A 57,671-nucleotide genomic window follows, 5' to 3' on the forward strand; every position below is an offset into this window, starting at 1 on the left:
GTTCGAGGAGAAGCCCACGATGGTCTGCGAGCCGGTGACGTCGTACGTGGCGCCTTCATCGACGGCCCAGCCATCGCCCGAGACGTCCACCGCAGGATTCTTCAGCGCCGTGCCGTCGAACGGTTTGCTATCCGTCGCGCTCGTGAGCACCACGACGCGCTTGTCCACTGTCAGAGAGCCGGTCGTGAGCGACACCCTGAACTGGTTCGTCACATCGTTTTGGTCAGCATCGAAAACCACCGGCGTACCGTCGATACCGACCGTCGTCGTACCTGCATCGGTGCGCGTGGCCTTCGCCTCAAGTCCCGTCACCGTGTAGACGGCACCGTCGATCGTGAATTCGGTCTGGATGAAGCCGTCAACGGACTTCTCCTGGCCATCGTAGGTAAACGTGCCGGAGTTGGCCTCGAGGTCTACGGCGTATTTCGCATCGTCGTTGCGATCCTCGATCGTCAGCTGGCCTTCCGTCTTGCTCAACTCGTAGTTGTCGAGGCTCGTATTCTCGTTCGGGACGACCTTGAACGCGTTGGGGGTCGTCGCACCAGGCAGCTTCACCGATCCGGTGAACTCGTAGCTCGCGCCCTCGTTCTCGGCCCAGCCCTCTTCGACGGCGAGCGCGGTACCGTCGTTCGCCAGCGGCGTGCCGTCATACATCTTGGAGAGCGTGGCGGACGTCAGCGTGAGCGGACGCTTATCGATGGTCAGCGTACCCTGCTTGTACTCGATGTTGAACTGCCTAGTCACATTGTTACCCGCAGCGTCGGTGACCTTCGCGTCGCCGCTCGGGATCACCTGGTAGGTATCCGCATCGGTGCCCGTGGCCTCGGCGACGATGCCCGACACGGTGAACGTGACGCCGTCGATGGTGAATTCCGTCTGCTTCAACCCGCTGACGGACTTCTCGGTGCCGTCGTACGTGGTCTTCAACGAGTTCGCCTCAAGCGTCAGGTCAAACCTCGTCTCGCGGTCCTTCACCGTCAGCGTGCCCTCGCTCTTTTTGATGCTGTAGTTTTCGGCCTTCGTAGCACTGTCAAGCACGTAGGTGAACGCGTTGGGCGCGGATCCCACGTTGATCTGGGAGCCCGTCACCTGGTAGGCCGCGCCCTCGCCCTCGGCCCAGCCGTCACCCGACACGTTCACCGTGTCGTTGGTCAGCGGCTTGCCGTCGTAGACCTTCTCGCTCGAACCGCTCTGCAGCGCCACCGAACGCTTCTCGATGACGAGGGAACCGCTCTTGGTCTTCACGTCGAACTGGTTGGTTACGTCATTGCCGTTGGCGTCATGCACCATCGGCATGCCACTCACGTTGACCGGGTAGTCACCGGCGTCGGTGCGCGCGGCATCGGCTGTCAACCCCGTAACGTAGAATTCCAGCCCGTTTGCCTGCACCGGCACGCCCTGGTCGGTCTCGTCCACGAGACCGGAGACGGCATGCTCGACTCCGTCATAGGTTGCCGTGTCGGAGTTGGCCGTCACCGTCACCTCGAATCTGGCTTCGGCGTTGGCCACGCGCAGCGTTCCGAAGAGCGTCTCGATCGCGTAGTTGTCTTCAATCGCCCCGTTCGTGAGGGCATACGTAAACACGTTGTCAGAAGAGCCGACTAGGGTTTGGGAGCCCGTAACCTGGTAGGTCGCGCCCTCGCCCTCGGCCCAGCCGTCACCCGACACATTCACCGCGTCGTTGGTCAGCGGATAGCCGTCGTACGGCTTTTGGCCGGATTCGCTGGTCAGAACAACGGAACGCTTGTTGATGGTGAGCGAGCCGGGGTTGACCGAGACGTTGAACTCGCTGCTCACATCCTCGCCGCTCTCGTCGAACACCTCAGCCGCGCCCTCAACGGGAACGGAGCCCACGGAGTCGGACACGTTCGTGCCGGACGCCGCGGAGGTCAGGCCCTTCACGTAGTACGTGCGGCCGTCAGCCACCACGGGGACGCCCCGGTCGGTCTCATTCGCGAAGCCGGACACCGTCTTCTCGGTGCCGTCGTAGGTGAACGTGCCGGAGTTGGCCGTCACATTCACGTCGTACTTGACGTCCTCGGGACGGTTCACGATGGTCAGCTGGCCCTCGGTCTTGGTCACATCGTAGTTGTCGAGGCTCGTGCCCTCGTTCGGCACGACGGCGAAGTCGTTCGACTTCGTCTCGCCAGGCTGGGACACGGAATTCGCGAACTCGTAGGTCGCGCCCTCGTCCTCGGCCCAGCCCTCTTCGACCGCGAGCGCGGTATCGCCGTTCGCCAGCGGCGTGCCGTCGTAGACCTTGGAGAGCGTGGCGGACGTCAGCGTGAGCGGACGCTTCTCGATGACGAGCGAACCGTTCTTCGTTTTGATGACGAACTGATCGGTAACAACGTTACCTCCCTCATCGGTCACAACAGGATTGCCGACAACGTTCGCATCGTACGCATTCGCGTTCATTCCCGTAGCGCTTGCCCCAAGGCCCGTAACCGTGAAGGTAACGTCGCCGATGGTGAACTCGGTCTGCTTCAAGCCCGAGACGCTCTGCTCGGTGCCGTCGTACGTGAACGTGTCGGAGTTGGCTTCGACCGCGATCTCGAACTTGGCGTTATCCGGACGCGATGTAACCGTCAGCGTGTTGACGCGCTTGGCGATAGCGTAGTTTGTGGCCGTCGTGCCGCTCTTCAGCGTGTAGTCGAACGTGTTATCGGAGAAACCAACCGCAGTTTGCGACCCTGTGACGACGTAATCGGCGCCCTCGCCAGCAACCCAACCGTCGCCCGACACGGTAATGTCAGATGCCGTCAGCGGCGAACCGTCGTACGGCTTGGTCGCCGCCGCACTCGTCAGATCCACCGAACGCGGCGTGATAGCCAAAGTGCCGTTCTCGCTGCTCACGTTGGCATAGTAGCCGCTATTCCCCACCTCGAAACCGGTGATCTCGTTGTTGCCCTCAGTGCCGTCGGCGACGTTCTTCACCGAGCCCGACACCGTGGCGGTTACCGCGTCGCCCGTGGGCAGCGTGTACGAACCATCCTCGTTCCGAGGGACAGCAGAACCGCCGTACGAGACGGTATACCCGCTATCGGAATGCGTCTCCCCGTCGTACTTCCACGACTTCGACACCGCCGTGATCACGAGCGGCTTCTGCGAAGCAACGATCTCCAGCGCGCCGACCGTCGTGTTAATCGTGTAATTCGCGGCGACGTCGCTGTCGCCATCAAGAATGGAGATGGCCTCGAACGAGCCTTCGTACATACCGGGAATCATTCCGCTGATGCGGTACTGGGTCGATACGGACTGACCCTGAACCAACCCGCTCGTGCCTCCGGGCTGCCGATCATTATATCCGCTCGGCGATTCAACCTTATACTAGTCCGAAGTATAGACCTTTCCCGTGTACTGCTGAGATTCCGACCATCCCTCGCCCGTCAAAGCAATCGGGCGCTTCTCGATGGTCAGCGTGCCTTCCTCATACGTTACGGCATACTGGTCCGTGACGTCCTTTCCCGTCTCTGTTTCTTCGATTTCCAGCTTGTCCTTATCACGGAACGCGACGGGATAGGTGCCGGCGTTGGTTTCTTCGGCCCGCGCGGTAACGCCGTACACGGCAACGCCGTCGTCGCCTTCGAACGTCGTATCCGATGCAACATGCGGCGTGCCGTCATACGTGAACGTATCGGACTTCGACAGGATCCTCAACGCCTTCTTCGCGGCAAAATGAGCCGTGAACGCGGTGGGCACGTACAATCCCTCGCTCGTAGCGAACCTCTCGACGGCCGCCTTGTCGAGCCCGAGCTCCGTTGAAACGATGTCCGAGGAATCGCCCACGCTCCAACCGACAAAGTAATAGCCGGGGTCGACATCCGTCGCCGCATGGGGCTGAGCCTTCGAACCCGCGGCCTCACCGCTGATCACGCGGAGCGTCTCGCTTTCCCGGGACACGCTGCCGCCGTCGGTTGCCTGATAGGTTATCAGCGCCGTGTTCTCCTTGAAGTACGCCTTCAACACAAGAGAACCGTCGCCAACAATCGTTCCATCGAGCACGTTGTCGGCCGCCTCGTCGAAGGTGTAGCCCGCTTTTGCGTAGTCTGCAACATCCAAGGACGCTTCGGCATCGGTCGTGCCGGCCGCTTGGTGAATCTCAGGGTCTCCGTACTCGCCGTTGGCCTCGTAGTACACTTCGATCCTGTAAGCGGTATCATCGTCCATCGCCCACTGGGCATACAGAACGTTCTCTCCTTCATCGACGTTCACCCGCGCCGCCGCGCCCGCCTCAAAGGCAGTGCCCGAACCATCCTTCTCGGTATTCCATCCCGCAAAATGCATGCCAACCCGAGGCGCTCCGAAGCCCAGATCCTTCGCCGTCCTCAGAACCGTCTCCTCGTTATTGGCAAGATCGATGGTAGCCGAGTCGCCCGTTCCACCGTTGGCATCGTAGGTCAACGACGTCTGCGGCGCCGGCTGCCCCCATTGCGCGTAAAGCGTAATGTCGGCGTTGCCAAACTGCACCATGCCGCCGGGATAATGTCTCGTGCCGCTACCGTCGACATGCGTGCTCCACCCAAGGAACGTTTGGTTTTCAGAAGGTGCCGTGAGCGTGCTCTTGGCCACTTCGGCAAAGCTTCCCTGCGCATACTCAAGTCCGTCGGTCGGCACGTCGCCGGCGCCGCCGTTCGCATCGTAGGATACCGAGTAGCTTTCGTTATTAATATAGTAGGGGTACAGCTCGATATCGCCATACGCTTGCGTATCGAAATTGAAGGGTAGGTACGTATAGTCTCCGTCGGAACCGGAGCGCGTCATCCAACCGACCCACTTGTATCCCTCGGGAACGTCGACGATCGAGGAAGACTCGCTGGACGTCGTCTTTCCGTAGGCAACCTCATGCTGGGTCGCCACCGAGGATCCGTCCATATCGGCATAATAGGTGACCTGGTAGGTGGGAAGCACCCACTTTGCGTACAATGCCAGGTTTCGAGCCGGCATGGTTGCGTCGGCGAAGTCGAATTCCGTCCCTTCGGCAAACGTCGGAGACGTGTACCAGCCCGCGAATGTGGAGCCTTCCGGAACGCCCGCGTCCTTCGCGCTCGGTTCCTCCCCCTCATCCTCGATCGACCAGCCGTATTTGATGGCTTCGCTCGTACGTACCGAACCCTCGTTGTTGAAGGTGATGGTATAAGCTTTCCTCTGGAAATAGTGACGCGCCGTCCACGTGCCGCCTTGGTTGAAGAATCCCTGATTGTCCGCAAGGTCAGCGCCGACCCATTCGTACCCGCTCAGAGCGTTCACGTAGTTGGCAATCGTCGCATGCACGCCCGTACCGTTGAACACCAGCGTGTCTTCGATCTCGAACATGCTGGTATTGTAGTTGTTCGAATACCGATAGCCCGAATTGTACCTCTTGTCGGTAGCGCTGGTTTTCCCGATCTCTTTCGTGTTCCCCACCTGCTCGACGTACAATTCGAGGTGGTGAAGGGCTGATCCGTTCTTGACGTAGTAGAGCGTTCGATTCTCCGTCATCGTCTGAAATGGAGCAATGACCGGGTTGCTCGTAGTTCCGGGGCCGCTCGGATTCGCCACCCAAACGCGGACGCCGTACGCGTTGTTTATCTTCTTCGTGGCCTCGGCCCACTGCGCAGAAATATCGGCACCGTAATTCGCCGTGATGGTGCTCGCGGTCGTATAGTCTTTCTTGTTGCTGCTGCTCCCCTTCGTGCACTGCAGATCAATCGTGTACTCGACACGATTCAGGTACACGTTGGCAATCGCCGTACCGTCACCCTTCACGGTGATGGTCTTATCGCTCGACTCGTCGACCGCGTCCATAATGTGCTTGTTGTCAATCGCAAAAGTGCCGACGCTGGACTTGATCTCCGAAGCGCTGGGAAGCGTTACGGCCTCATCGGTCGTCCCCTGATAGTCGAGCGTCGTCACGTAGTCGTATCGCTCTTCCTCATGCGTCGAGTCGGCTGCTTCCAGCCACACGACAACGCTGTAGTTCGCTTTGGCAGCTTCCCACTTTGCATACAGCGTCGTATCTTCGGTAAGCCCGGAGCCAAACGAATAGGAGTCTCCCTCGCACGACTCGTTGCCGTACCAACCCGCAAAGCTATAGCCCGAACGCGTGGGTTCGGCAGGTTCGGAGGAGACGTCTCCCACGCCGACGAACTGCGGCGTTGCGTACGATCCGCCCTTGGCATCGAAGGTTATCCATTTGCCCGTCTCGACCTTCGGATACAGCGTGACGCTCGAGTCTTTCAGCTCGACCGAATCAACCTTGTTCGTGCGGTCCGCATCGGTATACCAACCGGTCACGCTTTCGTTCGGAGCAAGCGGGAACGTCACGTCGGTCGTGATGACGTCTCCGGAAGTCCCCGACTTGGTGGTGAAGACGCGGCTGCCCGAGTTGTCCATAAAGTACACGTAGTATGCCTTGGAAGACTTGGCGTACAGATCGTAAGTGGCCGTACCGACAACCGTCTGCTTGCCGAAGGCGCTGAACTTGCCCGCCCATTCGCTGCCGTTCTTAGCGTACCAGCCCTGGAAGGACTGACCTTCGTCCACGGCGGGAGTCTTGGGCTCGTACAGGGTGTCGCCGGTCTTCACGATCTGCCGGTCAAGAAGCGTCGTGCCATCCACACCGTAGAAATTGTAGGTGGCGAGCTGAGGCGTCCCCTCAACCGTCACAACGTAGATGGAGAAATGGCTCACGTCGAAGCTCTGCGCGGCGGCATCGGCTTGACGGGCGGAGACGGGGCTCACGCTCGAACCGTCGTTGGATACGTGGTACACGCCCATGGTTTCGCCGGCGATACCGGCATTGAAGAAGCAGACGTTCACGGAAGCGCTCGGCTGGATGACGTTGCCTTCGGGGCCGACAAGCGTCACGTCGATGGCAACGGCGGTTTCCAGCTCTTTGCCCTGCCGCTCCACGGCATTCTCAATCGCGTCCATAACGGTCGAGCTCGTGACCTGCACCGCTTGCACGGTGGTGCCTTCGGGCAGGATGCCCTCGGCGGCGGTCACTTTGACCAGCACGTCGCCCGCCTGGGCGTAGCCCTCGAACGCGGGGCTGCTGACGTCGGCTTCCACTTCGACGACGGGCGCCTCGGGCTGCTCGGCCTCGGGCTGGTCGCCCTGGTCGGCGTCCACTTCCCCGCCTTCGATCTTGGTGTCGCTGGTGATGGGCTTGGTTTCAACCTCGGGCTCGTCGGTGGCGACGGGGGTGGCCGCGACGGTCACGACGAGCGTGCTGTCGACGTAGTCGGCCGCGATGGTGGACACGCCGTCTTGGGTGGTGACGGGCACGTCGACGTTCGCGGCGTTCTTCGCGGTGATGGTTCCCAGCTCGAAGCCGGTGTCGGCGCTTGCCGTGAACCGCAGCTCTTTGTGCAGCTCGGTGGTCAGCGTGGTACCGGAAAGCAGCTGATCTTTGATGGACACGAACGCGTTGTCGGTCTCGAACGTCACGACGGCCTCATCGACGGCCGTCGACACGAGCGGCTCGGAAGGCGTCGTCTTCGACGCATCGGCATCCGCGGCAGCGGCACCCTCGCCGTGCTGCACGGCTTCGTCCACGACCTTCTCGTCGGAGGCTTCCGCCACCGGCTCGGCCGCTTTCTCGGGTTGCTCGGTAGATTCGCCCTCGACAGCGGGCAGCTCGCCTTCGTCGCCCGCGAATGCCAGGATGTTCGTCATCGACATCACCAGCACCACCGACATGAAGACGGCGAGGAACTTGCCCTCGAACGTGTTTTTAAGATCGAGCATTTTCTCCAACATATTCATCACCCAAACTCTCGCCATCTGCGGGAGGTTTCAATCGCCGCGGAGCCCCGCAGCTATCGAGCCATGCGCGCAAGATGTTTTGCACGTGCCATGAGCTCATACGTTGTCGAATATGCTGAAAAAACTTGTCGTTCTCGTGGTAGGCAACGGGCATTCGTTTTCGATATCCGGGGATGCGAAATAAATGCTATATACCCAATATCTATTTTATCACGGAAACTTCCCAAGATATGAAGAACGGGGTATCAATTTTTAGAATACAATACCCATACAAATTTCCCTATCTCCGCTGGTGGTTGTAGATTTATATGACACTCCCCCCGGCGTTTTCCCGCACGCGTCTCCAAGACGAAATCAACAGTATCAAACGCCCCTACCAGGAGGGGTATAATGCCTCGATACCAACAATCGTAGAGAGGGCGCATGCACCTGCTCGGCACCATAGCCTCTGGACGGAAGCGACGCGAAGCGGCCGACGCGCCGAAGCCTTGGTGTGCGCCCGTGCGCAAGCTGGGCCGCATCGCGTGCGCGGCCGTCCTCGCGGCGTCGATGACGGCGCTGGCCGGATGCGGCGGCGAAGGGGCCCTGCCCGGCTCGTCGGACGGGCAGGGCCAGACGAGCGGCCCCGCCTACGAGCGTCCGGAATTGGCGCTTTCCCCGTTCGACGAGGCGGCGGCCACGGGCGAGCGCGGGGCGGCGTTCGACACCTCTCACCTGTCAGAAGGTTACATCGCCGTGTCGGCCACGGCGTCCACGCGGCTGAAGTTCCAGGTGGAGAAGGACGGCTCGAGCGGCACGTACTACTTCGACCTGCCCAGCGACGGCACGCCCATCTCGTGCCCGCTCGTCGAGGGCGACGGCGCGTACACGTTCACCGTCTGGGAAAACACGACCGGCCAAAGCTATGCGGAGCTGGACAGCCTCTCCGATCAGCAGGTGACGCTCGCTGATGAATTTCAGCCGTTCATCCGCCCGAGCATCTACTGCGATTACGACGCCTCCAGCGAGAGCACGAAGCTGGCGAACGACCTGTGCGCCGACGCGCAGAACGAGGGCGACGTGGTGCGCAGCATCTACGATTGGATCGTGGACAATATCGCATACGACGAGGGGAAAGCCGCCGAGCTGGCCGACGCGACCGGCTACCTCCCCAGCCCCGACGCGTGCATCGCCGACGGCTCGGGAATCTGCTTCGACTACGCATCGCTGGCGGCCGCCATGCTGCGCAGTCAGGGGATTCCCTGCAAAATAATTACGGGATACGTCTCGCCTGATAATATATACCATGCTTGGAACATGGTGTATATTGACGGCACATGGGTGGACGCACGCATCAATATCAAGCAGAACACGTGGACGCGCATAGACACGACGTTTGCTGCCGGAAGCGGGTCAAGCTACGTGGGGGACGGAACCACGTATACCGATCTCTACACGTACTAACCTGACGATACAACGTAGCACGAGATAAAAGGAGCGCGTAGGACATGGCCACGAAGATGCTTGAAAGCAGCGCTATTTCCGCCTTCTGCGAGAGCGTCGCCGTCATGCACTCCGCCGGCATTCAGATGGACGAAGCCGTCTACCTGCTGGGCGAGAACATGGAGGACGCGGCGTTCAAGCGCGCGTGCGACGACGTGTACAAGGAGCTCATCGCCGGCAAACCGCTGGCGCGCGCCATGAACGACTCGGGATGCTTTCCCTCCCACGTCGTCGACATGGTGGGCGCGGGCGAGCATGCGGGCCGCCTGGAGAACGTGCTGTGGAGCTTGGCGACGTACTACGACGAGGAAGATCGCCTGTACGCCAAGATCAAGAACGCCATCGCCTACCCCGCCGCGCTGCTGTGCGTCATGTCCGTGATCCTGCTGTTCACCGTCATCGTGATCCTGCCTGTGTTCGTGGACGTCTACCAGGGACTTTCCGGCGATCTGACGGCGGGCTCGTTCGGATACGTGAACGCCTCCATCATCATCGGCTGGATCGCCTTGGGCGTCACGCTCGTCTGCACCGTGCTCGTGGTGCTGGGCGTGCTGGCCAGCCGCTCGGTGTCGGGGCGCCAGCGCCTGCTGCACCTCTTCGAGAAAATGCCCTTCACGCGCGGCCCGCTGCGCCAGATGGCCGTCAGCCGCTTCACTGCAGCGCTGGCCACGTTCGTCGCCGCCGGCGTGAACACCGACGCCGCCATGGAGAAGGCGGTCGCCATGGTTGATCACGCGAGCCTGAAAACCCAGCTCGAAGTGGCGCGCACCCAGATGACGGACCCGACCCAGGCCAAGAGCCTGGCGCAGGCCATCTTCGACAACAACGTGTTCGAGCCCATCTACGCCCGCATGCTGGTGGTGGGCACGCGCTCCGGCAGCCTGGAGACCGTGCTGGCCAGCCTGTCCGACACGTTCTTCGACGATTCCATCGCCCGCCTCGACGGCCTCATCGACAGCGTCGAGCCCACGTTGGCCGCATTCCTCACCGTGGGCGTGGGGGCCACGCTCATCGCGGTCATGCTGCCGCTCGTCGGCATCATGGGATCGATCGGCTAGCCTCATGTACCACGAGCTGACCAAACAGGAAATCAGGAGACGCACCCGCAAGCGCATGGCCGGATTGTTCGCCATCGTGCTGGCCGTGGTGCTCGTCTGGCTTTCCTCGAGCGCCATCGGCGCGTCGCTGCGCGAGCAGGGCGAGCTTTCGGTGCGCAACGCCATCCTCAACAGCGCGAAGCAATGCTGCGCCATCGAGGGCGCGTACCCCTCGTCGCTCGCCTATCTCGAGGAGAATTACGGACTGGTCGTGAACCGCTCCGATTACGTGATCACCTACGAGGTGTTCGCCGACAACGTCATGCCGAACGTCGTGGTGTTGGCAAAATGAAGGACGATATGGTGCAAACGCTGATCCGGGCAACGGGGTCCAATCGCAGCGCCGAAGCGCGCGGCGGAAAGGCGCGCGGCCGCGCGTTCATCACGCTGCTGTTCGCCGTCATCGCGCTGTTCTTGCTGCTCGCGCTGCTGGTGGGCACGAGCGCCTACCGCGCGGTGAACGACGTGCGCTCGTCCTCCGACAACACGCGGCTGGGATTGTCGCTGATCGCGAACTCCATCCGCTCCACCGACGGCACCGATGCCGTGGGCGTGGCCGACGGCCCCGAGGGGCTCGCGCTCGTGCTGACCGAGCATCTGGAGAACGGCGACTACGAGACGCGCCTGTACGCCTACCAGGGCGCCATCGTCGAGGAGTACACGCGCGCCGGCACGGCGTTCACCCCCGAGAAGGCCCGCGAGATCGTGGCGTCCTCGACGTTCGACTTCACCTATACCGACGGCCTGTTGACCGTGCACACCGATCAGGGCTCCACCTCGGTCGCCTTGCGCAGCGTACGAGGGGGTGCCTGATGGCCATCGACCTTTCCCGTCTGCGCCGCAGCAGCGTGCACGACCGTCGGCCCTGGCACGGCTCGGCGTTCATCGTGGAAGCGCTCGTGCTGCTCGTGTTCCTCATCGCGTCGCTCGCCGTGCTCATGCAGGTGATCGGCGGGGCGCACGAGCGGGGCGAAGACGCCGACCGGCTGTCGAACGCCATCATCCTCGCGTCGAACGACGCCGAGACGTTCGCAGCCGACCCGACCGCCGGCGACCTCGTTACCACGTACGCCCTCGTCAACGGCGAGCTCATCGTGGAGGCGGGCAACGACGCCCCCGCACGCGCCGACCGCTACGACGTGACGCGCACCGTGCAGGCCCAGGCCCAGCAGACCGGCACCCTGTACGAAGCCCATATCGAAGTGACCAGCGACGACGCGATCGTGTACCAGGTGGACACGGCGCGCTACGTGTCGGACGAGGGGGTGCAGCGATGAGCGGCTCCAACAGCAGCGTGCGTATCGGCCCCATCAGCCTGTTCACGCTCGTCATCATCCTGTGTCTGGCCGTGATGGCCGTGCTGTCGGCAACGACGGCGCAAGCGACCTACGCCGCCGCCGAGAAGCAGGCGCTGTTCACCGACGACACGTACGCGAACGAACGGTCCGCCCAAAGCGCGGTGGCCACCATCGACGCGGCGCTCGAACCGGTGCGCGCCGCCGACGGCGACCTCGACGCGGCGCTCGCGGCCGTGGACAAGGCGCTGCCCGCTGGCGCCCAGCGGGACGGGGCGACCGTGCACATGACGTTCACCACCCCCAGCGGGCGCACGCTCGACGTGGAGTTGACCATCACGGCGCACGCAACGTACGAGATCAGCCAATGGAAAGCAACAACGCAGTGGACGAACGACGGCCCGAGCGCCACGCTCTGGTCCGGTGCCGCGCAAACACGATAGGAGAAGCACGATGAAACTGGAGCAGCTCTTGCAAGAGATGGTGGATGCGAAGGCATCCGACGTCTTCATTATCGCAGGACTTCCCTTGGCGTACAGCGTGAGCGGCCGCCAGGTGCGCCTCGACTCGGCGCCGTTCAAGCCGGCCGACACCGAGGCCTTCGTCAGCGCTATCTACGAGGCGTCGGGTCGCAGCATGGTCCACTTCATGGAGAACGGCAACCACGACGACGACTTCTCGTTCGCGGTGCCGGGCGTCGGCCGCTTCCGCGCCAACGTGTTCCGCCAGCGCGGCTCGTACGGCGCGGTCATCCGCGTCATCCCGTTCGGCCTGCCCGACCCGGTGGAATTCCACATCCCCGACGAAGTGCTGCGCCTCGCCAAGTTCCAGAAGGGCCTCGTGCTGGTCACCGGCCCGGCGGGTGCCGGCAAATCCACGACGCTCGCCTGCATCATCGACCGCCTGAACCACGAGCGCACCGGCCACATCATCACGATGGAAGACCCCATCGAGTACGTGCACAAGCACGGTTCCTGTATCGTCACGCAGCGTGAGGTGCCCACCGACGTGGCCACGTACGGCGAGGCGCTGCGCTCGGCCATGCGCGAGAGCCCCGACGTCATCCTGCTGGGCGAGATGCGCGACCAGGACACCATCGGCACCGCGGTGACGGCCGCCGAGATGGCGCAGCTGCTGTTCTCCACGCTGCACACCACGGGCGCGGCCGGCACGGTCGACCGCATCATCGACGCCTTCCCCGCCTCGCAGCAGCGCCAGATCCGCATCCAGCTGTCCATGGTGCTGCAGGCCATCGTGTCGCAGCAGCTCGTGCCCACCGTGGACGGCGGCACGGCGCCGGCTTTCGAGATCATGATCACGAACACGGCCATCCGCAACCTCATCCGCGAGGAGAAGACGCACCAGCTGGACAGCGTCATCGCCTCCGGCGGCGCCGAGGGCATGCGCACGATGGACCAGAGCCTGTTCAGCCTGGTGAAGAGCGGCCAGGTGGCGAAGGAGATGGCGCTGCAGTACAGCATCCATCAGGAGGCGCTCGAGAAGCGCTTCGAAATGGAAGGGCTGTAGGAAGTCCCGACAACAAGGCCCCGCAGCTCTTTGAACTGCGGGGCCTTTTCTTTCTTGTGCGCGAACGCTACCCGAGACGCACGCCGTCGGGCACTTCCGCTTCCGGCACGGCCAGCACCGGCACGATGCCGTCCTCGTAGCCGATGTCGTAGATCATGCCCTCGGACACCACGCCTGCCATGTTACGCGGCGCAAGGTTCACCACGAACAGCGCCTGCTTGCCCGTGAGCTCGGCCGCGCAATCCTCGCGCTCCTCCTTCATGCCCGACAGGATGGTGCGCGTGAAGCCGCCGAAATCAACCGTCATCTTGATGAGCTTCTTCGAGCCCTCCACGTCGTCCACCGCCACGATGCGACCCACGCGGACGTCGATCTTGTCCAGGTCGTCGATCGTGACGGTTGGTTTGACCGGAGCGGTTTCAAGGGATGCGGCCATGGCGTTCCTCCTACTTCAGCGCGTCAGCCACTTTGCGGGCGGCGGCGGTGATGGACAGGTCGTTCACGTCGACGGTGACCTCGGCGTACTGCTCGTACAGCGGCAGGCGCTCGTCGTACAGCTCGCGCAGGCTCATGCCGATGCCGCCCTTCAGCACCACGCCGCGTTCCTGCAGATCGCTCAAGCGGTTGACCAGCTGGTCGAACGTGATTTTGAGGTACACGACGGTGCCGATCTCCGACAGGTGCTCCATGGCCTCGTCGGAGTACACGGCGGAGCCACCCGTGGCGATGATGGACTTCGATGCCGTCAGGTCGCGCAGGATCTCGTTCTCCACCTGAATGAAGCCCTCAGGGCCGCACGCGTCGATAAGCTTCTGCAGCGTCTTGTCGCAGCTGTTCTGGATGACGAGGTCCGCGTCGATGAAGTCGTAGTTCAGGATCTTCGCCAGCACGATGCCGAGGGTCGATTTGCCGGCACCGGGCATGCCGATGAGCACGATGTTGTCTTTTTCCGCCATGAAAGTTCCTCCCTTACTGCACCTAGTGGGAGCATTGTATCACGGCAGCTCGACGGGTACCGCCTCCAGTTGAGCGGCCGCGGCGCCCTTGCGTTTCAGCGGGAACATCTCGCTGACCAGGATGGCGCCGAAGATGAGGACGAAGCCCACGATCAGCTTGAACCCCACCTGCTCGCCGTACAGCAGCACGCTGAACAGCACGCCGAACACCGACTCCAGGCTGAGGAACAGCGACGCCTGCGCGGGCGGCACGTGCGCCAGCGCCACGTTCTGGATGACGAGCGCCACGCACGACGCGAAGATGACGAGGTAGGCCATGTTCCAGAAGAACGCGGGCGTGAGGGCCGAGGCGGGCGGGAGCGCTTCAAAGCAGGCCCCGTACGCCACGCCGCACGCGCCGCCGATGAAGAACTGCATCACCGTGAGCACGAGCACGTCGTTCGTCTCCGAGAACTTCGACACGTACACGATGTGCACCGCGAACAGCAGCGCCGACACGAGCGTCATGAGGTCACCGTAGCCCATGCTGAGCTCGGCGAGCGAACCCTGCAGCGACACCATCCCGATGCCGGCCACCGCCATGACGGCCGCGCCGATGTTGAACACCGTCGGCCGCTTGCGCGCGATGACCCACCACGCGAACGGGACGATCACGCAGTACGTGGCCGTGAGGAACGCGTTCTTGCCGGGCGTCGTGTTGTCCAGCCCGATGGTTTGCACCCAGAACGCGAGGAAGCACAGCACGCCGAGGACGAGGCCCTTTACCAGGTAGTCTTTCGTGAACGCCAGCCGCATGCGTCGCCAGAACACCGCCGCCAGCACCGCGCCCGTGGCCAGGAAGCGGAACCCGATGAGGTACGCCGGCTCCAGCACGTCCACCGCGTCCTTCATCACGACGAAGCTGAGGCCCCAGATGACGGTAGCCACGACAAGCAGCAGCTTGTACACGCTCGCGGGGATGCTCCCGGCTCTGTTGGAAAATCCGCTCATGGCGAGTCAGTATAGCGCCCGCCGCAGGCAGGCGTATCGTTAATCGGTGAGTATCTTGGGGAAGAACGCGCCTATGTGCCGCGAACGAATGTTTCACGTGAAACATTTTGACAGCGGCTGCGGCCTTCTCGCGCGGGCGCGCGGGCGCGCGGGCATGCGGGCGTGGGGCGCACGATCGACGCGACGCAAGGCGCGGGGCGCCCCGAAGGACGCCCCGCGCGCACAAAGTGAGGTTGCTTATCGAGCGCCGCCTCCGCCGCCGAAGCCGCCTCCGCCGCCGCCGGAGAAGCCGCCGCCGAACCCGCCGCCGCTCGAGAAGTTGCCGCTTGCGCCCGAGATGGCCGCCTGGGCCGTCGACATCGTGTTCGCCATCGACGTGTGCAGCATGTCGCCCACCGAGGGCATCGCGGTGCCGGCAGCCGTGTGGCCGCCCGTGTACCAGAACCACCACGGCATGTACGTCATGCCCATCGAGCCGTCGTACTCGAACAGCTGCGGCATGGTGGTCTGCAGCTGCTTGATGGCCTGGTCGGCCACGCCGAACAGGTAGGCGTACACCATGAACTCGCCCCACACCTTCACGTCGGTGGGAGGACGCTCGTCAAGCGACGAGAAATCGGTCAGCCAGTTGCGCAGCGCCTTGCTCTTGGCGGTCAGCTCGTTGCCCTTCACGCTGCGGCGCGGCATGTAGTTCCCGATGACGCCCAACGCGATGGCCGTGGGAATCATGAAGATCAGCGGGATGAAGTTCGACATGAGCAGCCAGATCGCAACGCCGGCCACGGCCACCACCACGGCGAGCGTGATGAGGTAGCCCTGGTAGCGCCTGCCCTTCGCCTCGAAGAAGTCCTCGCGGTTCGTTGCCGCCGACAGGGCGCCCTGCCAACCCTGCATCGCGTCGACGAATTCCTGCGGGTTGTCCTCGCCGTACTTCTTGATGGTGCCGAACCACAGCGCGTCGGCGCCGTTGGCGAAGCGGCCGAACAGCAACCCGAGCGTCTGCTGATCGATCGGATCGGTCACGTTGTCGGCAGCCGGCAGCCTCGTGAGGTAGTAGTCGTCCACGGTCTTGGTGCGGCCGAACACGCCGGGCTCCTCGTAGCTGCCGGAGTCGATGCGGATCGCGCCGATGTGCGCGAGGTGCATGAGCGTGGCCGTGAAGTCGTCCTGGCTCTCGCGATCCCAGCGCCACAGACGGCCGATGGCCGCCGGATGAACGGACGGATCAGGCACGTCGCGCCAGTATTCGCCGGTGAACGAGGGCTTGTATTCGCGTCCGTACTTGAAGTACGCGCGCAGCGCCCATGCGATGAGCAGCACGCAGATCACGCCGCAGCCGATGACGAACGCCAGCGACAGCATGCGGTTGCGGTTCGCCTCGTCGGCCCACGACTGCTCCTCTTTCAGCACCTCGTCCAGACGATTCTGGCCCTGGTGCAGCGCCGCGCTCTCGGCCGACAGGTTCGTCAACCACTCCACCGGGAACACGACGCGCGCCTCGGCGTACTGCCCCGCCGCCACATGGGGCACGGTGTACGTCACGGTGCCGTCGGCGTTCACGGTCACCTTGCCGTCGAGCGGGCCGTGGCCCCAGGCGCGCACGTTCTCGCCCGGCACCACCTCGGTGCCCTGCGGCACGGGCAGCGCCAGCGTCATGGTGACGTTGTCGGAATCTTCCTGCCATTGCGAGCCGATGTACTTCCAGTACACCTCGCCCACGTCGTTGTACGCCTGCGCCCCGTTCTCCACCGTGTAGTCAAGCTCGATGATGCGCCGATCGTCCGAGGCGTTGAAGAACACGTACACGCTGTTCATCGGCGCGTCGAACGAGTAGGAATCGTTCCCCGGGCCGCCCGAGTCGCGCCAGCTCAGCACGAACGACTCGCTGGGCAGCGTCGTCCAATCGCCCACCACCGCGCCGTCGGCATCGACGTTCGCCATGCGCACGCCGTTGATTTTGAGCGTCGCGTTCGACGGGAGGCCGTCGAACGTCCACCACACCGCGGTGAAGTCGCCGTCGAAATCGAAGGTGCGCTGCTCGGTCACCTGCAGCGCGCCGTCGGTTTCCACCTGCGCCTGGATATCCACCTTGGGCATGGTGTACGACTTCGCGTGCGCCTGCCCGGGGGCGAGCGCCACGAGCGCGCACGCGAGCGCAACGAGGACCGCGCAGACAAGCGCGGCGTTTCGCCGGGAAAAAGCGAAGGATTCGCGGAGTTGCGAACCGCTCATGTTTTGCATGATCATGCTCCTTGCAACTTGGAGGTGGTCACGGTATCATAGCAAACCGCACCTATTATACCGTGGAGAGCTGACCGAGAGGCCGAAGGTGCTCGCCTGCTAAGCGAGTACACCCCAAAAGGGTGTCTGGGGTTCGAATCCCCAGCTCTCCGCCACCGCATTTCAAACCCTCGCAAGAGGGTTTTTCATTTTCTGCGCCAGCGCTTCACGCGGGAGCCGGGCGTGGTCGTTTTCGCAGCTTTGATGCGGTACGCAGGGTTGTGCCGCAGGAACACGGCGCGACAGATGCGCGTGACGGCGAGCCCGATCAGCGCGGTCAGCAGGAAGCTGAACGCCAGGTCGAACACCGCCTCGTTGCGCTCGAGCCACGCGTACGCGCACACCAGCAAGAAGAACGCCGACACGCCGCCCGTGATGGCCGTGAACATCTTGATGAGCAGTTCCTTCGCCCGGTTCGGGGAGTAGCGCCACGCCGCCACGATGTACACGACGGCGGCCACCACGGCCAGCACGATGAGCATCGGAACGATACGCGACAGTCGAGCGATCACGTAGGGCACTCCTTTCCCAGGTCGGGATGCACGAGCATCCAGCAGCTTGCATTGTCCGCATCATACCAGACCCGCGCGCGCCGACGGCGCATCGACGCGAACAGCCATCTATTCGTCGCTCTTCTCGTCCACGAACGTCGTGAAGAGGTGGCACACCTCGCCCTTCCCGATGGGCTTCACAGCGAACCCGTCCATGCCGGCGTCGAATGCGCGCTGGCGATCCTCCTCGTAGGCGTTCGCGGTGGTCGCGATGATGGGCGGCCGCACATGACCCGCCGCCCGGTAGCGCTCCACCACGATCTGCGCCGCCTCGAGCCCGTCCATGCCGGGCATCTGGATGTCCATGAAGATGAGGTCGAAGCGACCCTCGGGCGCGTCTTCCAGCAGGTTGACAACCTCCAGACCGTTCCAGGCGCGCTCCACCGTGGCCCCCGTCGACATGATGATCTCCTCGGCTATCTCGCCGATGATCTCGTTGTCCTCGGCAAGCAGCACGTGCACGTTCGGCCAGGTGCAGGGCTCCTCCGCCGCGACGGCGGCCGGGCTCTCGGCTTCGAGGCTCTGCTCCAGCCGCAGCTCGCACGCCTGGCCCGCGCAGGACTCGAACGGCAGCACCAGCGTGAAGCGCGATCCGCGGCCGCGCTCGCTTTGCACCTGCACGGTGCCGCCCATCAGGTCGGCCAGGTTCTTCACGATGGCCATCCCCAGACCCGTGCCTTCCACGGAAAACCGCGTGGGGACGTCTTCGCGTTCGAACGGGTCGAACATGCGCGACATGAATTCCTTCGACATGCCGATGCCGTCGTCCTCCACGATGAAACGGATCAGGCGCACGCGCATCTCGAAGCCGTCGTGATCGCTCGGCAGCAACGATATGCCGTGCTCCGCGGCGAATCCCTCGCGCTCGTCGCCTTCAACCTCCTCGACGCCGAAATTCACCAGGCCGTTCGGTTCGGTGTACTTCACCGCGTTGCCCAGCAGGTTGATGAGCACCTGGCACACGTGCATCTCGTCGCCCAGCACGAGGCCGTCTTCCACGTCGACGTGCGTCACGCTGAACGTGAGGTGCTTCGAATCGGCCTGAGGACGCACGATGGAGCCGAGCGTTTCCACCACGCCGCGCACGTCGAACGGCTTGGACACCAGGTCGATCTGCCCGCTTTCGATCTTGCTCATGTCCAGCACGTCGTTCACGAGGTTGAGCAGGTGGTGCGACGACAGCTGCACCTTCTCCAGGCTCTCCATCACGCGATCCCGCTCGTCGGCGTGCTCGAGGGCGATGTCCGTCAGGCCCATGATGGCCGTGAGCGGCGTGCGGATGTCGTGCGACACGTTCGACAGGAAGCGCGATTTCGCCTCGCTCGCCTCCTGCGCCGATTGCACCGCGCGGCGCAGGCTTTCCTGCAGCTCTTCCTGCTGCCGGTTCTTGCGCCTGATCACCACGAAGAACAGCACGAGCGACACCATCACGGCGGCCATGAGCACCGTGGCAGTGAATATGGCGTCCTGGCGCGTATCGTTGACCGTCGTGTACAACCGGTCGAACGACTGGGAAGCAGCGTCGATGATCTCGGTGTTGAGATCGAGCATCTCGTCGATGCGCGGATTCACGGCGGTGGCGAGGAACTCGGCGACGGTTTCATCGCTCGCATCGCTCAGGCTTATCGCGATGAGCTGCTCTTGCTGGGTGCAGAACTCCTTGTAGCTGCTGGCCAGCTCGTGCGCCTTGTCGGGGTTGCCGCGATGGCGCTGCTCGATCACCTCGATCGCCTGCCGCAAGTCCTGGTCGATGGAGGCGAATTCCGATTTGACGCTGGCGATGGTCTCGGGCGTGCGCGCGAACGCCAGGCGGTCGTCCAGCGTGCGCACCTGCATCAGCAGCGTTTCGGATCGGCCCGCCGCAACCGTCACCGCGTAGGGATGCTCTTTCAAGTCTTCCGTTTTCGTGTCGATAGCGTTCATGTTCACCAGCAACACGGCGTAAAACGACACGAGCAACGCCATGAGCACGAGGGCCGCGATGAGGTAGACCGGATCCGAATCGAGCACGCGCCCGAACCGGTCGTGCTTCCGCGATGAAACCTTCTTCATGAAACCGCTCCGATATACGGGCGCAGAGTCCACGGCAACGAGACGCCTCCGAGGCGAGCCGCGCGCGCATCCTTGCCCGCATGGTCCCCCATCGAGAGAGCGCAGCGAATCCTACGCGAAAGATTTTCACACGAGCGCCGTGCGCACGGACGCCGGCGCTCGTTGAGCATGCTTAGAACTGCACCTTGGGAGCGACTTCCGCACCGGCCGTCGCGTCGAAGCTGTCGCGCTCCTTGAAGCCCATCATGCCGGCGATCAGCACGGCGGGGAACGTCTGGATCGCCGTGTTGTACTTCATGACGGTGTCGTTGAAGCTTTGACGCATGTAGCTGATCTTGTCTTCGGTGTTGGAAAGCTCGGCCTGAAGCTGCTGGAAGTTCGTGTTCGCCTTGAGGTCGGGGTAGGCCTCGGCCACGGCGAACAGGTTCTTCAGCGCGCCGGTCAGGATGCCGTCGGCCTGCATCTTTCCCTCGGGCGTGGGCGCGTTCATGACGGCGGTACGCGCCTTGGTGACCTCTTCGAGCGTGCCGCTCTCGTGGGCGGCGTAGCCCTTGACGGTTTCGACGAGGTTCGGAATGAGGTCGAGACGGCGCTGCAACTGCACGTCGATCTGCGCCCAGGCGTTGTCCACCATGTTGCGCAGTTTGATGAGGTTGTTGTACAGCCCGATCACGGCCACAACCAACACGACGACGATGACGAGGATGATGATCAATGGGATGCTCATAGCTCTCCTTTGCTATTACGTAGCTAGCATTCTACCATCGCACAAGCCTTTGAGGAAATACGCAACTATTCGGTAAACCAAACCGTAACACTTATATATCATCCCCCTGACGGAAGCTGCGCATTTCGAGGGTCTTCCCCCTGTTCGTGCTAGGTTCAGCGTACCACGTCGCACGCTCGGCGCGCATCCTCAATCGAAAGGGTCGCAATGTCCACCCCTCATATCGTCACCTCGTTCAAACAACGCAGCAGCGCCGCCAAGGTGTCGGTGGTGGCGTTGTTGCTGCTGCCGCTCATCGGATTGGGCTGCGTGCTGTTCCCCGGCGACATCGTGCGGGCGCTGCCCTACCTGCTGGGCGTGGTCATGGCGGTGTCGGGCGTCGCGAGCATCGTAGCGGGCGTGCGGACCAGGCGCATCGAGGGCGGCAAGCACAGCATCGGAACAGGGCTGGTCATGAACGTGGTGGGCGTGGTCGCGTTCTTGCAGGGAAGCGACTCCATCAGCTACATCGGCGTCATTTGGGGCGTGTTGGGCCTGCTGAAAGCCGCGCACGGGTTCGACGACACGCTGCGCCACGCGGCCTCGCACGAGCGCTTCGCCTTCATCTTGGCGTTCGCCGTGTTCAACCTCGTGGTGTCGGTGCTGCTCGTGCTCAACCCGTTCGGGAGCATCGACCACCATATCATCGTGCTGGGCGTGGAGCTGCTGGCCTACCCCTTCCGGCTCGTGCTGACGAAGCGGGGCATGCGCGTGGAGGCGGACGCCGCCTAGCCCCCCCCCGATCGGCGGCGCGTTAGCGGTTCGGCACCACGGCCGCGCGCGTCGGGCCGAACGTCGTGGCGCGCGCCCACCAGCCGCGCATGCGCGCATCGGCGGCCACGCGGCCCGCGTCGGCGAACGAGGGGCACTGCACGAACACGGCCGAGCCGCTGCCCGACATGAGCACGCGCTGCACGTCGGCGCGCGCGGCGGCCCACGTGCGAATGTCCACGAGCTCGGGAAGCAGCTGCTCGGACACGGGCACCAGGTTGTTGCACAGCGGCACGTCCGCGGCATGCGTCGCGGCGAGGGCGGCGTCGCGGCTGGCTTCCGGGATGATCGTGGGATGCTCGTCGAACGCGCGGTACGCGGCGGCCGTGGACACGCCGCCCTCGGGCTTCACGAGCACCACATTCGTGTTCATGGGCGTCAGCGCGTGCGCGAACACGTCGCCCACGCCGGTGAAGCATGCGCAGCCTCCGTGCAGGAAGAACGCCACGTCGGCGCCCAAGGCGCGCGCCGCTTCCTCGATGCGCGGGTCGTCGGCCGGCACGCCCCACAGGTGCGCCGCGCCCAGCAGCGCCGCGGCGGCGTCGGAGGAGCCGCCGCCCAGGCCGGCCTCGGCGGGGATGTGCTTCTCGATGCAGGCGACCACCGTCTCGTCGTTCGCGCGGCCCAGCTTGTCGGCCAGCAGGCGCACGGCCTTCGCCACGATGTTGCGCTCCACGGGCACGTCGAGCTGCGCGAGCCCTTCGCGCGCGACACACGCGAGGTCGAGCGACAGCCCCTCGCCGCGACCCGGCGCCAGCTTCATGCGCAGCACGTCGTGCAGCATGAGCGCGTGCATGATGCTGACGGCGTCGTGGTAGCCGTCCGGGCGCTTCGCGCCGATGTCGAGGAACAGGTTCACCTTCGCCGGCGCCACCAGCTTGACGGCGTCGGGCCCGGTGAAGCCTGCGATGTCCACGCCCTGCGCGCGGCGCGCCACTTCCAGCATGTCCACCGCGTGCTCGTCGTTCGCCAGGCGTTCGGCGCGTCGTTCATCGCTCGTCAGCGTCATGAGGCAGTCCCCCGTTTCTTCCTTTTCTTCGCGAAGAAATCCCGCAGCAGCCCGGCGCACTCGTCGCCCAACACCTGCGGCGTCGCTTCGAACGTGTGGTTGAGGCGCTCGTCGGCGTTGACGGCGTACAGCGTGCCGAGGGCACCCGCCTTCGGATCGGCGGCCCCGTACACGCAGCGGTCGACGCGCGCCTGATGCATGAGGCCCGCGCACATCACGCACGGCTCCAGCGTCACGTACACCGTGCAGCCGGTCAGCCGCCAGACGCCCAGATGCTCGGCCGCCTGCTTGAGCGCGATGAACTCGGCGTGCCCGGCGGGGTCCTGCGTCGTCTCGCGCAGGTTGCACGCGCGCGCGATCACCTGCGGCTCGGCCAGGGAGCGGCGCGTCGCGGGGTCGATTGGCTCGTACACCACGACGGCCCCGATGGGGACCTCGGCCAGCTCTTCGGCGCGGTGCGCCTCCTCGATAGCCATGCGCATGTAGTCTTCATCAGTCATGCGGCTTATTATATGGTATCCTACCGATGCATTCGGGAACGCGGCGCGAAAAAGCACGACGCGCGCGACGGTGCGGCGCGAGGAAACCCCTGCGCTCACCCGTGCTCTTTCCGAGGCAACCCCCGTGGAGGCGTGGCCGAGTGGTTGAAGGCGGCAGTCTTGAAAACTGTTAAGCCGCAAGGCTTCGTGGGTTCAAATCCTACCGCCTCCGCCAGAACGCAACGCGCCCGGCAGCCAATGGCTCCGGGCGCTTTTTGATGGCCTTCGGCACACGCGCGCCGACGCCCACCCCGAATGTTTCACGTGAAACATTCGTTCGCTGCGGGCGTGCGGTCTAGCGCTCGTTCATGGCGACGTAGTCGCGCTTGCCGCTGCGGATGCTCTTGTAGGCGGGGCGGATGATGCGCTTGCCGGAGACGATCTCCTCGAAGCGATGCGCGGCCCAACCGGACATGCGCGCGCACGCGAACAGCGGCGTGAACAGGTCCTCGGGGATGCCCATCATCGAGTACACGAAGCCGGAGTACATGTCGATGTTCGCGCACATGTCTTTGCTCGTGCCCTTCTCGCGCAGAATCACCTCGGGAGCGAGGCGTTCGATGCTCTCGAGCAGGCGGTACTCGGCCTCGTACTCCGTGCCCACGGCCAGCTTCTCGGCGAACTGCTTGCAGATGATGGCGCGCGGGTCGGACTTCGTGTACACCGCGTGACCCATGCCGTACACGAGGCCCGTGTTGTCGAAGGCCTCCTTGTTGACGATCTTCGCCAGGTAGTCGGCCACCTGGCCCTCGTCGGACCAGTCGGCCACGTTCTCCTTGAGCTCCTTCTGCATGGCGAGCACCTGGTGGTTCGCGCCGCCGTGCTTCCAGCCCTTGAGCGAGCCGATGGCGCCGGCGTACGTGGAGTATGGATCGGTGTCGGACGAGGTCAGCACGCGCGTGGTGAACGTGGAGTTGTTGCCGCCGCCGTGCTCGGCATGCAGGCACAGCATGATGTCGAGCATGCGCGCCTCGTCGGCGGTGAACTGGCGGTCGGGGCGCAGCATGGACAGGATCGTCTCAGCCGTGGACTGGCCGGGGATGAAGCGGTGCATGATCATGGAGCCGTTGTTGAAGCGCGCCTGCTTCGCGTAGTAGGTCAGCACCATGATGCGCGGAAGGCGCGAGATGAGCGAGATGGCGGTATGGATCTCGTGCTGCGCGGAGCGGTCTTCGGCCTGGTCATCGTAGGCGTACAGCAGCAGGATGGTGCGCTGCAGCATGTTCATGATGTCGGGCGGCGTGTCGCGCATGATCATGGAGGCGGTGAAGCCGTCGGGCAGCTCGCGCTCGGCGTCGAGGGCGGCGATGAAGCGATCGAGCTGTTCCTGCGTGGGCAGCTCGCCCATGAGCAGGAGGTACGCAACCTCTTCGAAGTTGAAGCGACGATCGGCGGCATCGGCGCCCAGCAGATCGTACACGTCGTAGCCGCGATAGCGCAGCATGCCCTCGTCGGCCACCTTCTCGCCGTCGGACACCACGTAGCCGTGGACGTTCGCGATGTTCGTGAGCCCCGCGATGACGCCGGTGCCGTCGGCGTTGCGCAGGCCGCGCTTCACGTCGAACTGCTCGTAGCTTGCGGGATCGATGGAGTTGATCGCCTTGAAGTTCTCGTATAGAGCGATCTGCTTTTCACTAGCCATGGCGCATCCTTCCTGCCGCGCGAGCGCGGCCCCTCTTCCGAAATGCCGAAATGTACGCGATGACCGCCCTTGGATGTGCGGCCTCTGGTGGATATGGCGAATGGGAAAATACGTCTCTCTTTATTATGATAAAGCGCAGCGGCCCTCTGCGCAATGAACACACGTGAGTTACTCGGCGAAAACCATACGTCGGCTGCCCAAGAACTTGCCAACCGATGACGGTTGGGCAACGCGCGCGGCCCCTCGTCATCGTCCGAAGATACTTGCCTACAATGAAGGGGAACGCGTGCGAAAGCGAGGAACACCCCTTGATCGAGACTATGTTCGCCTTGCTCGTCGAAAAGCGCGCTTGGTTTTTCGACTTACTTCTCCAGCATATCGGCATCTCACTCATATCCATTGCGCTGGCTGCCCTCATCGGGCTTTCGCTGGGCATCGCCATCGCCGCGTGGCGACGAGGGGCGAAACCGGTGCTCGCGCTGGTGAACTTCGTGTACACCATTCCGTCCATCGCGCTGTTCGGCTTCCTCATCCCCGTCACGGGCATCGGCGACCTCACGGCCATCGTGGCGCTCACCGTGTACGCGCTGCTGCCGATGGTGCGCAACACCTACACCGGCCTCACCACCATCGATCCCGCCATCATCGAGGCGGCGCGCGGCATGGGCTCCACTGACCGCCAGCTGCTCTACCGCATCGAGCTGCCGCTGGCCGCGCCCATCATCATGAGCGGCATCCGCAACATGGCCACCATGACCATTGCGCTGGCCGGCATCGCCAGCTTCATCGGCGCGGGCGGCCTGGGCGTGGCCATCTACCGCGGCATCACCACAGGAAACGTGGCCATGACGTTGGCAGGCAGCGTGCTGATCGCCTTGCTGGCCATCGTGGTGGACCTGCTGCTGGGGCTGGCCGAGAAGTCGACGCGGCGCCACCTCGAACCGTCGAGCGCGCGGCGCCGGAAGCGGTCGGAAGCGCGGCGCAGCGCATCCCCGGGCGTGCGGCGACGCACGGGCGCCGTCGTGGCCGCGGGCGCGGCCGTCGTGCTGATCGCGGGCGGCGCCTTCGCGTTCGCGAACCGCGGCGGAGGCGACGACGTGGTGAACATCGCGACGAAGCCCATGACCGAGCAGTACATCCTCGGCGAGATGCTGAACACGCTGATCGAGCACGACACCGACCTCACCGTCGAGTTGACGCAGGGCGTGGGCGGCGGCACGTCGAACATCGAGCCCGGCATGGAGAAGGGCGATTTCGACCTCTACCCCGAGTACACGGGAACCGGATGGAACGCCGTGCTCAAGCACGACGACACCTACGACGAGTCGATGTTCGACACGATGCGGCAGGAGTACGAGTCGCAGCTGGGCCTCACCTGGGTGGGCATGTACGGCTTCAACAACACGTTCGGCCTGGCCGTGAGCAAGGACGTGGCCGAGCGCTACAACCTGCGCACGTACTCCGACCTGGCGAAGGCGGCCGGCGAGCTTACCCTCGGCGCCGAGCCCGACTTCTACGACCGCCAGGACGGCTACCCCGGCTTGCAGGAAGCGTACGGCATGAACTTCGGCAGCACGCGCGACATGGACATCAGCTTGAAGTACCAGGCGCTGTTCGAGAACAAGGTGGACGCCATCGTCGTGTCCACCACCGACGGCAAGGTGGCGGACGATCGCCTCGTGGTGCTCGAGGACGACCAGCACTTCTACCCCTCGTACCTGTGCGGGAACGTGGTGCGCCAGGACACGCTGGAGAAGCACCCCGAGCTGCGCGACGAGCTGCTGAAGCTGCAAGGCGCCATCACCGACACCGACATGGCGCGCATGAACAACGCCGTGGAAACGCAGGGGCAGGAACCGAAAGCGGTGGCCGACGCGTTTCTGGCCGAGAAGGGGCTGATGTAGCATGGACGGCATGGAGCAAACCGGCACGCCCGCCGTCGCGTTCGAGCACGTGACCAAGCGCTTCGGCGATGCCGTGGCCGTGAACGACGTGAACCTCAGCATCGACGAGGGGGCGTTCGTTACCATCATCGGCAGCTCGGGCTGCGGCAAGACCACGCTGCTGAAAATGGTGAACGCGCTGGTGATGCCCGACGAGGGCGACGTCCTCGTGCACGGGCAGGCCACATCGAGCGTCGACCCCATCGAGCTGCGCCGCAACATCGGCTACGCCATCCAGGGCAGCGTGCTGTTCCCCCACCTCACCGTGGAGCAGAACATCGCCTACGTGCCCACGCTGCTGAACAGCGGCGACAAGGGCCGTACCGAGGCGGCCGTGACGAAGTGGATGGACATCATCGGGCTGCCGCGCGACATCATGGACCGCTACCCCGCCGAGCTGTCGGGCGGCCAGGCGCAGCGCGTCGGCATCGCCCGCGCGCTGGCGGCCAGCCCCGACATCCTGCTGGCCGACGAGCCGTTCAGCGCCGTGGACGCCATCACCCGCAGCAGCCTGCAGGACGAGATCAAGCGCATCCACCAGCAAACGGGCATCACCGTGCTGTTCGTGACGCACGACATCGACGAAGCGCTCGACCTGGGCGACAAGGTGCTGGTGATGGAGGCCGGCCGCGCCGTGCAGTTCGCGCCGCCCTGCGAGATCCTGCGCGCCCCCGCCACCGAGTTCGTCGACCGCCTGGTAACGAGAAAGCGCACCGTGTACGCGCGATAGCGCCTGCGAGACCCTGCGGTGTTTCACGTGAAACACCGTCCACGCAAGAAGCCTGACCGTCGGTCGTCAGCAAAGCCCCGTACCCGACACCTCGAAAGAGGAAATTTCCCTTCTCGCCCCCTTCTAAAAAATAGTCAACGGGGTAGCATGGTTTCCAATCCATTGACCGGCCGGTCAATAGGAGCAGAACGGCAAGAGGAAGGGGGCGGCAATGGACGGCCGGCATTCCACATTCGACAAATTCGAGAACCTCCCCGAGGAGCGGCGCGAGGCCATCGTCAGCGCCGCCGTGGAAACGTTCGGCAAGAACGACTACAAGAGCGCCTCGACCGAAACCATCGCACGGCGGGCAGGCATCTCGAAGGGCCTTCTGTTCTTCTACTTCAAGAACAAGAAGGAGCTCTACCTGTATCTCATGGAGCACCTGATGGACCGGGTGTCGCAGCTCGTGGTGGACGACGCGTTCTACGAGGTCGACGACTTCTTCGAGCTGATGATCTACGCGGCGAAAAGCAAGCGCAAGGTGTTCGAGCGCTTCCCCTACCTGATGGAATTCTCCGTCCGAGCCTTCTACCCAGAGCACAAAGACGTCAAGGACACGATGGATGGCTGGACGCAGCGCCAAATCGACCTGATGTTCACCACGTATTTCAAGAACGTGCGGTTCGACCGGTTTCGCGACGACGTCGATCCGCGGTACGTGCTCGACCTGCTGATTTGGATGGCCGACGGCTACATGCACCAACAACGGGCGCTTCACCGACGCATCGATATGGATGCGCTGATGAACGAGATGTACCGCTGGTGCGACGTGCTGAGGCCCTACGCGTACAAGGAGGAATACCAATGAGCGATCCCGTGATCGAACTCAAGGGGCTCAAGAAAGACTACGGCAGCGGGCGCGGCGTGTTCGACGTGTCGTTCGCCGTGGAGCGGGGCGAGGTGTTCGGTTTTTTGGGGCCGAACGGCGCCGGCAAGACGGTGACCATGCGCAACCTCATGGGCTTCATCCGCCCCGACGCGGGCACCGCGAGCATCGACGGTCTGGACTGCTTCGGCCAGCACGCCCGCATCCAGGAGCGCCTGGGCTACCTGCCGGGCGAAATCGCCTGCATGGACGAGATGACCGGCGCGGCGTTCCTGGAGTTCATGGCGCGCATGAAGAAGCTGCGCGACCGCACGCGCATGGAGCAGCTGATCGAGTACTTCGAGCTGGATCCCGCGCGGCGCATTCGCAAGATGTCGAAGGGAACGAAGCAGAAAGTGGGGCTGGTCTGCGCGTTCATGACGTCGCCCGACATCCTCCTGCTCGACGAGCCCACGAGCGGCCTCGACCCCCTCATGCAGAGCCGCTTCATCGACCTCGTGCTGGAGGAGAAGCGCCGCGGCGCCACCATCCTGCTGTCATCGCACCTGTTCGAGGAAGTGGAGCGCACGTGCGATCGCGTGGCGTTCATCCGCGCGGGCAAGCTGGCGGCCGTCGAGCGCATGGACGACGTGCGGAAATCGCGCAAGCGCGTGTTCGTCGTCACGTTCGCCGACGAGGCCGCGCGCAACCGCTACGCGGCGGCCCACGCCGACGCCGGCGCCGACGTGCAGAAGCGGGGCGCGACCAGCGTCGAAGCGGCCGTGGCCGGCAACCTCGACGCGTTCGTGAAGGACCTGGCCGCCTACGAGATCACCGACCTCACCGCGCGCGAGCAAACGCTCGAGGAGCTGTTCATGCACCTGTACGGCACGATGGAGAAGGGAGGCTCCCATGAATAGGACGCTGTTCGCCAAGGAGCTGCGCGCCAACCTGTTCGTCAGCGGCATCATCGCCGCGGTGCTGGCCATGTACATCGGCATGATCGTCAGCATGTTCGACCCCAAGCTGGGCGAGAGCCTCGATCTCATGATGCAGAGCATGCCCGAGATATTCGCCGCGTTCGGCATGGCGACGCAGGCCACCACCCTCATCGACTTCATGCTGAACTACCTGTACGGCTTCCTGCTGACCGTCTTCATCCTCGTGCTCATCCTGATCATGGCGAACAAGCTGATGGTGCGCTACCTCGACCGCGGCGCGATGGCGTACCTGCTGGCCACGCCGAACAGCCGCACGCGCATCGCATGCACGATGATCGGCGTGATGGTGGCCATCCTCGCCGGGCTCATGGTGGTGGTCACGGCGCTTGAAGCGGGATTCGCCGAGGCGCTGTTCCCCGGCGAGCTGGATATGCAGGCGTTGTTGCAGGTGAACGCGGGGCTGTTCGCGCTGTGGCTGGCCATCGCGGGCCTGTGTTTCCTGTCGGCTTGCCTGTTCTCGAACGCCACCGCGGCGCTGTGGGCGGGCGGCGGCCTCAGCATCCTGTTCTTCCTCATGCAGATGGCGTCGAAGGTGGGCGACAAGTTCGAGTTCCTGGATAACGTCAACCCGCTGACGCTGTTCGACTACTACGGCCTGGCCGCAGGCGACGCGTCGGCGGTGGGCGGCGCGATTGCGCTGGCCGCAGCCGCGGTGGCGCTGTTTGCCGCGGCGGTGGTGGTGTTCGACCGCCGCAACCTCAGCATCTAACGAATTCGGGGAGGGACGGCGCGCGGCCGCACCCTCCCCCTTCGCGCTACGCCTGCTCTTCGACCTGGGTGAACGTGCCGTTGTCAGCCGTCACGTGAAGCATCACGGTTTTGTCGTCGTCCGATGCCTCCCACGAGCGCGCGTAGGAGAACGTGATGGTAGCCTCGCCCGTCCCGTCGGCCTTGAATTTGAACGTGTGCACGCCGCCTTCGCCCGTCTGCGCCTGGTCGCCGTCGCTTGCAGGGACGAACTCGTCGCCATCGGGCTGCACGCCCGTTCCCTCGATCTGATAGGTCCACTCGTACCCCGTCGTGGGGTTCGCGTCCAGCTTGACCTCCAGGCTGCCCTGGCTGAACAGCGCCGAGCCCTGGGTGATCTCAACCGACGATCCCTGTGCAGTGGTGCACCCCACGGCAAGCGCGACGAAAGCCGCCATGCATGCCCCGACCAGCGCGAGTTTCAGATGCTTCCTCATAGCGTTGCTCCCTTCGTCGTGCCTTCCGTCCGTGCGTTCCTGCATTATACGGGCAGTGCGCTATTCCTGGACGCTCACGCTGGTGAAAGAGCCATTCTCCACCGTTGCCTTCACCACGACGGTCGCTTTCACGTCGTCGGCGTTCGTCGTGTTGGCCAGCTTCATCGTGATGGTGGATTCGCCGTTGTTCTGAGCGTCGGCCAGGAAGCCGAACGTGTGCATGCCGGCCGAGCCCACCACGTCGTCCGCGTTCTGGTCATTGTAGGTGGAAGACGGGATGTCGGCGTCGGTATCCTTCAGCACGGTGTCGCCGTGCACGTCGGCCGTCCACTGGTACTCGACGTTCGCGTCGGAGTCGAGCAGCACGAGCATATCGCTCTGGGAGTAAGCCACCCAGCCGTTCGGAACCTTGAGCACGGTTCCCTCGCCGATGCCGCTGCCGTCGCCGCCGTTCTCGACGCTGGGGCTGGCGATGTCGGAGTTGTTGTCGTAGTTGTCGGTGTTGGCGGCATTGTCGCTCGAGCAACCGGCAACGGCGAACAACGCCACCGCCAGGGCGGCGAACACGCCGATCATCGACCACTTTGCAGTCTTCGTCATGATGTCCTCGCTTTCTTCTTTGGATTCGGGATGCGCTACGCCCCATCGTATGCGCACACTTCCTCCCCGAAGCTGAGCAAACCGCCCTGTAAACACCCTGCAACAGGAACGAATGTTTCACGTGAAACATGCAGGGAAGGGCGCGGTTTTGTCCGGCCGCGAGACTCAGAACTCCTTCGAGATCGCTTTCGTGAAAACGCCGTCTTCGGCCGTCGCGATGATGACGATATGCGCATCGGGCTCGGAAGACCCTTCGCCGCGCGAGCACGTGAGCGTGATCATCGCCACGCCCGTTCCGTTCGCCTTGAAGGAGTACGCGTGGGAGCCTTTGTCGCCGACCAGCTGCAGGGCGGGGTCTTCGGCGTTGTCGGATGCGTCCGCATGTTCGTCGCCCTCTAAAGCCACGCACCATCCCAGGATCGAGCTGTCCCACCGGTCGCCCGTCGTCGAGTCCTCGGACAGCAGAACCAGCATCGCGTCGCCGAGGTACAGCAGCGATCCCTCGGAGAAGTCGAGCGTACCCATGGGGCTGTCGCCGCCAGAGAACTCTTGGGGCTGCTGCATGTCCGCGCAGCTGACAACCAGCGCCAGCACGACCGCAAGGCAACCCGCCACGATTAGGAGCTTGTAATTCCGTTGCATGCCATCCCCGTCCCCATCCTCGGTTGCATACTCCCGATGCTCCCATTCTACCGATTCGGGCTCGCTTCTGAAAGAAGGCCCGGATGCCGACAACGGGGAGGTGCACAGGTTGACCATGGCAATCGCACCATTTCTGTCATAAAACCCCAGTTCACCAACCAACTTGGTGCACTTTTTCAAATTCTCGGAAAAAGACGTTGACAGTATGGGCCATTACCGGCATAATAACTTTTGCTGTTTCGACGTGCGCCGTTACCTCAGCTGGATAGAGGGACTGACTACGAATCAGTACGTCGGGGGTTCGAATCCCTCACGGCGCACCATTTCAGCTTTTAATTCCGCAACGACTGGCAGCAGCACGTGCGGATTTTTTATTGGTCAGGGAAAGGAACGTACTTGAAGGTTCGAAAATCGAAACCTCACAGTAAGTAGTTCTTCCTTCGTCTTCCCTTACGTCGGCAGTCGAAGGACGACTGCGGCGGCTCATGGTTTTACAGAAAACGGTTGCGACGTGCGTCGGCACGTGTTTGCGCACGCAGCGCGCTTCGCGCTTTCTTGTGAACCCCTGGGCATGAAAGTAAGGGATTATCATCATGCTCTACCTCTCTCAAATGATGGGGAAACCCGTCGTCGACACGCAGGGCGAGAAGATCGGCACCATTTCCGATCTCGCCATCTCCACCGGCGAAGTGTTTCCGCGCATCACCAGCCTCGCTTTCCAGGGGCCCGGCAAGGTTCCGTTCATGATCTCGTGGCGCAAGTACGTCGACACGTTCGACGAGGACGGGATCACCCTCAACGCCGAAGCTCACGACATCCGCTTCAGCTATCTGCAACCTGACGAAGTTCTGTTGGCACGCGACCTCATGAACCGTCAGATCGTGGATACGCAGGGCATGAAAGTCGTGCGCGTCAACGATCTCAAGCTGTCCGTTTCCGGCTCGCAGCTGCGCCTGCTGGGCGCCGAGGTGGGCACGCGCGGCATCCTGCGCGGCCTGGCCCCTTGGCTCGAGCGCGCCGTGGTGGCCGTGGCGAAGCTGTTCGGCAAGAAGATCGACGAGCAGATCATCGCCTGGAACTACATGGACCTGCTCGACCGCGACCTGTCCGAGGTGCAGCTGTCCGTCACGCACAAGCGCCTCGACGAGCTGCACCCCGCCGACGTGGCCGACATCCTCGAGCAGCTGGACCCGCAGCAGCGCGCCAACGTGTTCCAGCACCTCGACGACGCGCAGGCCACCGAGGCCATCTCGGAGATGGACGACGAGTACCAGGCCGACTTCATCGAAGACCTCGACGACGCCCGCGCCGCCGGCCTGCTGGGCGACATGGACCCGGACGACGCGGCCGACATCGTGCGCGACCTGTCGTACGAGAAGGCCGAGACGCTGCTGCGCCTCATGGGCGTGGAGGACGCCACCGAAATCCGCCGCCTGCTGGGCTACAAGGACGGCACGGCCGGCGGCATGATGACCACGCAGTTCGTATCCGTGAAAGCCGACAACACCGTGGGCGAAACCATCGAGGTGCTGCGCGAGCTGGACGAAGACCACCCCACCGTACACTACGTGTACGTGCTGAACGACTACGACGAGTTCGTGGGCGTGCTGTCGCTGCGCACCCTCGTGCTGACCGACGACGCCAAGCCCGTGCGCGAGGTCATGTTCGACGACGTGATCTCCGCTACGCCGGACGAGACGGAAGAGGACGTGGCCGCCGACATCTTCAAGTACGAGCTGCCCGCCATGCCCGTGGTGGACGAGCACGGGGTGCTGCTGGGCATCGTCACCGTCGACGACGCGTGGGACGCCATCGAGGAGGACGTGAGCGGCGACAAGACGAAGGTCACCCTGCTCAAGGTGGTGGGCGGCCTCGTGGCGTCCATCCTGTTCCTCGCGCTGTACACGCTCGTTCTGCTGCAGATCATCGGCTACGCCGGGAGGTAGCGCCATGATGATGAAGAACGAGAAGCTCGAGCTGCGCGAAGTCGAAGCCGTCGAGTCGACCGAGCTCGCCGAGGCGCCCGCCGCGCTCGAGAAGAAGCAACCCAAGAAGATATGGCTGCTGCTGGCCGCCCTCGGCCCCGGCATCGTCACCGCGATGGCCGGCAACGACGCCGGCGGTATCTCCACCTATTCCACCGTGGGCGCGAAGTTCGGGTTCGCCACGCTGTGGGTCATCCCCATCATGTGCATCCTGCTCATCGTGGTGGAGATGACGGCCGCACGCATGGGCGCCGTCACCGGCAAGGGCTTCGCGGCGCTCATCCGCGAGCGCTTCGGCATCCGCCTGACCGCGCTGGCCATGCTGGCGCTGCTCATCGGCAACGTGGCCACCACGTTCTCCGAGTTCGCCGGCATCGCCAGCGGCATGGAGATGTTCGGCGTGTCGAAGTACCTGGCCGTGCCCGTGGCCGCCGCAGCCGTGTGGCTGCTCGTGGTGGGCGGCAGCTACAAGCGCGTGGAGAAGGTGTTCCTCATCCTGTCGCTCGTGTTCGTCACGTACATCGTGGCGGCGTTCATGGCCGAGCCGAACTGGGAAGAAGCGCTGACCAACACGGTGGTGCCGCACATCGTGAACGACCAGAGCTTCGTGTCGCTGGTCATCGCGATGATCGGCACCACCATCGCGCCGTGGATGATGTTCTTCAACCAGAGCAACGTCGTGGAAAAAGGCGTGTCGGTGAAGGACCTGTTCTCGCAGAAGGTGGACGTGGTGGCCGGCACCATCGCCGCCTGCCTCGTGGCGTGGTTCATCATCGTGACCACGGGATCGGTGCTGTTCCCGCAGGGAATCGAGATCGAGTCGGCAGCCGACGCGGCGCGGGCGCTCGCACCCTTCGCGGGGCACTATGCCGAGGCGCTGTTCGCCATCGGCCTGATCGCCGCGTCGTTCTTGGCTGCCTGCGTGCTTCCGCTGACCACGGCGTTCGTCATTTGCGAAGCGTTCGGTTGGGAAGCGGGAGTTTCGTTCAAGTGGAAAGAAGCGCCGCTGTTCAAAAGCATTTTCACGTTCGTGATCGCGTTCTCGGCCGTCGTCGTGCTGGTGCCGAACATCGACCTTATGGGCGTGATGCTGACCGCCCAGTTCGTCAACGGCCTCGTGCTGCCCGTGCTGCTGGTGTTCATGGCCATCATCGCCGCGGACAAGCGGGTTATGGGCGCGTATCGCTCGCGCATCGTGTCGCGCGTGCTCATCTGGGTCACCGTCGGCATCGTCACCATCCTCACCGCCGTGCTGCTGGTGATGCAGGTGCTGGGTATGTAGACCCTTCGCCGGGGCCCAAAAAGGAGTGCAGCCGCCGGGCTGCGTTGACGCTAGTTGGCGTCAACCAGGCGGCGGCTTTCGTCCTTGAGTCGTTCGGCCAGGAACAGGCGGCTGTCCTCGGCGTTGCGGGCGCAGTCAAGCAGCATCTGCACCGTCAAGCTGGACAGGTACGCGTCCATGCTTTCTTCGATGAGATCGTACGCCTGCTTGATGTCCTGCACCATCGCCCCGCCCTTGCGGGCGTCGCGCTTCGCGCGCGTGGACTGCTTCGCGTCGTCGTCGAGCGCCTCCATGATTTCCAACACGTTCGTGTCGGCCGGGTCCTTCGCCAGGCGGTACCCGCCGTGCTTGCCCGGACGGGCTTCGATGATTCCCGCGTTGCGCAGCAACTGGGCCAATTGGATGAGGTAATCGCGCGGGATGGACATATCCTCGGCGATATCTTTTGAGGAGCATGTGGTACCTTGCGCAGCCAAGTACAAGATGGCGCGCATACCGTAATCAGTGGATGCCTTGAGTTGCACTGCTGTCTCCTAACTCTACATCGCTCGGCATGCATGATGCCTGGTGAGCGACCTACTTATATATGCCTGTCGGTCAAATTTTCCTTAGAAAACAACAAACGACGCATTCGCAGCGTCGTCTGAGTTCGTGCACCCTTGCGGCTGCGAGGGAACCATCTAAGGTGGTTCGAGTGTACCCAATGCAAAACGATTATAGCAAGGTCAATGATGGGTTTGCAGGTCAAATCGAATTGAAACGGTTACGTATGCGCTAACTCCCCACACCTACGCCATTATCGCGCAACGGCGCCGTTACGTCGATGCTATACTGCGGCCTATGGAGACGAAAGAACAACTGCGCTCGCGCGTGCTTGCACGGCGCGACGCGCTGCCGGAAGACGTGCGAACGCGCAAAAGCGCGGCGATTTGCACGCGGTTGGAACGGGTGCTTGCCGACGCGTTCGCGGATGCGGGCGGCGCCGCGGGTCCCGACGCGGGCGTGCAGGAGGCGCCCACCGTGGCCGTGTTCGCGTCGATGCGGAGCGAAGTGGACACTCAACTTTTCGTTGAATCAGCGTATGCGCGAGGCTGGCGCGTGTGCTTCCCGTGCATGGTGCGCGGGGGCCGCGAGGACGGAAGGCCCGGCGAGTCCGAAACCCTGTCGAGGATGGCGTTCTATCGCGTGAAGCGCGAGCAGCTGGAAGCGGCGCGAGCGGGGTTCCTCGGCGCGCCCCTGCGCTGCCTTGCGTGCGCGGCACTCGAGCGCGACGGGTTCCACCCGGTTGCGCCCGACGAGCTTGACGCCGTCGTAGTGCCGCTCGTGGCGTTCGACGACGCCGGGCGCCGCCTGGGTTACGGCGGCGGCAACTACGACCAGCTGCTCCCCTGCCTGCGCGCCGATGCCGTGGTGGTCGGCGTGGCCTTCGACGAGCAGCGCGTGGAAGCCGTCCCCTGCGAGCCGCACGACGTGCCGCTCCCCCGCGTGGTGAGCGGCTAGGGGCGGCCTCCCGCAGGCGCGCAGGCTTCCGCCGCTCCGCGCGCGATTCGCGAAGGTGCGCTATAGTGGGGCGCGTCCGTTCCGCGCACTCAGAAGGGGATCGATGAACGCGCACGCTTCCGACAAAACGCGAGTCCTCGCCCTCGCGCTCGTGGCCACCCTCGGGTTCGGCCTGCTGCAGGGCGCACGGCTGCTCGACCTCAACACGGGGCCGTACAGCCCCAGCCCGTACGCCATCGTCGGGCTCGCCGCCGACGGCCTCACGTTCATCGTCGTCGCCGTGCTTTCGTACCTCGGGCGCATCGATCGGGCGAAGCCGCTGTTCATCGCAGCCGTCGTCGTCAGCTCGCTCTATGCCGCGCTCGTCGTGTCCGGCAGCACGAACGATGCCGCGCTGATCGCCATGCAGGTGACGGCGGGCATGGGCTGGTCGCTGTCCATCCTATGCTGGATGGAGGTGTTCACCAGCTATCGGCCTCGGATCTCGCTTCCCCTGATCGCCGCGGCGTACCTCATCGACACGCTGCTTCCGCCACTGACCAGCTCGCTGTTCCCGGGCGGGCGCAGCATCATGCTGCTGGCATCGTTCGTTCTCTCCACCGTCGCGCTGTTGTGGTGTTTGCGCAACAATGCGTTCGTCGCCCAGCAGATGAAGGAGCCCACGGCGCCCGCCACTTCCATGGACGAGGCGCTGTCGCGCACGAAGCGCGCGGCGGTCGGCACGTTCGCGTTCTCGCTGATCTGCGGGTTCGTGATCGAGCTCGACATTCACAACAACCTGCAGTACGCGCAGACCGACCTCACCGGCCTGTTCGGCATCATCGCGGCCGTCGTCATGCTCGCGGTGCTGCTGGTGGCGAAGCCGCGCAAGGCGAACATCGACTACATCACGCCCATCACCGCGCTGTGTCTCGTCACCATCCTGCTGTACCGCAGCCTCAACGTCGCGGACGGGCACGTGGCGGGGTCGCTGATGACCGCGTTCCTCATCTCGTTCTACGTGCTGCTGTGGCTCATGTTCATCAGCGAGGCGAACGAGCGCAAGCTGCCCGCGTTCTTCCTGCTGGGCCTGGCCCTGGGCGTCGCGCGGCTCTCGGTGGCGCTCGGCCGCTTCGCGGCGCAAACGCTGCTGGAGCACATGGGGGTCGATCCGCAGCTCGCGCTGGTCGGCTCGGTATGGCTGCTGGTGGCCACGCTGGCGCTCATGTTCTGCAGCTACCTTCGATATGCGGCGAAGCGGGGCGCGGCGGAGGCAGGAGCGATCGACGAGGCGTCCGTGCCCGCCGTGCACCTGTCGGCGGTCGGCGCGCTCGCGCAGATACGGGATACCTACGGGCTGACCGCCCGCGAGTTCGACGTGATCGAGGAGTTCGCGGCGGGCCGCAGCGCACGCGCCATCGCCGAACGCTTCACGCTGTCGGAGCACACAGTGAAAACCCACCTGCGCCACGCCTACGCGAAGATGGACGTGCATTCGCGCCAGGACCTGCTCGACCTCGTGGAAGAGACGAGTGCCGCCAAGAGGGGCTGACCCCTCCGGCGGCACCGTTTCCCCACGTCGGCCTACGCCGTGGCGAGCGCGGCGCCCGTCAGGCGGCCCATGGTGAGCGCGCTCGAGTTGGAGCAGTGGCGCACGAAGCTGCGGTTGTACATGAAGCGGTGCGTGGCCTCGCCCACCGCGAACAGGCCGGCGATGGGGCTGCCGTCTTCGCCGAGCGCCTGGCAGGACGCGTCGGTCTTCACGCCACCCATCGTGGCCACGTAGGACGGCACAAACTTCACCAGGTAGAACGGGCCGTCGCCGTAGGCCGCCAGCATGTCGGCTTTCTTGCCGAACGCCTCGTCCGCGCCTGCAGCCGCCGCCTGCTGATACGCCTCGAACGTGGCGGCCAGCTGCGGAGCTCCCGCAACGTCGGCCAGCTCCTCGATCGAGCTCGCCTTCAGCACGTCACCCGTTGACAGGCCCTTCTCGATGACGGCCGTCACCTCGGCGTTCACGCTGTCGAACAGCACGTAGTACGGGCCCGCCTGGTTGTCGGTCATGGACGTGGCCAGCGCCGTCACCGGGGCCGCCTCGTTCACGAAGCGCGCGCCCGTGGCATCGACGAGCATCTTCGACGACGTTGCCGCGCCCTCCATACCCGTGTCGCACAGCTTCTTGAAACCCGCGTCGGCCTTCGTCAGCGCGCGCGTTGGCATGATGACGTTCGGGATGATCCACGGATCCTCGTACAGCGCGGCGCCGATGGCAGAGGCCATGGTCATGCCGTCGCCCGTGTTCATGGCGTTGCCCAGGTACTGGAAGCCCATCTCGTTGATGGCGGGCACCAGCTGGTCGCAATAGTCCGCGCTGCCGCCGAACCCGCCGGTGGCCAGCACCACGGCCTTCGCGCGCAGTTCCTGGGAGCCGTCGGGGCCCTGCACCTTCACGCCCACCACGGCGTCGCCGTCCTTGACGAGCTCCGTCGCCTCGGTCGAAAGCATCGTCTGCACGCCCAGGCGCTCGAACTCGGCCGCGAACACGTTCGCCAACTGCACGCCCGCCTCGGTGGCGGGATCGGCGCTGACGTCGGGCTTCACCGTGTCGGTGCCCACCATCTCCTTCGTGAACGACTTCTCGAACGTGATGCCCAGCTGCTCGACCCACGCGATGGTGGCGCAGCTTTCCTCCATGAGGTGCTGCATGCGGCTGTAGTCGGGATACGGGGCATCCACCTTGCCGATTTCGGTGAGGTCGCGATAGCGGGCGACGAACTGATCCATCGTGTCGGGCGCATCGGAGTCGTAGCGCCAATCGGCCTGGTTCTCGGCAACCTGGGCGATGGACACGTTGCCCTTGGACGTGAGGAACGTCGAGGTGAGGAACGGCGCCTTGTCGACGAGAATCACGCGCGCGCCGTTCTGCGCTGCGGAGATGGAGCACGCCGAGCCCGCCAGGCCCGAACCGAGGACGATGATGTCGGCTTCCGCCGCCTCGGCTGAACCGGGCGCGGTGGCTGCGCCGTTCTCCTTCTTGGGCTCGGATAGCGGGCTGCACCCGGTCAACGCGAGCGACCCGCCCAGCACCATAGCCCCCACAACGAACTGCCTCCTGGTGAACATGCTCCCCATTGCTCTCTCCTCTCGTAGATAGGCGGCCGGGCCGCCTCGAACGACCGCACTATACGACGGCCGAGGAGGCGCACCATCGCACGAATGGGTGTACCTTTTGATCGCACGAAACGAGGGAGGGCCTTCGACCTGGGGATTCACCTAAAGCGCCGGGAACCGTGCCAGTGCCGAGCACAGTCCCCGAGTTATGCACCCTTGTGGCATTGAAACACTCCGAAAAGCGCCCGGTTCTCGAGTTATGTACCCTCACGAAGCTCCGCGCACGGCGGCATGGCGGCGCGGACGAATTCCGATCTGGGGTTATTCCGCGCCTCCGCGCACAAGGTGCCCTACGAGAGCCGATCGAGCCTGTCACGAGGGCGCATAACTCGAGAACCGAGAGCTGGGCAGTTCGGTAGCCACGGGACACCCGACCGAGGGAGCGAATTCGCCGTCTTTTAAAGAAGGAGTTTCACGTGAAACACTTGTACGAGCCGCGCCGTTTGCCGGAATCGAAGGATGCCAATGGGAGGGATTGCGCTCGCTCAGGATGGCTGGCACGCGCTCGATTTCGCGCGCAAAAAAGCGCCCGGGACGCTTTCGTCCCGGGCGCTTGCCGCGTCGCTCGCTTGCCTGCTCGCTCGCGCTACGCTTTCACCGCTCCGTACTTCGAGCGGTTCAGCACGAGAATCGCGGCGATCATCATCACGGCGCCCACGACCAGCGCGATCCACGGGCTGCCCGTGAAGCCGGCGACGATGTAGCCCACGATGCACACGGCGGCCACCACCGACGCGTACGGCAGCTGCGTGGCCACGTGGCGCAGGTGGTTGCATTGCGCGCCCGCCGACGACAGGATGGTCGTGTCCGAAATGGGCGACACGTGGTCGCCGTACACCGCGCCGCCCAGCGTGGCGCCGATGGCCACGAGGAACAGCGGATCCTGCGCCGGGAACACGCCGATGACGATGGGCAGGATGAGCGCGATGGTGCCCCACGACGTGCCCATGGCGAAGCCGATGAACGCCGCCACGATGAAGATGACGGCCGGCAACAGCGCCAGCCCCACCCCAATGCTGTTCAAGAAGCCGCTGACGAACTCGCCGGTTCCCAGCAGGTAGCGGCACGTGCCGCCCAGGCTCCACGCCAGCACGAGGATCATGATGGCGCCCACCATGGAGCGCACGCCCTCGGCCACGCCGTCCATGTAGCCCGACAGCGTCATCAGCTTGCGCGGCAGGAACATGGCCGCCGTCACCACAAGCGCCACGCACACGCCGATGCACAGGCCGAACACCGGGTTCTCGCCCACCGCCGTGGCGAAGTCGACGCCCTGGAAGAAGCCGCCCGCGTACAGCATGCCCAGGATCGAGAAGATGATGAGCACCACGATGGGCACGATCAGGTCGAACACGCGGCCCTTGTCCGAGATGGACATGCCCTTGAACTCCTCGGCGGCAATCCTCGCCGCTTCGTCGAGCTCGTCCTCCTCGGCGATGACCGTGTCCATCTTCAGCGGCAGCGCATCGGCCGCGTGCGGGTCGGAGATGCCCACGGTGGACATCGACTCGAGCGCGCTGTCCTTCGGCGGAATGCGGTGCTGCTTGTCGGAGGGCTGCTGCACCTCGGCCTCGGCAACGCGCATGGGGCCGAAGTCCTTCTTCGTGGCGCACATGAAGAAGACGAACACGATGGTGAGCAGCGCGTAGAAGTTGTACGGGATGGACTGGACGAACGTGGTGAAGCCGCCCTCGCCCAGGTAGCCGCCCACGGCCACGGCCCACGACGACACGGGCGCGATGATGCAGATGGGCGCCGCGGTGGAGTCGATGATCCAGGCCAGCTTCTCATGGCTGATGTTGAAGCGGTCGGTGACGGGCCGCATGACCGCGCCCACCGTGAGGCAGTTGAAGTAGTCGTCCACAAAGATGATGATGCCCAGCACCGCAGTCAGCACCTGCGCCATCTTCGCGTTCTTGATGTGCGTGGACACCCATTCGGCGTACGCGCGCGAGCCGCCGGCGGCCGCGATGACCACCACGAGCGCGCCCAATAACGCAAGGAACAGCAGCAGCGCCCCGTTGCCGGCTATCTGCTCGGCCATCATCTGCGGCACCATGGTGAACGAGTCGACGAGCGGCTCGACGCCCACGCCGTTGAGCGAGAACTGGTAGATCACCATGCCGATGAACACGCCGATGGCAAGCGAGGAGTACACCTCCTTCGTGATAAGCGCCAGGCCCAGCGCCAGAATCGGCGGTACGATTGACCATACCCCCGTGCTGATGAGGTCGAATCCTTCCATATGATCCCCTTCGTCGTGCAATTCGCCGAACGGCATGCACGTGGTTCCGCCTCCACCCTCGCCGCGCTTCTCCGGACGCGATGCTTGAGGACGCAGGCCGAATCGCCGCCGTTCGGCACCAGTCGCTTTAGTATACAAGCACGCATGACGAAGGGGATAGAAAAACGCCGATGTTTTTGGTTCGCGACCCGTTACAGCTGGAAAAGGGCGATGGCGGCGAAAGGCAGCCAGAGGACGAAGATCACCACGAAAGGCCAGCGATGGGCATTGCTCACGGCCACGAATTCGCGGATGAACGCCGTGGGCCAGAAGTAGCTCGCGGTCTTGCTGCCCACGCCGTCGGCGGCCAACCCGATCTTGTGCGCGTACTCGGCCGTGCGGAACACGTGGTAATCGCTGGTCACCACGGCGGCGCGATACGCGCCCGCGCCTGAGCGCGCATCCATGATGGCCTTGGAGTTGCGCAGGTTCTCCATCGTGGTGGTCGACCGGTCCTCCTCGATGATGGCGTCGGCGGGCACGTTGCGCTCCTCGATGAGGTACGAGCGCATGGCCGCGGCTTCCGACACCGCCTCGTCGGCGCCTTGGCCGCCCGACGCGACGATGACCGCGCGGCGCCCGTCGGCCTCCCAGAGCTCGACGGCCTTGTCGAGGCGCGCGGCCAGCAGCGGCGTGGGCTTCGTGCCCGACAGGCCTGCGCCGTGCACGACGATGTAGTCGTAGTCGCGGCGCTTCGGGAGCCGGCGGTACAGCCACGAGTACAGCAGCAGCGCCGCGAACGTGAACGCCACGTACGAGCCCTCCATGATCACGAGCAGCGCCAACGCCAGCACGATCGGCGGCATCTGCATGAGCAGGAACAGCGGCGCGGCCACGCACACGAACACGATGCACAGCGCGAACAGCCCCGGCAGCAGGTGCGACAGCGACAGGCCCTCGCGCTTCACCACCACGAAGGTGTTCGCCAGCAGGAATACGACGAGGGCCACCGTGCCGAACGGAATGGCCGCCAACCCGATGAGCACGAGCCACGGCAGATCGAACTGGATGGACAGGCCGTACAGGCCGAACAGGCACAACAGCAGGAAGTACAGCGCGTTGCGGAACTGCCGCGGCTCCTTGCGGAAGTTCTTGACGAACAGGAGCCCGAACACGAGCGCGGGGAAGTATATGAGGAGCAGCGTGAAGAACATGGATGGGCTTTCAACGAGGTTGCGAGGAGGCGAACACGATCATTCGACAGTATAGCGTTCGTCGCATCGTCGTCGCCAAACTGTTCCTTTGGGCGGGCGCCGCGCGGGATGGCAGCGCCCGCCTCCGGCGAACGAGTGTTTCACGTGAAACGCTCGTTCGCGCGGCGCGGGGCCGGCGGGCGCACCCACGCGCGTCCCTATTCCGCTTCCAGCTCCTGCTCGAATTCGCGATCGATGGCGCCCTCGGCGTGCGGCGGGTCGACCTCGAAGTCCACGCGTTTCGTGAACAGGCTCACCACCGGCACGATGATAAGCGACAGCACCATCGCGATGGCGCCGCAGTTGATGGGCGACGCGATGAACGCCGTGCCCACGAACCCGGCGATCATGTTGCCCGTGGTCAGGCCCACGCCCACGATGAAGCTGGCCCACACGGCCGGCTTCGAGATGCGCTTCGAGTACAGCCCCCAGAAGAAGGGCCCCAGGAACGAGCCGGCCAGCGCGCCCCACGAGATGCTCATGAGCTGCGCGATGAACGTGATGGACGAGTTGTACTGGATAAGCGCGATCACCGCCGAGATCACGATGAACACCACGATGAGCACGCGCATGTAGCTGAGCTGCTTCTTCTCGCTCATGTTCTTCACGAGGTTGTCTTTGATCAGGTCGAGCGTCAGCGTGGACGACGACGTCAGCACGAGCGACGACAGCGTGGACATGGACGCGCTCAGCACCAGCACGATCACGATGCCGATGAGCAGGTCGGGCAGCGTCGACAGCATGGTGGGGATGATGGAGTCGTACACCGGCGTGCCGGCGGCCGTCATCTCAACCTGCCCGCCGTACAGGCGGCCGAATCCGCCCAGGAAGTAGCTGCCGCCCGCCACGATCATGGCGAACACGGTGGAGATGATGGCGCCCTGCTTGATGGCGGGACCGCTCTTGATGGCGTAGAACTTCTGCACCATCTGGGGCAAGCCCCAGGTTCCCAGGCTGGTCAGGATGATAACGCCGATGAGGTCGGGCAGATTGGGCCCGAAGAAGCTGACGAACGGTCCGGCCATCTCCGAGCCCTCGGACGGAATCAGCGACAGCGTGGTGAGGGCCTCGGTGAAGCCGCCGTTGTTCACGAGCACGGCCACGATGACCGCCACAATGCCCAGCAACATGACGATGCCCTGGATGAAGTCGTTCATGACCGTGGCCATGTAGCCGCCCAGCACCACGTACACGCAGGTGATAACCGCCATGCCGATGACGCACACCTCGTACGGCAGCCCGAACGCCATGCCGAACAGGCGCGACAGGCCGTTGTAGACGCTGGCCGTGTACGGGATGAGGAACACGAAGATGATGGCCGCGGCCGCGATGCGCAAACCCTTCGACTGGTAACGCTCGCCGAAGAACTCGGGCATCGTGGACGCGCCCAGGCGGTGCGTCATCTCGCGCGTGCGCGGGCCGAGCACCCACCAGGCCAGCAAGCTGCCGAGGATGGCGTTTCCGATGCCGATCCACGTGGCGGCGATGCCGTATTTCCAGCCGAACTGCCCGGCGTAGCCCACGAAGATGACGGCGGAGAAGTAGCTCGTGCCGAACGCGAACGCGCTCAGCCACGGCCCCACGTTGCGGCCGCCCAGAATGAACCCGTCAACGCTTCCGGTGTGTCGTCGACAGTAGATGCCGACGCCCACCGCAACGCCGACGAAAATGAGTACCATGCATATCTTCTCGATCATGGAGTGCATCCCTTCCTTGTTTGCATACAGCGAAACGACCCCTCGCGCGAAGGACCGGCAGCGGCGCACACGACAATCCGCTTCGCCGTGTCGTCGGACGACGACAGGCGCGCAGAGCCCCGTGTGCTAGAGGTATCGATAGGAATAGTAGGAGAAGGCGCGGTAGGCGGTCGCGTCGGCGGCCGAAGAGGCCGGTTGCGCGGCAAGCGTGGCCACAAGCGAGTCCGCAGGGCGCGGGGCGATGGATCGGCATACGGCCGCGACGGCGAGCTGGAGTCGCCAGCGCTGTTCAACGGCAGTATGTCCCTTCGCAGAATGCATGGGCATACTTTACCATAGTGGAGCATGCCGGTGAGGTAAAATTTCCGCCTAGGCCGATACCGTCGCCGCCGCGATCGCTTTCGCGCAGCAGCGGTTCCTCCGAAAGCACCCGCTCGTCGAAGGCGATCAAGCTCGCGCTCATCGCGGCGTAGTGCGCGGACGAACGAATGTTTCACGTGAAACATTCGGCCCAGGCGGCGCGGGCCCGCCTGTGGAAGCAGCGGGCCGCGCGGGGGTTTCGGGGCGGTTTAATACCGGCTGTCGAAGATGCGCTTCGTCTTCTTCTCGCTGCGGGGCAGCTCGCCCATGGGGACGCCCTTGGCGTCGGGGGTGCAGCCGCACTTCGCCTTGAAGATGAGGGCCAGCTCCTCCTCGGCGCGCTGCTTCGCCTCGGCGCGCAGCGGAGTTTCGAACAGCACCGTGAGCACGTCCTTGCCGCTGATGTTCTCGATCATCACCTGGTACTCGCTCGAGGTGCCGTCGGTGGCGGCGATGACTTCCTCCACCTGCGCGGGGAAGATGTTGCAGCCCTTCACCTTGAACATGTCGTCGGTGCGGCCGGTCAGCGTGTCGATGCGCGGGTGGCGATGGCCGAACGCGCACGCGCAATCGCCCGGGATGATGCGCGTGAGGTCGTGCGTGCGGTAGCGGATGAGCGGCGCGCCCTGCTTGCGCAGCGTGGTCAGCACGAGTTCGCCCACTTCGCCGTCGGGCACGGGAGCGCCCGTGTCGGGGTCGACCACTTCCACGTACACGTAGTCGTCCCAGATGTGCATGCCGTGATGCTCGTCGCACGAGATGCCGATGCCGGGGCCGTACACCTCGGTGAGGCCGTAGATGTCGTAGATCTCCACGCCCAGCTCGCCGGCGATGCGCTGGCGCATCTTGTCGCCCCACCGCTCGCTGCCGATGACGCCCTTGCGCAGGTGAATCCGATCGCGAATGCCGCGCTCGGCGATCTCCTCGGCCAGCAGCAGCGCGTAGGAGCTGGTGGCACACAGCACGGTGGACTTGAGGTCCTGCATCATGCGCAGCTGCTTCTCGGTGTTGCCCGGCCCCATGGGGATGGCCATCGCGCCCAGGCGCTCGGCGCCCAGCTGGAAGCCGATGCCCGCCGTCCATAGGCCGTAACCGGGGGTGATGTGGATGCGGTCGCGGTTCGTGATGCCCGCCGTCTCGTAGCAGCGCGCGAACTGGATGGCCCAGTCGGTGACGTCCTGCTGCGTGTAGGGGACGATGACCGGCGTGCCCGTGGTGCCGCTGGAGCTGTGGATGCGCACGATTTCCTCGTCGGGCACGGCCTGCAGGCCCAGCGGGTAGGCGTTGCGCAGGTCGTCCTTCTCGGAGAACGGAAGCTTCTCGAAGTCTTCCTGCGTCTGCACGTCGGCGAGGTCGATGCCCTCGAACTTGCTCGCGTAGAACGGCGAGCGCTCCTTGAGCGTTTTGAACTGGTTTTTGATGAGTGCGAACTGATCGCTGGTAAGCTGCATGATGGTCCTCCCGGGAACGATGGTCTTCTACAGGGTACGAAGATGCTTCAAGCCCGCAAGCGCGAGTCTTGAAGCTAGAGCCATCGACCTGCCGAAACCACGGCTATGATGGGAAGGGTGTCGTTCGCGTGTTCCATGCGTCCATTCTAGGCGAAGCCGCCGCGATTGCAAACCCGCAACTTCGCAGGTGCGTGCAGCCGGCACGCGCGATCACCAGCTGAAGCGCGCTTTGCCCTTTCCCTTGCTGGCGTACAACGCCTGGTCGGCCGCGCGGTAGATGTCGAAGAACGTGCGCCCGCGCACCACCCGCACGATGCCCACCGAGCACCCCAGCTCCACCTCGCGTGCGGCCGAGTGCGCACCCCACGCCTCGATGAGCTGGCGCGCCTTGGCCTCGGCGTCCGCAGCGGAAAGAGGGCAGGTGGAGAACACGGCGAACTCGTCGCCGCCCATGCGGCCGATGAGCGCGTCGCGCGGGAACACCTGCTGCAGCACGTCGGCGAACTCCGCGATGACCCGGTCGCCCTCGGGATGGCCGAGCGTGTCGTTCACCGTCTTGAAGTCGTCGAGATCGATCATGAAGAAGGCGTTGCCCTCGCCGCCCTCGATGAGCGCGGTCGCCACGTGTTTCTCGAATGCGGCATGGTTCAGCAGCTCGGTCATGGAGTCGAGCTCGGCGCGGCGCTCCATCGCTTTGGAGTGCTCGAGCGCGGCGTTCGCCTGCTCGGTGGCCGTTTTCGGGTAGTACTCCTCGCGGCGCTGGTCGATGTTGGGCGTGGAATGGTGCAGATGCGTCAGCAGCAGGCGGTCGCCGGCGCGGCGGAACACGAGCGTAAAGCGCGTATCCATCTCCACGAGCAGCGGTTTGGGCTGGTCGGGGCGCTCGCGCACCCACAACGTGCCGAACACGAGGCAGGAGTCGGCGCCGATGGGGCGCGGCTCGTAGTATTCGTCGAGGATCTCGAAGACGACGTCCTGGGCTTCCTCCTGGTCGCGCTCCAGCCCCGTGAAGAACGACGCGAGATCGGCGTAGAACTCGTGCTTGCCCGTGCCGATGAGCGAGAGAAGCTGCGGGTCCATGGTGTCCACGATGAACTGGACGCTGTCTTCCGACGGCTCGATAAGGTACGCCTTCCACAGTTCGCGCGTCAGTTCCACCGCTTTCGCCAACCACGCGCGGTCCATCGTCTCCTGCACGGCGTCCTCGCCTTCTATTGCCCATACCAACTGGGCAATCAGTATATCAGCATCCGTGCGCGGCACCTACGGCAAGGGGGATGTTCTTTCGGTTTTACACCCCCGCGACCGCGTCGACGGCGGCCAGGTTGAGGGCGACGAAGCGGGGCTTGACGCACTCCTCGAGGGCGCGACGCAGGTCGTCGAGGTCGAGCGGGATCGCCCCGACGCTCAGCGCGCTGGCCAACAGCACCGAGTTCAGCACCTTGCGGCTGCCCACCGCGTCGGTGAGCGCGACATCGTCGACGGCGACGAAGCGCGCGTCGGTGCCGGCCAGCGATCGCTCGATGCGCGCGACCACGTCGTCGGCGCGATAGGGCCGGTCGGACAGCGCCGCCGTGACCGGCTGGATGGCCGTGGTCGCGGTGACCAGCAGGCCGTCGGACGCGAGGAACGGCAGCACGCGCGCAGCCTCGGCCGGCTCGAACGCGATGATGAGGTCGGCCGTGCCCTCGGCCAGCAACGGCGCGAACACCTCCTCGCCCGCGTCGCCCATGCGCACGTGCGACACCACGTTGCCGCCGCGCTGCGCCATGCCGATCGTCTCGGCCGTGCGCACCTGCCAGCCTTTATCCTGTGCGGCCTGGGCCAGCACTTTCGCGGCCAGCACCGTGCCTTGGCCGCCGACGCCCGCCAGCATCACGTTACGCATGGGAGCCTCCTTCCGGCGCCGATCCGTCCGAAGATGTTTCACGTGAAACATTTGTTTGGTCGACAGGCGTCATCGAAAGCGCGTCGAAGGGGCACACCTGCGTGCACAATCCGCAGCCGTTGCAGAGGCTGGCATCCACAAACGCCTGGCCGCGCTCTTTGCTGCGCGCGCCGCGCGCGTCGGCATCGAAGCCGATGGCCGGGCACCCGATCTCGGTGATGCACTTCTTGCAGCCCGTGCAGGTTGCGGGATCCACGATGGCCGGCGCGCCCGGCTTCACCAGCTGGATGCACGGAGACTCGAACAGGAGGGCGCTGGGCCCCTCGTAGTCGAGCGCCTCGCGCGCGGCAGCCACCGACGCGTCCAGGTCGAGCGGGTCGGCATGCACGATGCAGCCGAAACCGAGCGCCTCCAGCACGCGCGGGATGGAAAGGGGCTTGCGTTTCGGCCCCATGAGCGTGACGCCGGTGCCGGGATGCGGCTGCGAGCCGGTCATAGCCGTGGTGGCGTTGTCCAGCACGCACACGGTGATGTCGTGACCGTTGTACGCGGCGTTCGCGAAGCCCGGCAAGCCGCTTGCGAAGAACGTCGAATCGCCCACGAACGCGACCGCCTTCTTCTGCGGTTCGGCCACGGAAAAACCCTGCGCCATCGTAATGCCCGCGCCCATGCACAGGCACGTGTCCACCGCGTCGAGCGGCATGGCGTTGCCCAGCGTGTAGCAGCCGATGTCGCCGCACAGCACGGCGGGCGTTTTGCCCAGCGCGCGCTTCACCGCATAGAAGCTGCCGCGATGGGGGCAGCCCGCGCACAGCACGGGCGGGCGCACGGGCAGCGGATCGTCTTCGGCAGCGTAGGACGCAAGCGCGTTCGCGGGCGCGGCGGCATCGGGGATGCCGAGGAAGCGCACGATGCGCTGGGCGATGTCGTCCACGTCGTTCTCGCCGCGGTCGCGCGCGTCACCGGTCAGACGGCCGCGCACCTCGAAGGCGGCGTGCGTGCGACCCGCGTGCACGAGCAGCGCGTCCTCCAGCACGTGGTCGAGCTCCTCCAGCACGAGCACCTGGTCGAGGCCTTCGACGAACCGCGCCGCCGTTTCCTCCGGGAAGGGATAGGGCGTGCCCACCTGCCAGAAACGGTACGCGGGCACCTCGATGCCCTGCTCGGCCGCGCGCGCTTCCACCATGCGCAGCGCCTCGCGAGCGTAGGCGGCCGACACGCCGCCCGCCACGATGCCGAGACGCGGCGAGGAGGGTTCAAGTCCCCCTCCGACTATCGGGTTGAACGCCGCAAGCACCGGCTCGACGGCGAAATCGTGCGCGATCGCCACCAGGCGCTCGTTGATCTCGCCGTGCGCCTGGTAGGCGCGGCGCGGGAAGATGACCCACTTGGAATCTCGCTCGAAGCCTTCTTCGGGCACCGGGCGCGCATCGGTGGCGTCCGCCACGTCGAAGAACGTCGAGGCGTGGTTGATGCGCGTGGTGGGACGCACGATGACGGGGGTATGGTAGCGCTCGGACAGGTCGAAGGCGGCCTGCATCATGGCGAAGCCCTGGTCGGGCGTGGCGGGGTCGAGCACGGGCAGCTTGGCGAAGGAGGCGAAGCGACGCGTGTCCTGCTCGGTCTGCGACGAGATGGGGCCCGGATCGTCGGCCACGAACAGCACCATGCCGCCCTTCACGCCCACGTAGTTCAGGCTCATGAGCGGGTCGCTAGCCACATTGAGGCCCACCTGCTTGCAGGTGAACAGGCAGCGCGCGCCGGTGTACGATGCGCCGGCCAGCAGCTCGAGCGCGCTCTTCTCGTTCGTGGACCACTCCACGTGGATGCCGCGCGCGGCACCTTCGGCATGCAGCTTCGCCACCGTCTCGATGAGCTCGGACGACGGCGTTCCCGGGTAGCCCGCCACCACGCGCACCCCGGCCTCGAGCGCCGCGTGCGCGAACGCCTCGTTCCCCATCAGCAGTTTCTTCGTCATGTTCTCGCCTGCCCCATCACGTACGAATGTTTCACGTGAAACATTCGGCTCTTGCGCTTACGCTTGAGGTTCCATGATAGCGCACGGACGCGCCCCTCGCGCGGTCGTATCCGCGAGGGGCGCGAGGGGCCAGGGCTTACAGCACGGAAAAGCGCCCCCGCATGCGGAGCATGCGGGGGCGCCGGAGGCGCGCGGAACCGGCGGCGCAGAAGCAACGCGTCCACCACACCAGCGAACGAATGTTTCACGTGAAACATTCGGCTGGCTGCGCGGCGCGCAATCGCAGCACGCGGGGCGCGCAGCGCAAGGGGCAGCGCGCGGCGCAGCCGCGCCACCCGCCACGCCACCCAGCGCGCCGTTTACGCGTCGGCCATGCCTTGCTTGAAGTCGATGATCTTCTGGCGGGCGCCGTCGCAGCCGGTGCCGAGGATCTGCACGGCCAGGATGGCCGCGTTCTTTGCGCCGTTGATGGCGACGCAGGCCACCGGCACGCCGGAGGGCATCTGCACCATGGACAGCAGCGAGTCCAAACCGCCCAGGTCGCTCGTCTTCATCGGCACGGTGATCACGGGGTTCGGGGTGTACGCCGCCACGACGCCTCCCAGGTGAGCGGCCTTGCCAGCCGCCGCCACGATCACGCGGATGCCGCGCTCGTGCGCCGTGCTGGCCCACTCGTGCACCTCGGCCGGCTTGCGATGCGCGCTGGCCACCTTCACCTCGTACGGCACGCCGAACTCGTCGAGCTGCTTCATGCAGGGCTCCATGGCGGGCATGTCGCTCTCGGAACCCATGATGATGCCGACCACGGGGCTGTTCTGTTCGCAGGACATTCGCTCTCCTTCTGTTGCGCTGATTGGTTGCACTCAGTGTAGCGAACCGAAGCCGGGCGCGCTATCCCACAATACGCCTGATCACCGCTTCTACGTCGCACGCCCGGGGCAGGCCCGACGCCGGGTCGTCGGCCACGCGGTACAGGGCGAACTTCGCCGCCTCAAGCGCCTCGGACACGACGATGTTCGCCTCCTCGGCCACGCTCAAAGCGTCGGGGCATGCGCGCACGGCCGGGTTCGCCTCGAGGTACGCGCCCACGATCTCGCGGAAGTCGCTGACGAAGCCGAACGTGTTGTCCAGGAACAGCCGCATGAGCGCGGGCGTGTCCTTGACGAGCGCCACGCGCTGCGCGGCGACGTCGCTCTCCCAATCGAACGAGTCCACCACCTCGAGGAACAGCGACAGCGCGGCATGGAACATCGAGCACGGCATGAGGCGGTCGAACGCCGCATGCACCGAGGCGACGTCGAGGTCGTACTCGCCGATGCCCACGATGGCGGCGTCCTTCGTGGGGAAGTAGTTGAAGAAGGTTCCCTGCGACACGTCGGCACGCTCGCAGATGAGGGCCACGGTCACGCTGTCGTAGCCCAGCTCCCCCACCAGCGCGATGGCCGCGCGCTCGATGGCGGCGCGCGTCGCGCGGCGCTTGCGTTCGCGCAATCCTATCTTTCGCCCGCCGTCCGTTTGTAGCTGTGCCATCGCTCGCCCTCCGCGCTTCCCTGTGCCGTGTACTCCGCATTATACGGGTCGCGGGCGCTTTACGTCGAAATTGTCAGTTTTACTACAAAATTATAGTCACTTCAATTTTGAGGTTGCTATAATGCTCGATGCCGTTAACGGGAAGCTGGAAGGAGCGCGCTATGAGGATATTCGGAATGGGCATGCCTGAGCTCATACTAATCATGGTGGTGGTGCTCATCATCTTCGGGCCGAAGAACCTTCCGAAGCTCGGCGGCATGCTGGGTCGCGGCGTCAAGAAGATCCGCGGGCGCGTCGAGGACGACGACGTGGACGCCGACGCCGCCCAAACCGCGTAGCCCGACAGCCGATCCCTCGGCCAGCCAAAATACGTCCCTGCCCAAACCTCTCATTCAAGCTGCTCACGGGCCTTGCGAAAGCGCGTCCAAAGTTAGCACTCCCCACTTTACGGCGCTCGCCCCCCAGACTATAATCCTACGATATTACTTTGCTTTAACGGAACGGCAGGGCGCCAAGCGAATGCGAGCTTCCCCGCCGAAAGGAGCTCCTTTCTTGGGCGCGACAGCAGCAGTACCGCGGGAGGCTGCACACGACGATCGTGCCATGCGCGCTCGCTTCCACCAGCTCATCGCTTCCGGCGAGCCATTCGGCGTGCTGGCGTTCGGGGTGGACAACTTCGACCGCATCAACAACCTGTTCTCGTACGAGTTCGGCGACCGCGTACTCGAAAGCATCGCCGCCCTGATGACGGAGCTTGCTCCCGACGGAGCCGAGACGTTCCGCTTCGACGGCGACTGCTTCGGAACGGTGGTGCCCCTCGTCGCCGACGCCGCGGACCTCCAAACGCTGTTCGATCGCGCGCTGGCCTCCACGTGCGCGGGCTTCACCATCGACAGCGCCTCCATCGCGTTCAGGATCACCGGATGCGCGTGCCTCTACCCCGCCAACGGGCGCAGCGCCGAAGAGCTGTTCCGCAACGTGCACATCGCCCTCATCGACGCGAAGCGAAGCGGCCGAGCCACGTGCATCACCTGCACGGACACCCTGTGCGCCGCGTCGCGCAAAACGCTGCTGCTCATGGAAACGCTGCAAGGGTGCATCGCTGACGGATTCAGGGGCTTCTCCGTTCGCTACCAGCCGTTCGTCGACACGCGCGACGACGAGGTGCACGGCTGCGAAGCGCTCATGCGGTGGAACGACGAGCAATTCCCCGAGGGCGTGCGGCCCTTCGAGTTCATCCCCTATCTCGAGGAAAGCGGGCTGATAACCGCGGTCACCACCTGGCTCATGGACGTGACGTTCGAGCAGGCGGCGCGCTGGGTCGAGAACGACCCGACATTCGTGATGAACATCAACCTTTCCAAGTACGTGCTCGACGACCCTGACTTCAAGTTCTGCATCCTGCAGGCGGCGAAGAACCACCAGGTGGATCCGCACAACATCATGCTCGAGCTCACGGAGAGCGGCACGATCACCGACGCGGCCGGGCTGGGCGACACGTTCGATTTCCTGCGCAGCCAGGGGTTCGGCGTGGCGTTCGACGACTTCGGCACCGGCTACGCCTCGCTCAACCTGTTCCGCGTCATCGCCGCCGACGAGCTGAAGATCGACCGCACCTTCCTCGACCGCATCACCTACGACGTGAACGACCAGCGCATCGTGTCGCACATCATCGACCTCAGCCACAGCATGAACCTCAGCGTGTGCGTCGAAGGCGTCGAGACCGAAGAGGTGCTCGCCATCATGCACTCGATGGGCGCCGATTACATCCAGGGCTTTTTCTACGATCACCCGCTGGACGCGGAGACGTTCGAACGCCGCTACCTGCAAGGCGAGACACAGATCGGCGAGGAACGGGAACCCGTGACGGGCTCCATCGTTTACGCCCACGCGCAACCGGTGCAGCCGCTGTCGCCCGGCGCGCTCATCGATCGCGCGCACGCGGGCGTGTTCCAGGTGGCCATGGACGAGAACTTCACGTTCATCACCTGCAACGAAGGGTATCGGCGCATGCTGGGCTACACGGCGCCCGAGATCGAGACGAAGCTGGGAAACCGCGCGCTCGCCATCGTCCATCCCGACGATATGGCGTACGTCAACGAGGAGATCCGCCGGCAGCTGGGCCAGGGCGACACCGTGCTCATCGAGTTCAGGATCGTGCGCGCCGACGGGCAGGTGCTCTGGATCACGGGCACCGGGAACGTGGTGAGGCCGAAGACCGGCACCCCGTACCTCGTCGTGGTCATCGTGGACACCGATCGCTTCAAGCGCGAGGCGCTTGCGGACGCCGAGGAGCTGGCGCTGCTGCGCCACATCCTGGACAACGCTCCCGTCGCCATCAAATGCCTGAGCTACGACGAGCACTTCACCATCAAGCACCTGTCGGGAACCTTCCTGTCCACCATCGGCTACACGCCCGACGAGATCCGCAGCCGGTTCGGCAACCGCTACATCAACCTCGTCCATCCCGACGACATCGCCCCCACCGTGGCCCTCGTGCAGGAGAAGGCGCAGCCGGGGCGCGTGTTCGACCTGCGCTATCGCCTGCGTGCCAGCGACGGGCGCATGTTGTGGTTCAACACGAAGACGAAGCTGTGCGAACCCGACGAGCACGGCGCGAGCGATTTCGTGTCGGCGGTTGTGGAAGTGGAGGGGCCCGGAGCGCTGAGCGAGGGGCTGATGCTGGACAACCGCTACCAGATGGCGTCGAAGCGCTGGGGCGACGTGCTGTTCAACCTGTACCTGGATACGGGCGAGGTCGAATTCACCGACAACTACGAGGGCGAGCTGGGCGCGCCGCCGCGCGCGACCATCGCCGAGCAGCTGGCGCTTTCGCCCGCAAGCGATCGCGACGTGATCGTCGCGTGCATCGAGCAGGCGATGAGCGGGCTCGTGCCCGCCCCCATCGAGATGCGCATCGCGCCCCGCGGCGACCAAGACTATATATGGTGCTCGCTCTCGTTCAATTGCGCGGAAACGTCCGAAGGGAACCCCGTCGCCATTTTCGGGCGCATCAAGAACATCGACGTCGAGAAGCGTGAGCGCGACGAGCTGCTGCACGACTCGCAGACCGACCCGCTGTGCGACGTGCTCAACAAGATCACCGTCGAGCACGTGGTGGAAGAGGCGCTGCGCACCGCGTCCCCCGAAGAGCACTACTCGTTCGCCATCATCGACATCGACAACTTCAAAGGCGTCAACGATACGGCCGGGCACCTCGTGGGCGACCAGATGCTCGTAGCCGTGGCGGGCGCGCTCAAGGCGCTCGTGACGGAGCAGGGCGTGGTCGGGCGCATCGGCGGTGACGAGTTCATGGCGTTCCAGCCCTGCGACCCGGACTCCCAAAAGCAACTCGCGTTCGGACAGCGCATCATCGACCGGCTCGCCCACGCCGGCACGTTCGACGACGAAGCCGTGCGCCTGCGCACCAGCGTGGGCCTTGCGAGCTATCCCGAAGACGGAACCAGTTTCTACGAGCTGTTCAAACGCGCCGACGCCGCGCTCTATTTGGCGAAGGAACGCGGCAAGAATCGCGCGTGCCTGTACCGGGAGTAGGGAGCGTGCGGCGCGCCGAGAAAACCTGCGCTTTTCGCTTGACCCCAGGCCGCGCGACCGGTACAATATCGTTCCACGTCCTCACGGACGTCTGATGTGGTCGGGTAGCTCAGTTGGTAGAGCAGCGGACTGAAAATCCGCGTGTCGAGGGTTCAAGTCCCCCTCCGACCACCATGTGCATGCAAAAGCGCTCCCTTCGGGAGCGCTTTTTTGTTGCCGAGTCTCACAGCGGAAGCGGCCGCATGAGCGCGTAGAGGCAGAACGCGACGGGATACAGGATGAGCAGGAACGCGTAATAGGCGGTGAGGGTGCCGGACACCGTGAGCGCGTCGATGTGCGCGTAGGCGCGGTTTCGCGCGTCGCCCGAAACGAGCAGAACGACGCACAGCGCCAGCGATGCGATGCTGTACACGACGAACGGGGTGACCAGGAACCAGGCCATCTCGCCCTTGTTGCACAAGCCGCCGGGAGTGGCCAGCAGAAGCGCGAGCGCCATCACCACGTTGATCACCGACGCCGGCATCACGGCAACGACGAACGCCCGCGCCGCGCCGAACTGCACCTGTTTGATCCAGAACCGGAATGCAACGAGCGAAACCGCCAGCACGACGAGCATCACGATGATAGCCGCCGTCGATCCCAACCACGCCCCCACGCCCATGCTGTTCGTATAACCCACTTGTCCCCATGCCCTGCACATCATTTATCACCGCATTCGAGGATACCCTATCTGGTGTCCTCGAACTGGAACCCCTCGTGTTCATCCGTAAAGCTTCGTTGAAATTCGCGCGTTCCCCGAGCACGTCAAATAAACTACCCTCCCCCGCCTTTTCCACACGGGAGGGACTATACTGGTAACTTATATGCCACACACGGAACCAAGATGAGGCCACGTGATTACCAGGGGATCACAATCGATATCTCTGCTCGCCCTCACGAGAGCGTTGCTTTCGGCTTTGCTGGTATGCGCGCTCTTTCCCGCCGCCGCGTTCGCCCAAGATTCCGACGCCGAGGTCCAGGAACGCATCGTCACCGTCGGCTACATGGACAGCGCGGGCATGTTGACGCAAAGAAGCGACGGCACCTACGAGGGATACACGTACGATTACCTCATGCGCATCGCGCAATTCACCGGCTGGACGTTCGAATTCGTCGAAGCCCAAGGCGAAACGAGCAGTGAGCGAGCGGCCAACCTCATGGACATGATCGACAGCGCCACTGTGGACGTTGTCGGCAGCATGACGTACAGCCCCGCACTCGGCGAGCTGTACGAATACCCGGAGAACAGCTACGGCGCCGCGCACACTTCGCTGTTCGCGCCGAACGTCGGAGCAACCGTTTCGCAAACCAACCTGTTCACGCAAGACGAGCTGCGCGTCGCCATCGTCTCCACGGCGAAGCAGCGGCACGCCGAACTCGAATACTACTGCGAGCAGAACGGCATCAAGCTGGTCACCGTCGAATGCGACACGGTCGCAGAGATGCAGGAAAAAACGCTGACGGGCGAGGCCGACGTGTTTCTCGAGATCGACATCAACATCCAAGACGGCTTCCACATCGTCTCGTCGTTCGCCGAGCGCCCCTACTTTTTCGCCGGCCCGGCAGGCGACCGCACCATCATCGACGAGATCGACGCCACCATCGAGCACATCAACCAGGGCAACCCCCAGCTTCAGAATACGCTGTACGACAAGTACTTCATGAAGGCCGACACCAACTTCGCGCTGACGGACGAAGAGCTGCAGTACGCGAAGCAGCACGAGACGCTGCGCGTGGGCGTGATCTCCGAGAAGGCTCCCCTGCAATCGTTCGACAAGCAAACCGGCCAGTTCAAGGGTGTGACGAAAGGCGTGCTGGAGTATCTCACCGAACACGCCGGGTTCTCGTTCGAGGTCGTGCAGATCTCCCCTTCGGACGACCTCGACGAGGCCATTCGCGACGCCAACGTGGACATCATCGCCGGCGTGAACGACAACGACAGCACCGCGAACGATCACAGCCTCGCGCTGACGGCGTCCTACATGACCACCTCCACGCTGCTGGTGTACAGCAAGTTCGTCGACCCCGACGATCTGGAGGGCAAGACGCTTGCGCTCCCCTGGGAGCTGGGCGAAGTAGCCCCGGAAGGTGCGAACACGCTTATTTACGACACCCTGGAAGAGTGC

47 protein-coding genes and 4 tRNA genes (2 of these 51 cut by a window edge) are annotated in these 57,671 nt (G+C 64.4%); 24 read left to right on the plus strand and 27 right to left on the minus strand.

Annotated features, from left to right (window positions below; all coding sequences use genetic code 11):
• Both H8S61_RS09735 and H8S61_RS09740 read right to left on the minus strand, forming a co-directional pair.
• A protein-coding gene (locus tag H8S61_RS09735) for an MBG domain-containing protein (protein ID WP_186938855.1) crosses the window boundary here: on the minus strand, window positions 1-3,216 show its 5' end (the start). 3,222 nt of this gene lie to the left of the window's left edge; the window shows 3,216 of its 6,438 coding nt (coding positions 1-3,216); its start codon is at window positions 3,214-3,216; the stop codon falls past the left edge of the window.
• A gap of 114 nt (window positions 3,217-3,330) precedes the next feature.
• Window positions 3,331-7,749 (minus strand): InlB B-repeat-containing protein, encoded by a 4,419-nt coding sequence (locus H8S61_RS09740; protein WP_186938856.1) that lies wholly within the window; start codon window positions 7,747-7,749, stop codon window positions 3,331-3,333.
• Between the two features lie 423 nt (window positions 7,750-8,172).
• Here H8S61_RS09740 and H8S61_RS09745 point away from each other — a divergent pair, with 423 nt between their 5' ends.
• From H8S61_RS09745 to H8S61_RS09775, 7 genes are read left to right on the plus strand one after another with little or no spacing between them, the layout of a single operon-like run.
• Complete coding sequence (locus H8S61_RS09745; protein WP_186938857.1) at window positions 8,173-9,192, plus strand: transglutaminase domain-containing protein; 1,020 nt, start codon at window positions 8,173-8,175, stop codon at window positions 9,190-9,192.
• A 44-nt stretch (window positions 9,193-9,236) separates the two neighbouring features.
• On the plus strand, window positions 9,237-10,289 hold the full coding sequence (locus H8S61_RS09750; protein ID WP_186938858.1) for a type II secretion system F family protein: 1,053 nt from the start codon (window positions 9,237-9,239) through the stop codon (window positions 10,287-10,289).
• A gap of 55 nt (window positions 10,290-10,344) precedes the next feature.
• Window positions 10,345-10,620, plus strand: coding sequence for a hypothetical protein (locus tag H8S61_RS09755; protein ID WP_244977628.1), 276 nt, complete (start codon window positions 10,345-10,347; stop codon window positions 10,618-10,620).
• 8 nt (window positions 10,621-10,628) lie between these two features.
• A complete protein-coding gene (locus tag H8S61_RS09760) occupies window positions 10,629-11,141 on the plus strand; it encodes a DUF4860 domain-containing protein (protein WP_160940742.1) in 513 nt (170 codons plus the stop codon).
• Window positions 11,141-11,605, plus strand: a complete 465-nt coding sequence (locus tag H8S61_RS09765) for a hypothetical protein (RefSeq protein WP_160940743.1) — start codon at window positions 11,141-11,143, stop codon at window positions 11,603-11,605. The genes H8S61_RS09760 and H8S61_RS09765 overlap by 1 nt, the downstream gene beginning before the upstream one ends.
• The gene (locus H8S61_RS09770) at window positions 11,602-12,066 is read left to right on the plus strand and encodes a FixH family protein (RefSeq protein ID WP_186938859.1); all 465 of its coding nucleotides are present in this window, start codon (window positions 11,602-11,604) and stop codon (window positions 12,064-12,066) included. The genes H8S61_RS09765 and H8S61_RS09770 overlap by 4 nt, the downstream gene beginning before the upstream one ends.
• Before the next feature lie 10 nt (window positions 12,067-12,076).
• On the plus strand, window positions 12,077-13,150 hold the full coding sequence (locus H8S61_RS09775; protein ID WP_186938860.1) for a type IV pilus twitching motility protein PilT: 1,074 nt from the start codon (window positions 12,077-12,079) through the stop codon (window positions 13,148-13,150).
• Window positions 13,151-13,217: 67 nt separating this feature from the next.
• On the opposite strand, the gene H8S61_RS09780 is transcribed toward H8S61_RS09775, so the two are convergent.
• The 4 genes from H8S61_RS09780 to H8S61_RS09795 form a co-directional block, all read right to left on the minus strand.
• On the minus strand, window positions 13,218-13,586 hold the full coding sequence (locus H8S61_RS09780; protein WP_186938861.1) for a tRNA-binding protein: 369 nt from the start codon (window positions 13,584-13,586) through the stop codon (window positions 13,218-13,220).
• Window positions 13,587-13,596: 10 nt separating this feature from the next.
• Entirely contained in the window at window positions 13,597-14,106 is a 510-nt protein-coding gene (locus H8S61_RS09785) for a shikimate kinase (protein WP_160940747.1), read from the minus strand.
• A gap of 39 nt (window positions 14,107-14,145) precedes the next feature.
• The gene (locus H8S61_RS09790; RefSeq protein WP_186938862.1) at window positions 14,146-15,096 is read right to left on the minus strand and encodes a DMT family transporter; all 951 of its coding nucleotides are present in this window, start codon (window positions 15,094-15,096) and stop codon (window positions 14,146-14,148) included.
• Between the two features lie 237 nt (window positions 15,097-15,333).
• Window positions 15,334-17,337, minus strand: a complete 2,004-nt coding sequence (locus H8S61_RS09795) for a DUF2207 domain-containing protein (protein WP_186938863.1) — start codon at window positions 17,335-17,337, stop codon at window positions 15,334-15,336.
• 64 nt (window positions 17,338-17,401) lie between these two features.
• On the opposite strand from H8S61_RS09795, the gene H8S61_RS09800 reads away from it, so the two are divergent.
• Window positions 17,402-17,492: transfer RNA gene (locus H8S61_RS09800), tRNA-Ser, on the plus strand.
• Between the two features lie 30 nt (window positions 17,493-17,522).
• Here H8S61_RS09800 and H8S61_RS09805 read toward each other — a convergent pair.
• From H8S61_RS09805 to H8S61_RS09815, 3 genes are all read right to left on the minus strand, one after another.
• Window positions 17,523-17,888: a guanylate cyclase gene (locus H8S61_RS09805; protein WP_186938864.1), complete on the minus strand. Its 366-nt coding sequence runs from the start codon at window positions 17,886-17,888 to the stop codon at window positions 17,523-17,525.
• Between the two features lie 108 nt (window positions 17,889-17,996).
• Entirely contained in the window at window positions 17,997-19,979 is a 1,983-nt protein-coding gene (locus H8S61_RS09810; protein ID WP_186938865.1) for a hybrid sensor histidine kinase/response regulator, read from the minus strand.
• 172 nt (window positions 19,980-20,151) lie between these two features.
• A complete protein-coding gene (locus H8S61_RS09815; RefSeq protein ID WP_186938866.1) occupies window positions 20,152-20,706 on the minus strand; it encodes a LemA family protein in 555 nt (184 codons plus the stop codon).
• Between the two features lie 207 nt (window positions 20,707-20,913).
• Here H8S61_RS09815 and H8S61_RS09820 point away from each other — a divergent pair, with 207 nt between their 5' ends.
• Window positions 20,914-21,477 carry a DUF308 domain-containing protein gene (locus H8S61_RS09820; protein WP_186938867.1) on the plus strand — a complete coding sequence of 188 codons (564 nt, stop codon included), beginning with the start codon at window positions 20,914-20,916 and terminating at the stop codon, window positions 21,475-21,477.
• Window positions 21,478-21,499: 22 nt separating this feature from the next.
• On the opposite strand, the gene ispE is transcribed toward H8S61_RS09820, so the two are convergent.
• Both ispE and H8S61_RS09830 read right to left on the minus strand, forming a co-directional pair.
• A complete protein-coding gene (gene ispE, locus H8S61_RS09825) occupies window positions 21,500-22,525 on the minus strand; it encodes a 4-(cytidine 5'-diphospho)-2-C-methyl-D-erythritol kinase (protein WP_255466558.1) in 1,026 nt (341 codons plus the stop codon).
• Complete coding sequence (locus H8S61_RS09830; protein WP_186938868.1) at window positions 22,522-23,025, minus strand: nucleoside deaminase; 504 nt, start codon at window positions 23,023-23,025, stop codon at window positions 22,522-22,524. Before H8S61_RS09830 ends, ispE begins: the two co-directional genes overlap by 4 nt.
• A gap of 126 nt (window positions 23,026-23,151) precedes the next feature.
• Here H8S61_RS09830 and H8S61_RS09835 point away from each other — a divergent pair.
• A tRNA-Ser gene (locus H8S61_RS09835) sits at window positions 23,152-23,239 on the plus strand.
• Window positions 23,240-23,359: 120 nt separating this feature from the next.
• Here the strand turns inward: H8S61_RS09835 and H8S61_RS09840 are convergent.
• Window positions 23,360-24,706, minus strand: a complete 1,347-nt coding sequence (locus tag H8S61_RS09840; protein ID WP_186938869.1) for a citrate/2-methylcitrate synthase — start codon at window positions 24,704-24,706, stop codon at window positions 23,360-23,362.
• A 308-nt stretch (window positions 24,707-25,014) separates the two neighbouring features.
• On the opposite strand from H8S61_RS09840, the gene H8S61_RS09845 reads away from it, so the two are divergent.
• From H8S61_RS09845 to H8S61_RS09865, 5 genes are all read left to right on the plus strand, one after another.
• On the plus strand, window positions 25,015-26,610 hold the full coding sequence (locus tag H8S61_RS09845; protein ID WP_255466559.1) for an ABC transporter permease/substrate-binding protein: 1,596 nt from the start codon (window positions 25,015-25,017) through the stop codon (window positions 26,608-26,610).
• A gap of 1 nt (window position 26,611) precedes the next feature.
• Entirely contained in the window at window positions 26,612-27,379 is a 768-nt protein-coding gene (locus tag H8S61_RS09850; protein WP_160940758.1) for an ATP-binding cassette domain-containing protein, read from the plus strand.
• A 211-nt stretch (window positions 27,380-27,590) separates the two neighbouring features.
• Window positions 27,591-28,229 (plus strand): TetR/AcrR family transcriptional regulator, encoded by a 639-nt coding sequence (locus H8S61_RS09855; RefSeq protein ID WP_186938871.1) that lies wholly within the window; start codon window positions 27,591-27,593, stop codon window positions 28,227-28,229.
• On the plus strand, window positions 28,226-29,146 hold the full coding sequence (locus tag H8S61_RS09860) for an ABC transporter ATP-binding protein (protein ID WP_186938872.1): 921 nt from the start codon (window positions 28,226-28,228) through the stop codon (window positions 29,144-29,146). Before H8S61_RS09855 ends, H8S61_RS09860 begins: the two co-directional genes overlap by 4 nt.
• Complete coding sequence (locus H8S61_RS09865) at window positions 29,139-29,936, plus strand: ABC transporter permease (RefSeq protein ID WP_160940761.1); 798 nt, start codon at window positions 29,139-29,141, stop codon at window positions 29,934-29,936. Before H8S61_RS09860 ends, H8S61_RS09865 begins: the two co-directional genes overlap by 8 nt.
• A 46-nt stretch (window positions 29,937-29,982) precedes the next feature.
• Here H8S61_RS09865 and H8S61_RS09870 read toward each other — a convergent pair whose 3' ends face one another.
• The 3 genes from H8S61_RS09870 to H8S61_RS09880 all read right to left on the minus strand — a co-directional run bounded on the left by H8S61_RS09870 (window position 29,983) and on the right by H8S61_RS09880 (window position 31,653).
• Window positions 29,983-30,411, minus strand: a complete 429-nt coding sequence (locus H8S61_RS09870; RefSeq protein ID WP_186938873.1) for a protease inhibitor I42 family protein — start codon at window positions 30,409-30,411, stop codon at window positions 29,983-29,985.
• 60 nt (window positions 30,412-30,471) lie between these two features.
• The gene (locus tag H8S61_RS09875) at window positions 30,472-31,011 is read right to left on the minus strand and encodes a protease inhibitor I42 family protein (RefSeq protein WP_160940763.1); all 540 of its coding nucleotides are present in this window, start codon (window positions 31,009-31,011) and stop codon (window positions 30,472-30,474) included.
• A gap of 165 nt (window positions 31,012-31,176) precedes the next feature.
• Window positions 31,177-31,653, minus strand: coding sequence for a protease inhibitor I42 family protein (locus tag H8S61_RS09880; protein WP_186938874.1), 477 nt, complete (start codon window positions 31,651-31,653; stop codon window positions 31,177-31,179).
• A gap of 246 nt (window positions 31,654-31,899) precedes the next feature.
• Between H8S61_RS09880 and H8S61_RS09885 the strand changes: the two genes are divergently transcribed.
• The 3 genes from H8S61_RS09885 to H8S61_RS09895 all read left to right on the plus strand — a co-directional run bounded on the left by H8S61_RS09885 (window position 31,900) and on the right by H8S61_RS09895 (window position 34,920).
• Window positions 31,900-31,976, plus strand: a tRNA-Arg gene (locus H8S61_RS09885).
• Between the two features lie 270 nt (window positions 31,977-32,246).
• The gene (locus H8S61_RS09890; RefSeq protein WP_160940765.1) at window positions 32,247-33,599 is read left to right on the plus strand and encodes a magnesium transporter; all 1,353 of its coding nucleotides are present in this window, start codon (window positions 32,247-32,249) and stop codon (window positions 33,597-33,599) included.
• Between the two features lie 4 nt (window positions 33,600-33,603).
• Entirely contained in the window at window positions 33,604-34,920 is a 1,317-nt protein-coding gene (locus H8S61_RS09895) for an Nramp family divalent metal transporter (protein WP_186938875.1), read from the plus strand.
• Window positions 34,921-34,970: 50 nt separating this feature from the next.
• Here H8S61_RS09895 and H8S61_RS09900 read toward each other — a convergent pair whose 3' ends face one another.
• Window positions 34,971-35,444 carry an RrF2 family transcriptional regulator gene (locus H8S61_RS09900; RefSeq protein WP_160940767.1) on the minus strand — a complete coding sequence of 158 codons (474 nt, stop codon included), beginning with the start codon at window positions 35,442-35,444 and terminating at the stop codon, window positions 34,971-34,973.
• A 316-nt stretch (window positions 35,445-35,760) separates the two neighbouring features.
• Between H8S61_RS09900 and H8S61_RS09905 the strand changes: the two genes are divergently transcribed.
• Window positions 35,761-36,420: a 5-formyltetrahydrofolate cyclo-ligase gene (locus H8S61_RS09905; RefSeq protein WP_255466560.1), complete on the plus strand. Its 660-nt coding sequence runs from the start codon at window positions 35,761-35,763 to the stop codon at window positions 36,418-36,420.
• A gap of 103 nt (window positions 36,421-36,523) precedes the next feature.
• Window positions 36,524-37,951, plus strand: a complete 1,428-nt coding sequence (locus tag H8S61_RS09910; protein ID WP_186938876.1) for a helix-turn-helix transcriptional regulator — start codon at window positions 36,524-36,526, stop codon at window positions 37,949-37,951.
• 32 nt (window positions 37,952-37,983) lie between these two features.
• On the opposite strand, the gene H8S61_RS09915 is transcribed toward H8S61_RS09910, so the two are convergent.
• The 10 genes from H8S61_RS09915 to H8S61_RS09960 form a co-directional block, all read right to left on the minus strand.
• The gene (locus H8S61_RS09915) at window positions 37,984-39,531 is read right to left on the minus strand and encodes an FAD-dependent oxidoreductase (protein ID WP_186938877.1); all 1,548 of its coding nucleotides are present in this window, start codon (window positions 39,529-39,531) and stop codon (window positions 37,984-37,986) included.
• Window positions 39,532-40,156: 625 nt separating this feature from the next.
• The gene (locus H8S61_RS09920) at window positions 40,157-41,815 is read right to left on the minus strand and encodes a Na+/H+ antiporter NhaC family protein (protein WP_160940770.1); all 1,659 of its coding nucleotides are present in this window, start codon (window positions 41,813-41,815) and stop codon (window positions 40,157-40,159) included.
• 191 nt (window positions 41,816-42,006) lie between these two features.
• Complete coding sequence (locus H8S61_RS09925) at window positions 42,007-43,008, minus strand: YdcF family protein (protein WP_186938878.1); 1,002 nt, start codon at window positions 43,006-43,008, stop codon at window positions 42,007-42,009.
• 197 nt (window positions 43,009-43,205) lie between these two features.
• Entirely contained in the window at window positions 43,206-44,744 is a 1,539-nt protein-coding gene (locus H8S61_RS09930; RefSeq protein WP_186938879.1) for a sodium:solute symporter family protein, read from the minus strand.
• A gap of 569 nt (window positions 44,745-45,313) precedes the next feature.
• The gene (locus H8S61_RS09935) at window positions 45,314-46,555 is read right to left on the minus strand and encodes a phenylacetate--CoA ligase family protein (protein ID WP_186938880.1); all 1,242 of its coding nucleotides are present in this window, start codon (window positions 46,553-46,555) and stop codon (window positions 45,314-45,316) included.
• A gap of 210 nt (window positions 46,556-46,765) precedes the next feature.
• The gene (locus H8S61_RS09940; protein WP_186938881.1) at window positions 46,766-47,752 is read right to left on the minus strand and encodes a diguanylate cyclase domain-containing protein; all 987 of its coding nucleotides are present in this window, start codon (window positions 47,750-47,752) and stop codon (window positions 46,766-46,768) included.
• 94 nt (window positions 47,753-47,846) lie between these two features.
• Window positions 47,847-48,443: an indolepyruvate oxidoreductase subunit beta gene (locus tag H8S61_RS09945; protein ID WP_186938882.1), complete on the minus strand. Its 597-nt coding sequence runs from the start codon at window positions 48,441-48,443 to the stop codon at window positions 47,847-47,849.
• A complete protein-coding gene (locus H8S61_RS09950) occupies window positions 48,436-50,421 on the minus strand; it encodes a thiamine pyrophosphate-dependent enzyme (protein WP_186938883.1) in 1,986 nt (661 codons plus the stop codon). The genes H8S61_RS09945 and H8S61_RS09950 overlap by 8 nt, the downstream gene beginning before the upstream one ends.
• Window positions 50,422-50,780: 359 nt before the next feature.
• Entirely contained in the window at window positions 50,781-51,251 is a 471-nt protein-coding gene (gene purE, locus H8S61_RS09955; RefSeq protein WP_154332655.1) for a 5-(carboxyamino)imidazole ribonucleotide mutase, read from the minus strand.
• Between the two features lie 61 nt (window positions 51,252-51,312).
• Window positions 51,313-51,951, minus strand: a complete 639-nt coding sequence (locus H8S61_RS09960) for a TetR/AcrR family transcriptional regulator (RefSeq protein ID WP_160940779.1) — start codon at window positions 51,949-51,951, stop codon at window positions 51,313-51,315.
• A 161-nt stretch (window positions 51,952-52,112) separates the two neighbouring features.
• Between H8S61_RS09960 and H8S61_RS09965 the strand changes: the two genes are divergently transcribed.
• From H8S61_RS09965 to H8S61_RS09975, 3 genes are all read left to right on the plus strand, one after another.
• On the plus strand, window positions 52,113-52,289 hold the full coding sequence (locus tag H8S61_RS09965; protein WP_160940780.1) for a twin-arginine translocase TatA/TatE family subunit: 177 nt from the start codon (window positions 52,113-52,115) through the stop codon (window positions 52,287-52,289).
• 265 nt (window positions 52,290-52,554) lie between these two features.
• A complete protein-coding gene (locus H8S61_RS09970) occupies window positions 52,555-55,506 on the plus strand; it encodes an EAL domain-containing protein (RefSeq protein ID WP_186938884.1) in 2,952 nt (983 codons plus the stop codon).
• Between the two features lie 98 nt (window positions 55,507-55,604).
• A tRNA-Phe gene (locus H8S61_RS09975) sits at window positions 55,605-55,680 on the plus strand.
• Window positions 55,681-55,729: 49 nt separating this feature from the next.
• Here the strand turns inward: H8S61_RS09975 and H8S61_RS09980 are convergent.
• The gene (locus tag H8S61_RS09980; RefSeq protein ID WP_186938885.1) at window positions 55,730-56,185 is read right to left on the minus strand and encodes a hypothetical protein; all 456 of its coding nucleotides are present in this window, start codon (window positions 56,183-56,185) and stop codon (window positions 55,730-55,732) included.
• Window positions 56,186-56,450: 265 nt separating this feature from the next.
• On the opposite strand from H8S61_RS09980, the gene H8S61_RS09985 reads away from it, so the two are divergent.
• Window positions 56,451-57,671: the start of a transporter substrate-binding domain-containing diguanylate cyclase gene (locus H8S61_RS09985; protein ID WP_186938886.1), read on the plus strand. 1,287 nt of this gene lie beyond the right edge of the window; only the first 1,221 of its 2,508 coding nucleotides appear in the window; the start codon lies at window positions 56,451-56,453; its stop codon lies off the right edge, out of view.

Source organism: Eggerthella hominis (assembly GCF_014287365.1).
Lineage (GTDB): Bacteria > Actinomycetota > Coriobacteriia > Coriobacteriales > Eggerthellaceae > Eggerthella > Eggerthella guodeyinii.

What these genes read in the sequence shown, in the direction of transcription:
- H8S61_RS09740 (WP_186938856.1), bottom strand. Translation starts at nt 7,749, where the DNA reads ATGAATATGTTGGAGAAAATGCTCGATCTTAAAAACACGTTCGAGGGC.
- H8S61_RS09745 (WP_186938857.1), top strand. Translation starts at nt 8,173, where the DNA reads ATGCACCTGCTCGGCACCATAGCCTCTGGACGGAAGCGACGCGAAGCG.
- H8S61_RS09750 (WP_186938858.1), top strand. Translation starts at nt 9,237, where the DNA reads ATGGCCACGAAGATGCTTGAAAGCAGCGCTATTTCCGCCTTCTGCGAG.
- H8S61_RS09755 (WP_244977628.1), top strand. Translation starts at nt 10,345, where the DNA reads ATGGCCGGATTGTTCGCCATCGTGCTGGCCGTGGTGCTCGTCTGGCTT.
- H8S61_RS09760 (WP_160940742.1), top strand. Translation starts at nt 10,629, where the DNA reads ATGGTGCAAACGCTGATCCGGGCAACGGGGTCCAATCGCAGCGCCGAA.
- H8S61_RS09765 (WP_160940743.1), top strand. Translation starts at nt 11,141, where the DNA reads ATGGCCATCGACCTTTCCCGTCTGCGCCGCAGCAGCGTGCACGACCGT.
- H8S61_RS09770 (WP_186938859.1), top strand. Translation starts at nt 11,602, where the DNA reads ATGAGCGGCTCCAACAGCAGCGTGCGTATCGGCCCCATCAGCCTGTTC.
- H8S61_RS09775 (WP_186938860.1), top strand. Translation starts at nt 12,077, where the DNA reads ATGAAACTGGAGCAGCTCTTGCAAGAGATGGTGGATGCGAAGGCATCC.
- H8S61_RS09780 (WP_186938861.1), bottom strand. Translation starts at nt 13,586, where the DNA reads ATGGCCGCATCCCTTGAAACCGCTCCGGTCAAACCAACCGTCACGATC.
- H8S61_RS09785 (WP_160940747.1), bottom strand. Translation starts at nt 14,106, where the DNA reads ATGGCGGAAAAAGACAACATCGTGCTCATCGGCATGCCCGGTGCCGGC.
- H8S61_RS09790 (WP_186938862.1), bottom strand. Translation starts at nt 15,096, where the DNA reads ATGAGCGGATTTTCCAACAGAGCCGGGAGCATCCCCGCGAGCGTGTAC.
- H8S61_RS09795 (WP_186938863.1), bottom strand. Translation starts at nt 17,337, where the DNA reads ATGCAAAACATGAGCGGTTCGCAACTCCGCGAATCCTTCGCTTTTTCC.
- H8S61_RS09810 (WP_186938865.1), bottom strand. Translation starts at nt 19,979, where the DNA reads ATGAAGAAGGTTTCATCGCGGAAGCACGACCGGTTCGGGCGCGTGCTC.
- H8S61_RS09815 (WP_186938866.1), bottom strand. Translation starts at nt 20,706, where the DNA reads ATGAGCATCCCATTGATCATCATCCTCGTCATCGTCGTCGTGTTGGTT.
- H8S61_RS09820 (WP_186938867.1), top strand. Translation starts at nt 20,914, where the DNA reads ATGTCCACCCCTCATATCGTCACCTCGTTCAAACAACGCAGCAGCGCC.
- ispE (WP_255466558.1), bottom strand. Translation starts at nt 22,525, where the DNA reads ATGACGCTGACGAGCGATGAACGACGCGCCGAACGCCTGGCGAACGAC.
- H8S61_RS09830 (WP_186938868.1), bottom strand. Translation starts at nt 23,025, where the DNA reads ATGACTGATGAAGACTACATGCGCATGGCTATCGAGGAGGCGCACCGC.
- H8S61_RS09840 (WP_186938869.1), bottom strand. Translation starts at nt 24,706, where the DNA reads ATGGCTAGTGAAAAGCAGATCGCTCTATACGAGAACTTCAAGGCGATC.
- H8S61_RS09850 (WP_160940758.1), top strand. Translation starts at nt 26,612, where the DNA reads ATGGACGGCATGGAGCAAACCGGCACGCCCGCCGTCGCGTTCGAGCAC.
- H8S61_RS09855 (WP_186938871.1), top strand. Translation starts at nt 27,591, where the DNA reads ATGGACGGCCGGCATTCCACATTCGACAAATTCGAGAACCTCCCCGAG.
- H8S61_RS09860 (WP_186938872.1), top strand. Translation starts at nt 28,226, where the DNA reads ATGAGCGATCCCGTGATCGAACTCAAGGGGCTCAAGAAAGACTACGGC.
- H8S61_RS09865 (WP_160940761.1), top strand. Translation starts at nt 29,139, where the DNA reads ATGAATAGGACGCTGTTCGCCAAGGAGCTGCGCGCCAACCTGTTCGTC.
- H8S61_RS09870 (WP_186938873.1), bottom strand. Translation starts at nt 30,411, where the DNA reads ATGAGGAAGCATCTGAAACTCGCGCTGGTCGGGGCATGCATGGCGGCT.
- H8S61_RS09875 (WP_160940763.1), bottom strand. Translation starts at nt 31,011, where the DNA reads ATGACGAAGACTGCAAAGTGGTCGATGATCGGCGTGTTCGCCGCCCTG.
- H8S61_RS09880 (WP_186938874.1), bottom strand. Translation starts at nt 31,653, where the DNA reads ATGCAACGGAATTACAAGCTCCTAATCGTGGCGGGTTGCCTTGCGGTC.
- H8S61_RS09890 (WP_160940765.1), top strand. Translation starts at nt 32,247, where the DNA reads ATGCTCTACCTCTCTCAAATGATGGGGAAACCCGTCGTCGACACGCAG.
- H8S61_RS09895 (WP_186938875.1), top strand. Translation starts at nt 33,604, where the DNA reads ATGATGATGAAGAACGAGAAGCTCGAGCTGCGCGAAGTCGAAGCCGTC.
- H8S61_RS09905 (WP_255466560.1), top strand. Translation starts at nt 35,761, where the DNA reads ATGGAGACGAAAGAACAACTGCGCTCGCGCGTGCTTGCACGGCGCGAC.
- H8S61_RS09910 (WP_186938876.1), top strand. Translation starts at nt 36,524, where the DNA reads ATGAACGCGCACGCTTCCGACAAAACGCGAGTCCTCGCCCTCGCGCTC.
- H8S61_RS09915 (WP_186938877.1), bottom strand. Translation starts at nt 39,531, where the DNA reads ATGGGGAGCATGTTCACCAGGAGGCAGTTCGTTGTGGGGGCTATGGTG.
- H8S61_RS09920 (WP_160940770.1), bottom strand. Translation starts at nt 41,815, where the DNA reads ATGGAAGGATTCGACCTCATCAGCACGGGGGTATGGTCAATCGTACCG.
- H8S61_RS09925 (WP_186938878.1), bottom strand. Translation starts at nt 43,008, where the DNA reads ATGTTCTTCACGCTGCTCCTCATATACTTCCCCGCGCTCGTGTTCGGG.
- H8S61_RS09930 (WP_186938879.1), bottom strand. Translation starts at nt 44,744, where the DNA reads ATGATCGAGAAGATATGCATGGTACTCATTTTCGTCGGCGTTGCGGTG.
- H8S61_RS09935 (WP_186938880.1), bottom strand. Translation starts at nt 46,555, where the DNA reads ATGCAGCTTACCAGCGATCAGTTCGCACTCATCAAAAACCAGTTCAAA.
- H8S61_RS09945 (WP_186938882.1), bottom strand. Translation starts at nt 48,443, where the DNA reads ATGCGTAACGTGATGCTGGCGGGCGTCGGCGGCCAAGGCACGGTGCTG.
- H8S61_RS09950 (WP_186938883.1), bottom strand. Translation starts at nt 50,421, where the DNA reads ATGACGAAGAAACTGCTGATGGGGAACGAGGCGTTCGCGCACGCGGCG.
- purE (WP_154332655.1), bottom strand. Translation starts at nt 51,251, where the DNA reads ATGTCCTGCGAACAGAACAGCCCCGTGGTCGGCATCATCATGGGTTCC.
- H8S61_RS09960 (WP_160940779.1), bottom strand. Translation starts at nt 51,951, where the DNA reads ATGGCACAGCTACAAACGGACGGCGGGCGAAAGATAGGATTGCGCGAA.
- H8S61_RS09965 (WP_160940780.1), top strand. Translation starts at nt 52,113, where the DNA reads ATGAGGATATTCGGAATGGGCATGCCTGAGCTCATACTAATCATGGTG.
- H8S61_RS09970 (WP_186938884.1), top strand. Translation starts at nt 52,555, where the DNA reads ATGCGCGCTCGCTTCCACCAGCTCATCGCTTCCGGCGAGCCATTCGGC.